The sequence below is a fragment of the Cohnella sp. GbtcB17 genome (assembly GCF_019091135.1).
GTDB lineage: Bacteria > Bacillota > Bacilli > Paenibacillales > Paenibacillaceae > Cohnella.
Map to the genome: position 1 here is coordinate 1 of NZ_JAGXJW010000007.1, position 56,877 is coordinate 56,877.

General features: G+C 59.8%; 61 protein-coding genes and 1 pseudogene (1 of these 62 only partly in view). 53 read left to right on the forward strand and 9 right to left on the reverse strand.

The annotated features are described in order from the left end of the window. From KVT38_RS05080 to KVT38_RS05115, 8 genes are all read left to right on the forward strand, one after another. On the forward strand, positions 1-692 hold a 692-nt coding region (locus KVT38_RS05080), incomplete at its 5' end, for an alpha amylase C-terminal domain-containing protein (RefSeq protein WP_217592615.1). Between the two features lie 39 nt (positions 693-731). After that, a complete protein-coding gene (locus KVT38_RS05085; RefSeq protein ID WP_217592616.1) occupies positions 732-1,895 on the forward strand; it encodes a glucose-1-phosphate adenylyltransferase in 1,164 nt (387 codons plus the stop codon). Continuing rightward, a complete protein-coding gene (glgD, locus tag KVT38_RS05090) occupies positions 1,895-3,007 on the forward strand; it encodes a glucose-1-phosphate adenylyltransferase subunit GlgD (RefSeq protein ID WP_217592617.1) in 1,113 nt (370 codons plus the stop codon). Before KVT38_RS05085 ends, glgD begins: the two co-directional genes overlap by 1 nt. A gap of 15 nt (positions 3,008-3,022) precedes the next feature. Beyond that, complete coding sequence (gene glgA, locus KVT38_RS05095) at positions 3,023-4,453, forward strand: glycogen synthase GlgA (RefSeq protein WP_217592618.1); 1,431 nt, start codon at positions 3,023-3,025, stop codon at positions 4,451-4,453. Positions 4,454-4,501: 48 nt separating this feature from the next. Beyond that, a complete protein-coding gene (locus tag KVT38_RS05100; protein ID WP_217592619.1) occupies positions 4,502-6,493 on the forward strand; it encodes a glycoside hydrolase family 15 protein in 1,992 nt (663 codons plus the stop codon). Positions 6,494-6,645: 152 nt separating this feature from the next. Continuing rightward, positions 6,646-7,395 carry a DUF1361 domain-containing protein gene (locus tag KVT38_RS05105; RefSeq protein WP_217592620.1) on the forward strand — a complete coding sequence of 250 codons (750 nt, stop codon included), beginning with the start codon at positions 6,646-6,648 and terminating at the stop codon, positions 7,393-7,395. Between the two features lie 39 nt (positions 7,396-7,434). Next, a complete protein-coding gene (locus KVT38_RS05110) occupies positions 7,435-8,085 on the forward strand; it encodes a zinc ribbon domain-containing protein (RefSeq protein ID WP_217592621.1) in 651 nt (216 codons plus the stop codon). 305 nt (positions 8,086-8,390) lie between these two features. Next, positions 8,391-9,770, forward strand: a complete 1,380-nt coding sequence (locus tag KVT38_RS05115; RefSeq protein ID WP_217592622.1) for a PucR family transcriptional regulator — start codon at positions 8,391-8,393, stop codon at positions 9,768-9,770. A 108-nt stretch (positions 9,771-9,878) separates the two neighbouring features. Here KVT38_RS05115 and KVT38_RS05120 read toward each other — a convergent pair whose 3' ends face one another. The 6 genes from KVT38_RS05120 to KVT38_RS05145 form a co-directional block, all read right to left on the reverse strand. Beyond that, positions 9,879-9,998 (reverse strand): sporulation protein YjcZ, encoded by a 120-nt coding sequence (locus tag KVT38_RS05120; RefSeq protein ID WP_090113152.1) that lies wholly within the window; start codon positions 9,996-9,998, stop codon positions 9,879-9,881. A gap of 105 nt (positions 9,999-10,103) precedes the next feature. Continuing rightward, positions 10,104-10,505, reverse strand: coding sequence for a spore germination protein GerPE (locus tag KVT38_RS05125; RefSeq protein WP_217592623.1), 402 nt, complete (start codon positions 10,503-10,505; stop codon positions 10,104-10,106). Positions 10,506-10,508: 3 nt separating this feature from the next. After that, positions 10,509-10,712, reverse strand: a complete 204-nt coding sequence (locus KVT38_RS05130; RefSeq protein WP_306795289.1) for a spore gernimation protein GerPD — start codon at positions 10,710-10,712, stop codon at positions 10,509-10,511. Position 10,713: 1 nt separating this feature from the next. Then, positions 10,714-11,409, reverse strand: a complete 696-nt coding sequence (gene gerPC, locus KVT38_RS05135) for a spore germination protein GerPC (protein WP_217592624.1) — start codon at positions 11,407-11,409, stop codon at positions 10,714-10,716. Between the two features lie 61 nt (positions 11,410-11,470). After that, positions 11,471-11,692, reverse strand: a complete 222-nt coding sequence (locus tag KVT38_RS05140; RefSeq protein ID WP_217592625.1) for a spore germination protein GerPB — start codon at positions 11,690-11,692, stop codon at positions 11,471-11,473. Continuing rightward, positions 11,692-11,928, reverse strand: coding sequence for a spore germination protein (locus tag KVT38_RS05145; RefSeq protein ID WP_217592626.1), 237 nt, complete (start codon positions 11,926-11,928; stop codon positions 11,692-11,694). Before KVT38_RS05145 ends, KVT38_RS05140 begins: the two co-directional genes overlap by 1 nt. A gap of 194 nt (positions 11,929-12,122) precedes the next feature. Between KVT38_RS05145 and KVT38_RS05150 the strand changes: the two genes are divergently transcribed. The 6 genes from KVT38_RS05150 (at position 12,123) to KVT38_RS05175 (ending at position 19,138) form a co-directional block, all read left to right on the forward strand. Continuing rightward, entirely contained in the window at positions 12,123-12,602 is a 480-nt protein-coding gene (locus KVT38_RS05150; protein WP_217592627.1) for a hypothetical protein, read from the forward strand. Positions 12,603-12,707: 105 nt separating this feature from the next. Continuing rightward, positions 12,708-12,908 (forward strand): hypothetical protein, encoded by a 201-nt coding sequence (locus KVT38_RS05155; protein WP_217592628.1) that lies wholly within the window; start codon positions 12,708-12,710, stop codon positions 12,906-12,908. Positions 12,909-12,986: 78 nt separating this feature from the next. Next, positions 12,987-13,247 (forward strand): membrane protein insertion efficiency factor YidD, encoded by a 261-nt coding sequence (yidD, locus tag KVT38_RS05160; RefSeq protein ID WP_254639010.1) that lies wholly within the window; start codon positions 12,987-12,989, stop codon positions 13,245-13,247. A 380-nt stretch (positions 13,248-13,627) separates the two neighbouring features. Continuing rightward, on the forward strand, positions 13,628-15,658 hold the full coding sequence (gene metG / locus KVT38_RS05165) for a methionine--tRNA ligase (protein ID WP_217592629.1): 2,031 nt from the start codon (positions 13,628-13,630) through the stop codon (positions 15,656-15,658). A gap of 114 nt (positions 15,659-15,772) precedes the next feature. After that, positions 15,773-18,376 (forward strand): CHASE3 domain-containing protein, encoded by a 2,604-nt coding sequence (locus tag KVT38_RS05170; RefSeq protein WP_217592630.1) that lies wholly within the window; start codon positions 15,773-15,775, stop codon positions 18,374-18,376. Between the two features lie 51 nt (positions 18,377-18,427). Further along, positions 18,428-19,138, forward strand: coding sequence for a cytochrome c biogenesis CcdA family protein (locus KVT38_RS05175; RefSeq protein ID WP_217592631.1), 711 nt, complete (start codon positions 18,428-18,430; stop codon positions 19,136-19,138). Positions 19,139-19,147: 9 nt separating this feature from the next. Here the strand turns inward: KVT38_RS05175 and splB are convergent, their stop codons facing one another. After that, positions 19,148-20,215 carry a spore photoproduct lyase gene (splB, locus tag KVT38_RS05180; RefSeq protein WP_217592632.1) on the reverse strand — a complete coding sequence of 356 codons (1,068 nt, stop codon included), beginning with the start codon at positions 20,213-20,215 and terminating at the stop codon, positions 19,148-19,150. Between the two features lie 166 nt (positions 20,216-20,381). On the opposite strand from splB, the gene mntR reads away from it, so the two are divergent. After that, on the forward strand, positions 20,382-20,804 hold the full coding sequence (gene mntR, locus KVT38_RS05185) for a transcriptional regulator MntR (RefSeq protein ID WP_217592633.1): 423 nt from the start codon (positions 20,382-20,384) through the stop codon (positions 20,802-20,804). A gap of 169 nt (positions 20,805-20,973) precedes the next feature. Then, on the forward strand, positions 20,974-22,038 hold the full coding sequence (locus tag KVT38_RS05190; protein ID WP_217592634.1) for a patatin-like phospholipase family protein: 1,065 nt from the start codon (positions 20,974-20,976) through the stop codon (positions 22,036-22,038). 46 nt (positions 22,039-22,084) lie between these two features. On the opposite strand, the gene KVT38_RS05195 is transcribed toward KVT38_RS05190, so the two are convergent. Further along, complete coding sequence (locus tag KVT38_RS05195) at positions 22,085-22,411, reverse strand: SdpI family protein (RefSeq protein WP_254639011.1); 327 nt, start codon at positions 22,409-22,411, stop codon at positions 22,085-22,087. 27 nt (positions 22,412-22,438) lie between these two features. Continuing rightward, positions 22,439-23,386: a DUF1385 domain-containing protein gene (locus KVT38_RS05200; protein WP_254639012.1), complete on the reverse strand. Its 948-nt coding sequence runs from the start codon at positions 23,384-23,386 to the stop codon at positions 22,439-22,441. Positions 23,387-23,558: 172 nt separating this feature from the next. Between KVT38_RS05200 and KVT38_RS05205 the strand changes: the two genes are divergently transcribed. The 37 genes and pseudogenes from KVT38_RS05205 to KVT38_RS05385 form a co-directional block, all read left to right on the forward strand. After that, entirely contained in the window at positions 23,559-24,107 is a 549-nt protein-coding gene (locus KVT38_RS05205) for a YqhR family membrane protein (RefSeq protein ID WP_217592636.1), read from the forward strand. 101 nt (positions 24,108-24,208) lie between these two features. Beyond that, positions 24,209-24,661, forward strand: a complete 453-nt coding sequence (gene aroQ / locus KVT38_RS05210; protein WP_217592637.1) for a type II 3-dehydroquinate dehydratase — start codon at positions 24,209-24,211, stop codon at positions 24,659-24,661. 25 nt (positions 24,662-24,686) lie between these two features. Continuing rightward, on the forward strand, positions 24,687-25,766 hold the full coding sequence (locus tag KVT38_RS05215) for a M24 family metallopeptidase (RefSeq protein WP_217592638.1): 1,080 nt from the start codon (positions 24,687-24,689) through the stop codon (positions 25,764-25,766). 32 nt (positions 25,767-25,798) lie between these two features. Continuing rightward, entirely contained in the window at positions 25,799-26,356 is a 558-nt protein-coding gene (efp, locus tag KVT38_RS05220; RefSeq protein ID WP_217592639.1) for an elongation factor P, read from the forward strand. Positions 26,357-26,477: 121 nt separating this feature from the next. Then, the gene (locus KVT38_RS05225; protein ID WP_217592640.1) at positions 26,478-27,731 is read left to right on the forward strand and encodes an aspartate kinase; all 1,254 of its coding nucleotides are present in this window, start codon (positions 26,478-26,480) and stop codon (positions 27,729-27,731) included. A 172-nt stretch (positions 27,732-27,903) separates the two neighbouring features. Continuing rightward, the gene (locus tag KVT38_RS05230; protein WP_217592641.1) at positions 27,904-28,281 is read left to right on the forward strand and encodes a hypothetical protein; all 378 of its coding nucleotides are present in this window, start codon (positions 27,904-27,906) and stop codon (positions 28,279-28,281) included. Positions 28,282-28,430: 149 nt separating this feature from the next. Next, on the forward strand, positions 28,431-28,694 hold the full coding sequence (locus KVT38_RS05235; protein ID WP_483298160.1) for a YqhV family protein: 264 nt from the start codon (positions 28,431-28,433) through the stop codon (positions 28,692-28,694). Between the two features lie 175 nt (positions 28,695-28,869). Next, positions 28,870-29,850 (forward strand): stage III sporulation protein AA, encoded by a 981-nt coding sequence (gene spoIIIAA / locus KVT38_RS05240; protein ID WP_217592775.1) that lies wholly within the window; start codon positions 28,870-28,872, stop codon positions 29,848-29,850. Next, entirely contained in the window at positions 29,843-30,361 is a 519-nt protein-coding gene (gene spoIIIAB / locus KVT38_RS05245; RefSeq protein ID WP_217592642.1) for a stage III sporulation protein SpoIIIAB, read from the forward strand. The genes spoIIIAA and spoIIIAB overlap by 8 nt, the downstream gene beginning before the upstream one ends. A 15-nt stretch (positions 30,362-30,376) precedes the next feature. Continuing rightward, positions 30,377-30,580: a stage III sporulation protein AC gene (gene spoIIIAC / locus KVT38_RS05250; RefSeq protein WP_090113099.1), complete on the forward strand. Its 204-nt coding sequence runs from the start codon at positions 30,377-30,379 to the stop codon at positions 30,578-30,580. A 10-nt stretch (positions 30,581-30,590) separates the two neighbouring features. Then, entirely contained in the window at positions 30,591-30,992 is a 402-nt protein-coding gene (gene spoIIIAD / locus KVT38_RS05255; protein ID WP_090113088.1) for a stage III sporulation protein AD, read from the forward strand. Positions 30,993-30,994: 2 nt separating this feature from the next. After that, positions 30,995-32,293, forward strand: coding sequence for a stage III sporulation protein AE (gene spoIIIAE, locus KVT38_RS05260; protein ID WP_254639013.1), 1,299 nt, complete (start codon positions 30,995-30,997; stop codon positions 32,291-32,293). Positions 32,294-32,324: 31 nt separating this feature from the next. Further along, positions 32,325-33,032 carry a stage III sporulation protein AF gene (locus KVT38_RS05265; RefSeq protein ID WP_217592643.1) on the forward strand — a complete coding sequence of 236 codons (708 nt, stop codon included), beginning with the start codon at positions 32,325-32,327 and terminating at the stop codon, positions 33,030-33,032. 17 nt (positions 33,033-33,049) lie between these two features. Next, complete coding sequence (gene spoIIIAG, locus KVT38_RS05270) at positions 33,050-33,703, forward strand: stage III sporulation protein AG (protein ID WP_217592644.1); 654 nt, start codon at positions 33,050-33,052, stop codon at positions 33,701-33,703. Between the two features lie 47 nt (positions 33,704-33,750). Further along, positions 33,751-34,521 (forward strand): SpoIIIAH-like family protein, encoded by a 771-nt coding sequence (locus KVT38_RS05275; RefSeq protein ID WP_217592645.1) that lies wholly within the window; start codon positions 33,751-33,753, stop codon positions 34,519-34,521. A 250-nt stretch (positions 34,522-34,771) separates the two neighbouring features. Continuing rightward, complete coding sequence (gene accB, locus KVT38_RS05280; protein ID WP_217592646.1) at positions 34,772-35,251, forward strand: acetyl-CoA carboxylase biotin carboxyl carrier protein; 480 nt, start codon at positions 34,772-34,774, stop codon at positions 35,249-35,251. A gap of 57 nt (positions 35,252-35,308) precedes the next feature. Beyond that, positions 35,309-36,676 (forward strand): acetyl-CoA carboxylase biotin carboxylase subunit, encoded by a 1,368-nt coding sequence (gene accC / locus KVT38_RS05285; protein WP_217592647.1) that lies wholly within the window; start codon positions 35,309-35,311, stop codon positions 36,674-36,676. 141 nt (positions 36,677-36,817) lie between these two features. Next, positions 36,818-37,225 carry an Asp23/Gls24 family envelope stress response protein gene (locus KVT38_RS05290; RefSeq protein WP_217592648.1) on the forward strand — a complete coding sequence of 136 codons (408 nt, stop codon included), beginning with the start codon at positions 36,818-36,820 and terminating at the stop codon, positions 37,223-37,225. Positions 37,226-37,382: 157 nt separating this feature from the next. Then, positions 37,383-37,946, forward strand: coding sequence for an alkaline shock response membrane anchor protein AmaP (gene amaP, locus KVT38_RS05295; protein ID WP_217592649.1), 564 nt, complete (start codon positions 37,383-37,385; stop codon positions 37,944-37,946). 15 nt (positions 37,947-37,961) lie between these two features. Further along, positions 37,962-38,195: a DUF2273 domain-containing protein gene (locus KVT38_RS05300; RefSeq protein WP_217592650.1), complete on the forward strand. Its 234-nt coding sequence runs from the start codon at positions 37,962-37,964 to the stop codon at positions 38,193-38,195. 20 nt (positions 38,196-38,215) lie between these two features. Next, entirely contained in the window at positions 38,216-38,719 is a 504-nt protein-coding gene (gene nusB / locus KVT38_RS05305; protein WP_217592651.1) for a transcription antitermination factor NusB, read from the forward strand. After that, positions 38,716-39,573, forward strand: a complete 858-nt coding sequence (folD, locus tag KVT38_RS05310) for a bifunctional methylenetetrahydrofolate dehydrogenase/methenyltetrahydrofolate cyclohydrolase FolD (protein ID WP_217592652.1) — start codon at positions 38,716-38,718, stop codon at positions 39,571-39,573. The genes nusB and folD overlap by 4 nt, the downstream gene beginning before the upstream one ends. Before the next feature lie 16 nt (positions 39,574-39,589). Next, positions 39,590-40,960 (forward strand): exodeoxyribonuclease VII large subunit, encoded by a 1,371-nt coding sequence (xseA, locus tag KVT38_RS05315; RefSeq protein WP_217592653.1) that lies wholly within the window; start codon positions 39,590-39,592, stop codon positions 40,958-40,960. Then, positions 40,950-41,213, forward strand: a complete 264-nt coding sequence (xseB, locus tag KVT38_RS05320; protein WP_254639014.1) for an exodeoxyribonuclease VII small subunit — start codon at positions 40,950-40,952, stop codon at positions 41,211-41,213. Before xseA ends, xseB begins: the two co-directional genes overlap by 11 nt. Before the next feature lie 53 nt (positions 41,214-41,266). Continuing rightward, entirely contained in the window at positions 41,267-42,130 is an 864-nt protein-coding gene (locus KVT38_RS05325) for a polyprenyl synthetase family protein (protein WP_217592777.1), read from the forward strand. A 356-nt stretch (positions 42,131-42,486) separates the two neighbouring features. Continuing rightward, complete coding sequence (dxs, locus tag KVT38_RS05330; protein WP_217592655.1) at positions 42,487-44,382, forward strand: 1-deoxy-D-xylulose-5-phosphate synthase; 1,896 nt, start codon at positions 42,487-42,489, stop codon at positions 44,380-44,382. A 4-nt stretch (positions 44,383-44,386) separates the two neighbouring features. Beyond that, a complete protein-coding gene (locus KVT38_RS05335; RefSeq protein ID WP_217592656.1) occupies positions 44,387-45,241 on the forward strand; it encodes a TlyA family RNA methyltransferase in 855 nt (284 codons plus the stop codon). A 218-nt stretch (positions 45,242-45,459) separates the two neighbouring features. After that, positions 45,460-45,930 carry a hypothetical protein gene (locus tag KVT38_RS05340; protein WP_217592657.1) on the forward strand — a complete coding sequence of 157 codons (471 nt, stop codon included), beginning with the start codon at positions 45,460-45,462 and terminating at the stop codon, positions 45,928-45,930. Then, positions 45,927-46,376 carry a transcriptional regulator AhrC/ArgR gene (gene ahrC / locus KVT38_RS05345; RefSeq protein ID WP_217592658.1) on the forward strand — a complete coding sequence of 150 codons (450 nt, stop codon included), beginning with the start codon at positions 45,927-45,929 and terminating at the stop codon, positions 46,374-46,376. The genes KVT38_RS05340 and ahrC overlap by 4 nt, the downstream gene beginning before the upstream one ends. A gap of 41 nt (positions 46,377-46,417) precedes the next feature. After that, positions 46,418-48,115 (forward strand): DNA repair protein RecN, encoded by a 1,698-nt coding sequence (gene recN / locus KVT38_RS05350; protein WP_217592659.1) that lies wholly within the window; start codon positions 46,418-46,420, stop codon positions 48,113-48,115. 119 nt (positions 48,116-48,234) lie between these two features. Then, entirely contained in the window at positions 48,235-49,563 is a 1,329-nt protein-coding gene (spoIVB, locus tag KVT38_RS05355) for a SpoIVB peptidase (protein WP_217592660.1), read from the forward strand. A gap of 221 nt (positions 49,564-49,784) precedes the next feature. Next, positions 49,785-50,609 (forward strand): annotated as a pseudogene (gene spo0A / locus KVT38_RS05360) (sporulation transcription factor Spo0A). Positions 50,610-50,800: 191 nt separating this feature from the next. Then, positions 50,801-51,760: an acetylxylan esterase gene (locus KVT38_RS05365; RefSeq protein WP_217592661.1), complete on the forward strand. Its 960-nt coding sequence runs from the start codon at positions 50,801-50,803 to the stop codon at positions 51,758-51,760. 77 nt (positions 51,761-51,837) lie between these two features. After that, positions 51,838-53,037: a peptidylprolyl isomerase gene (locus tag KVT38_RS05370; protein WP_217592662.1), complete on the forward strand. Its 1,200-nt coding sequence runs from the start codon at positions 51,838-51,840 to the stop codon at positions 53,035-53,037. Positions 53,038-53,301: 264 nt separating this feature from the next. Beyond that, the gene (locus KVT38_RS05375) at positions 53,302-55,023 is read left to right on the forward strand and encodes an ABC transporter ATP-binding protein (RefSeq protein WP_217592663.1); all 1,722 of its coding nucleotides are present in this window, start codon (positions 53,302-53,304) and stop codon (positions 55,021-55,023) included. 36 nt (positions 55,024-55,059) lie between these two features. Next, the gene (locus KVT38_RS05380; protein WP_217592664.1) at positions 55,060-56,109 is read left to right on the forward strand and encodes a FecCD family ABC transporter permease; all 1,050 of its coding nucleotides are present in this window, start codon (positions 55,060-55,062) and stop codon (positions 56,107-56,109) included. After that, positions 56,109-56,877 carry the 5' portion of a FecCD family ABC transporter permease gene (locus tag KVT38_RS05385; RefSeq protein WP_217592665.1) on the forward strand. It continues 254 nt past the right edge of the window, so the window shows 769 of its 1,023 coding nt (coding positions 1-769); the start codon lies at positions 56,109-56,111; the stop codon falls past the right edge of the window. The genes KVT38_RS05380 and KVT38_RS05385 overlap by 1 nt, the downstream gene beginning before the upstream one ends.

Sequence of the window (56,877 nt, forward strand, 5' to 3'; positions counted from 1 at the left end):
CCGAGGTGCACAATCTGGCCCCCCACTCGATGATGTTCGCCTACGCCGAAAATTACGTGCTCCCGCCGTCCCACGACGAAGCCGTCCAAGGCAAGCGGACGCTGCTGACCAAGATGCCGGGCGCTTACGAACAGAAGTTCGCGAATCTCAGGCTTTTCTACGGCTACTGGATGACCCACCCGGGCAAAAAGCTGCTGGTCATGGGCGGCGAGTTCGGACAGTACGACGAATGGAAGGACCTTGGCGAGCTCGACTGGCCGGTGCTCCGTTACCCGCTGCACGATTCGATGCGGCGATTCACGCGCGATCTCGGGTCCGTCTACCGGAACGAGGCCGCGCTGTGGGAGCAGGATCACTCGCCCGACGGCTTCAAATGGATCGACGCGGATAATGCCGCCCAGAGCGTGCTTTCCTATATCCGGTTTGGCAAGAAAAGAAAATCGCATCTTGTGGCCGTCTGCAATTTTTCGGCGGCCGCCCATCCGGTGTTTCGTATGGGCGTACCGACGGGCGCGTCTTACCGTCTGGCGCTGAACAGCGACGCCGCCGATTACGGCGGCTCCGGCGCGGCGATGCCCCGCAGGTTCAAGGCGGAGCGCAGCCCGCTGCACGGCCAGCCCTTCAGCATGGAGATCGTACTGCCTCCGCTGACGTTCCTGCTCTTTGAGCCGGATGCGTCCGTGGAGGACTAGCAAGTCTGGCACATTCTCAAGGAGAGCGGGGAGAGCAGGATGCATAAGAGCGAATGCATTGCCATGCTGTTGGCAGGCGGCGAAGGCCGCCGGCTCGGCGTATTGACCAAGGATCTTGCGAAGCCCGCCGTGCACTTCGGCGGCAAGTACAGAATCATCGATTTTACGCTCAGCAACTGCGTGAATTCAGGGATCGATACGGTGGGTGTCCTGACCCAATACCAACCGCTCGTGCTTAATCAATATCTCGGCATCGGCAGCCCGTGGGGGCTCGACCGCAGAGGCGGGGGCATGCACGTCCTGCCGCCGTACGTCCGCTCCAAAGGCGGCACGTGGTACAAAGGAACGGCGAACGCGATCTACCAGAACATGGGCTTCATCGAAGGCTACGATCCCGAGTACGTGCTGATCATTTCCGGCGATCATATCTACAAAATGGACTACGACGAATTGCTCGAATCCCACAAGCGCAATCGCGCCGACGCGACAATCGCGGTCATCACCGTGCCGTGGGCGGAGGCGAGCCGCTTCGGTATCCTGAGCGTGGACGAAGACGACCGGGTCGTCGAATTCGCCGAAAAACCGAAGAAGCCCAATAGCAATCTCGCGTCGATGGGCGTTTACATTTTCACGTGGAAGGTGCTGAAGGAAGCGCTGATCCGCGACGAAGCGACGCAAGGCTCGTCGAACGACTTCGGCAAGGATATTATTCCGATGCTGCTTGAGGACAACGCTCGCCTGTTCACCCACCGGTTCGACGGCTATTGGAAGGATGTCGGGACGATCGATTCGCTCTGGGAGGCCAATATGGATCTGCTGGAGGATGAGCCGGCGCTGAATCTCAACGACCGGTCCTGGCGCATCTATTCCGTCAATCCGAACATGCCCGCACACTACCTGTCGCCGTCGTCGAGCGTTCAAAGCTCGCTCATCAACGAAGGCTGCGTCGTCGAAGGAACCGTCAACCGCTCGGTGCTGTTCCAATGCGTCACCGTCGGGGAAGGCAGCTTTATCGAGGACTCGGTCATCATGCCGAACGCGAAGATCGGCAAAAACGTGCGGATCGTGCGCGCGATCGTCGGCGACGGTGCCGTCGTCGGAGACGGCTGCGTCATCGGCAGCGCGGACGCAGCCGAGATCGCCGTGGTCGGCAGCGGCGACCGCATCGAAGCCGAAGCCAAACTCGAGGAGGCGAAGTCCTGATGAAACTGCCGCTGATGGGCGTCATCAATCTGATTCACGAGACCGAGGACATGGGCCCGCTCACGAGCGCCCGCTGCCTCGCGACGGTGCCGTTCGGCGCCCGCTACCGCTTGATCGACTTCGTCCTGTCCTCGATGGTCAATTCGGGCATGAACAAGGTGGCCGTGTTTGCCCATACGAAATACCGCTCGCTCATGGATCACCTCGGCTCGGGCAGCAACTGGGATCTTCACAGCAAGCAAAGCGGCCTGTTCGTGCTGCCTCCGTCGATGGAGGACCAGTCCGATTTCGGCAAGGGAGACCTGTACCACTTTTACCGCCACAGGGACTACTTCGCGCGCAGTCCGCTCGAATACGTCGTCGTCGCGCGCAGCCATATGGTGTGCAATATCGATTTCGCCAAAGTGCTCGAGCAGCATCGCGCCCGCGGTTCCGACATCACGGTCGTATGCAAAGAGTGGCCGGACGCGGCGACGGGACTGACGCGCAAGGCGAAGCTGGACGCGGACGGCCGGATCGTCGACATGCAGGATCACTTCGGCAGGCTGGCGAGCGACGTCGTCTCGATGGAGATGTACGTCCTGCGCAAGGAGCTGCTGCTCGATCTGGTGGATACCTCGCTCGCACAGGGCAAGGATCACTTCGTCCGGCACGCCGTCATGCCCCGGCTTGGCGAGCTGAAGGTCGACGCGTTTATGCACGAAGGCTTCCTGGGCGTCGTGAACAACATCCCGTCCTACTACAAGCACAGCCTTGAGCTATTGGATCCGAAGGTTTGGAACGAGCTGTTCTTCGAGCCGGGTCCGATCTTCACCAAGGTGAAGGACGAACCGCCTACGCGGTATCGCGCCGGCTCCTCGGTGTCCGGCTCGCTCATCGCGAACGGCTGCGATATCGAAGGCCGTGTGGAGGGCAGCATTCTGTTCCGCGGCGTCAAGGTGCACAAGGACGCGGTCGTGCGCAATTCGATCGTCATGCAGAACGGCGTCATCGGCGAGCACGGTCTGCTGTCGAACTGCATTTTGGACAAGGAAGTGGAGATCCGCAGCGATCAACAGCTGATGGGAGCTTCCGATTTGCCTTACATCGCGCTGAAGCGCAAAATCATCTAGATTCGGAGGTGTTCCATGAACGTTTGGTTCGTAGCGTCCGAAGGCGTTCCTCTCGTCAAGACGGGAGGGCTCGCCGACGTCATCGGGGCGCTGCCCAAGGCGCTCGGCGGTCGCGGCATCGACGTGACCGTCGTCCTTCCCAAATACGGGAGCATACCCGGCTCATACTTGGAAAACGCGACATTTAAAGGCTATTACTATATCACGATGGGATGGCGCAGAGAGTACTGCGGGCTGTTCGAGGTGATCGCGGACGGCGTTCGGTTTCTTTTGATCGACAACGAGTTCTATTTCAAGCGCGAATCGGCCTACGGCTACGGCGACGATGCGGAGCGCTTCGTCTTTTTCAGCTTCGCTGCCGTAGAGGCGATGCTGCGGGAGCCGTCGCTGCCCGACGTCGTGCACTGCCACGACTGGCAGGCCGGGCTTGTGCCGTTCCTGCTTCGCACCAGGTACGCCTACGAGCCGGCCGTGCAGCGCGTGCGGACGGTCTTTACGATTCACAATTTGCAGTATCAGGGCGTATTCTCTCGCGAACTGCTGCAGGATCTGCTGTCCGTCGGCGACGACGCGTTTACGGGCGACAGCCTTGAATTTTACGGCGCCGCGAGCTGCATGAAGGCGGGGCTTCGTTTCGCGGACAAGCTGACGACGGTCAGCCCTTCCTACGCGCTGGAGATTCAGACGGCCGAATACGGGGAAAAACTCGAAGGCGTGCTGCGCCAGCGGGCTGGCGACCTGGTCGGCATCCTGAACGGCATCGACACGCAGTCGTACGATTCGATGACCGATCCGGCGCTGCAAGTACGGTACCGGGATTCGCTGGCAAAGAAGCGTCTGAACAAGCCGGCGCTGCAGCGTGAGCTCGGGCTCGCCGAGGACGCCGAGGCCCCATTGATCGGCGTCGTCTCACGGATGGTCGGGCAAAAAGGCTTCGACTTGATATTGGACAGCCTCCCCGCGCTGATGGACGAAGGCGCCCAGCTCGCCGTGCTCGGCTCGGGCGATCCGCACTTCGAGCACATGCTCGGCGAGGCGCTTCAACGTTACCCGGGACGGCTCGCGGTCTGGTTCGGCTTCAACGAGGCCCTTGCGAGACGAATTTACGCGGCGTCCGACATGTTCCTGATGCCGTCTCGCTTCGAGCCTTGCGGCCTGAGCCAGCTCATCTCGCTGCGCTACCGGACGGTGCCGATCGTGCGCGAGACGGGCGGGCTCAAGGATACGGTCGAGCCGTTTAACGAGTTCGCCGGCACAGGGACGGGCTTCACCTTCGGCCCGGCGAGTGCGCACGATCTGATCTACACCGTGCGGCGCGCGCTCCGTTTCTACCGGGAACAGCCCGAGGCGTGGAAACAGATCGTGACGAACGGCGCGAAACGTGACTATGGATGGGGTAGCTCGGCCAAGCAATACGAACTACTATATAGAGAGCTCGTTAAATAGAGGGCGGTCCGCAGCGATGGCGGCCCAATAGGAGAGGGGAATGCTGGCATGGCCCGACATCTCGTAATCGGCAACGGCAAGATGCTCATTAACCTGGACGATCACTGCTTTATCCGCGATCTTTATTTCCCGTTCGTCGGCCAGCTCAACCATATCGGCGGGCAGCAGTGCCGCTTCGGCATCTGGTGCAACGGCGCCTTCGTCTGGCTGGACGATCCTTCCTGGCGCATCGAGCTTGGCTATATCGAAAATTCGCTCGTGACGAACGTGATCGCCAGGCATGACGGTCTCGGTCTCGAGCTGTACGTCAACGACGGGATTCACCAGCGGGAGAGCATCTATATGAAACGCGTCGTCGTTCGCAATCTGACGGGGGAACCGAAGGACGTGCGTGTGTTCTTCCACCAGGATCTGATGATCGACGGCAACGAGGTCGGCGACACGGCGGCTTATTATCCGATGAACCGGACCGTGTTCCACTACAAGCGTTCCTCCTACTTCATGTTCAACGGCCGCTCCCAGACCGGCGGCATCTACCAGTTCACGACCGGCATCAAGCGATTCCATTCGGCCGAAGGGACTTGGCGCGACGCCGAGGACGGCGAGCTGATGGGCAACGCGATCGCGCAAGGCTCCGTGGACAGTACGATCAGCTTCAGGCTCGAGCTGCCCGCGAATGCGGAGAGCTCCTTATACTACTGGATGTCGGTCGGCAGCGATCTAGAGGAGGTCAAGCGTCTCGACCAGTACGTGCTCGAGAGCGACCCGGAGAAGCTGCTGAGCCGGATCGTCATCTACTGGAATCACTGGCTGACGAAGGTCGGCACGCAGTACCAGTTCGGCGATCTGCCGCCCGAGGTCGTGCGGCTGTTCAAGCACAGCCTGCTCATCGTGCGCACGCAGATCGACGAACGCGGCGCCATTATGGCCGCCAACGATACGGACATTTTGCAATACAACCGCGACCACTACAGCTACATGTGGCCGCGCGACGGCGCACTGATCGCCGATGCCATGTCGCTGGCCGGCTATCACGGCACGATCGCGCCGTTTTTCCACTTCTGCAACGACGCGCTCGCGCCCGAAGGCTACTTGTACCACAAGTACAATCCGGACGGCACGGTCGGTTCGAGCTGGCATCCGTACGTCGTGCACGGTCTGCCCCGGCTGCCGATCCAGGAGGACGAGACGGCGCTCGTGCTGTTCGCGCTCTGGAAAGATTACGAGCGGCACGGCGAGATCGAGCTGCCTCAGTCGCTTTATCCGAGCCTCGTGCGCAAGGCGGCGTCCTTCCTGTGCGACTATATCGAGCCATCGCTCGGTCTGCCGCTCCCGAGCTACGATCTGTGGGAGGAGCGCTACGGCATCTGGACGTACACCGCGGCGTCCGTATACGGGGGCTTGATGGGGGCCGCGTACTTCGCGGACCTGTTCGGCGATTACGAGCGCAGTGACCGCTATCGCAATGTGGCGGAGCGGATCAAGCTCGGCATGCTGACGCATTTGTGGGACGAAGCGTCGGGGAGATTCGCGCGGGGGCTCGCGCTGCGGGACGGCAAATGGGAAAAAGATATGACGCTCGAGAGCAGCGTGTTCGGCCTGTTCGAGTTCGGCGTTCTGCCGGCCGGCGACGACCGCGTCGTCCGCACGATGCAAGCGATTCAGCAAGGACTGTCGATCAAGACGGATATCGGCGGCATCGCCAGATACACGAACGACTACTATTTTCAGCAGTCCGACGATTTGGAACGCGTGCCCGGCAACCCGTGGATAATTTGCACGCTGTGGGTCGCGTATTTCCAGATCGAGACCGCGACCAGTCTGGCGGATCTCGATGCGCCGCGCATCACGCTCGAAAAGATCGTCCGTTCGACGCTCGAGGGCGGCAACATGCCGGAGCAGATCCATCCGACCCAAGGCACGCCTCTCTCGGTGGCGCCGCTTACCTGGTCGCATGCGACCTATATCAAGACCGTATGCCTCTACGTTCGCAAGCACGAGGAGCTCGCGGCGAACGCCGTAAAAGGCGACGCCGTCTAAGACGCCTCGGCATAAGGCGCGTTCAAAGGATATTCGACTGCCATCCTCCGACGCCGGGGATGGCTTTTCGATTTTTGAACGAAAACGAAACTTTTTCCGGCCGATCGGTGTAAATAGGTAAAGCGACCCAGCGCGAAAGGAGAGCCGTATCTATGATTCGAACCCAGCCTCGTCCTTCTGCCGAGCCCTTGATAACGCCGGCCTTTTTGATTCTCTGTCTTATCTCGCTGCTCTGTCTGTCCATGCTCGTCGTCAGGGAAGCGCAGGTCGGCGACGACCGCTACCGGTTCCTGCTCTGGAACCTGTTCCTGGCCTGGCTTCCGCTGCTCGTGTCGATGGCCGCGGCAGGCGCCGATCGCCTGCTGACGAGGGCGCCGGCCGCGCGCGGCGGACTGCTGCTCGTGCTCGGGGTCGGGTGGCTGCTGCTCTACCCGAACGCACCGTATTTGACGACCGACCTGATCCATCTGATCATGAATCCGACCTATAGCTGGCGTCAGTCCACCGAATCGCTGCTCCTCTGGTACGATCTGATCGTGTTTTTCCTGTTCGCATGGTGCGGCCTGCTGCTCGGGTACTTGTCGATGCGGCAGTTCCATCGTCTAGTCTCGGGGTATCTCGGCGATGCGGCGGGGTGGCTGTTTATCGTAGCCGTATCGTTTCTCGGCGGGTTCGGCGTCTATTTGGGGAGAGTCATCCGCCTCAACAGCTGGGACGTCGTGTTCAGTCCGTTCAGGCTGGCGAACAGCGTCATCGGCGGCATCAACACGAACGGCGCGATCTTGACGATCCTGTTCGGCATGCTCATCCTGATCGTCTATTTGTCGCTCTACGGTCTTGGCATCCATCGCGGGCCGGGTCGGGACGGCGTTGCCCGGGACGGGGCCGGCGGGTTATCATAGTACATAGTTATAGTTGCTCGAGTCTAGGAGGCGGAATTCATGAGTTTCTTCAAAAAGTTAACGGAGACAGTCAGCAAAGGGGTTAGCACCGCCACGGAGAAGGCGCAGCAGACCGTGGAGATCACCAAGCTTCACTCGCAAATTGCGGGCAAGCGCAAGGAGATCGAACGGCAATATAACGAAATCGGCGAAGCCGTCTATAAGGCCTACCTTGCCGGCGATCTGTCCAAGGCGGAGAGCGAAGTCATCCCGGCCTGCCAGCTTATCGCGGACAAGGACCGCGAGATCGACGCCTTGGAAGACCGGGTTCGCGAGCTGCGCAACGAAAAGGAATGCGAGTGCGGTCAGCGCGTTCCGTTCCAGACGCGATTTTGCCCGGCCTGCGGCAAGCCGTTCCCGGAGCCGGCTCCCGCTCCGGCGGCCGAGGCGTCCGCGGACGGCGAGCTGTCCGTCTTGTCCGAGGAGGCGGCGCCCGAGCGTGCGTCGCAGGCGATCGATATTTACCCGGAGGATGAGTCCGCTGACGAAGCTTGGTCCGCTAGCCGCTCCGTGCCGGCCGAGGATCCTGCGCCAAGCGATCCTGAACCGGCACCGGTCAAGCCGGTTCTTCACAGCTGTACGGCCTGCGGAGCGGAAATGCCGGAAGAAGCGAGATTTTGCCAGGATTGCGGCAATCCGATGTATCCTTAACGGGAAACGGATCGAACTGCTGGACTATGAAGTTGTGAAACTGAAGAGTAGAGGGGCTGTCGCGGCGGGTAGGTTACCGCTGCGACGGCTTTTTTGCGTGGTTGGTTTAGGATGGTGAACGCGAAGAGCTGCAAATGTTATCCTTTAAGTGTAAATAAATGTGACATAAAAATCGATTATTCATAAAACAGCAATCAAAATAATGAAAATAAGAAGACAATTCATATTATATGTTATAAAATATAACATAATGAAGTGGGTGCATGAATTCAAAGAAAACCGTTCAGGCGAAGGAGGGGAGCGATATGGCGGCAATGTCCCGAAAAGACGCCAATCCCGATAACAGGCCGACCCGCGTCAGCTTTCCGATCACGGAGCCCAAGGAAGAACTGTCGTTCGCGAAGGCCGAAGAGCGGATGGCGCCAAACCGCTTGCAGGCAGACGATTATCATCAATTGGCCGATCTGAGATCCACGATCGGAAAGGTGTCGCGCCTGCTCCTGGAAGGCGGCAGCCTCCAGCAGGCGCTGGACGCGATAGAAGAGACGCTGGGCAATCCGATCGCGGTGCTCAGAAGCAGGGAAGGCGAGTGGCGTTCGGAAGGGCTCGGTGCGCCTGCCGCCGCACCGCTCGCGGCGGGTGCAGCGGCCTACGTAAGATGCGAAGGGGAGCGGTCGACGTCCTCCGGCTTTGTCGGCTTGGAAGACGGGAGAAGAGTTTATATCCATTGGATCGCGAATCGACCTGCGAATCCGACTGCCATCGCCCTCTTCGAGCTTAATCGTCCGATCACCGCCCTGGATATGCTGATGCTCACGCGTCTGTCGGCGTTTCTGGACCTGGAGATGGCCAATATCGACGCGGTGAGAGAGGTTGAAGGTAAATACCTCGAGCTGTTTTTGCAAGACTGGCTGGCAGGGAAGATCGTCTCCGAACGCGATTGGACGGTGCGTGCGGAGGTGTGCGGTTGCGAATTGAATCGTGCAGGCAGGCTGTGCGTCGCGGTAGCCGGCCTGGCGGAAGCGGGGAGCGATGCTGCGGGCGGCAAGCTCGCGGAGCTGGCCCGCCGGCTCAGGACGGGCGGCAGGCGGACCGGAAGGGAGCTGCTCTCGGCCGTCTACGGCGGCGATCTCGTCCTGATTATGTCCGACAGCGGCGGACACGATCACGATGAAGCGAGCGCGGAAGAGCGGCTTCGGGAGCTGCTCGACGAGCTTCGCGCAGAGCTCGCCTTGCCGGTGCTCAGGCTGTTCGCCGGCCGGCCGGTCGAAAAGCCCGAGCTGCTGCCCGCTAGTCTGTCGCAAGCGAAAAGGGCGAAGCAAGTAGCGGAAGTATGCGGACTGGCGGGGGAGGTCGTGTCATACGACAACCTCGGCGTGTACGCGCTGCTATATTTGATTCCCGGCGGCGAAGAGCGCGAGCAATTTTTGCGCCGCTACATGGCTCCGCTGCAGCAGGCGGACCGCAAAGGCGGCGGCCGACTGGCGGAGACGCTGGAGATGTTTTTCAAATGCAACGGCAATATCAAGCTGACGTCCGAGAAGCTGTATGCGCATTACAATACGATCGTCTACCGACTGGACAAAATTCAGAGTATTCTCGGCGTATCGCTCGACGATCCCGAGGACAGGCTGCAGCTTCAGCTGTCATTGAAGCTTGGCCAAATATCGCCCGGCAGCTATTGACCGCAGACTTGCCGGACCATCCTAACGTTTAAAAGCCTCCGGCCGCAGCGAGTGCGGACCGGAGGCTTTTTACGCTATCGAACCAGGCGCGGCTTCGCCGCAAGTCGATTAGAAAATGCCGGCTTTAAGGATGATGACGAGCAGAACGTAAAGTACCAGCGCGAACGCTGCTCCTGCCATAGCGCCGCCGCCGTATCCGCAACCTGCGCCTGCTACTCCGTATCCCATAGTAACAACCTCCCGATTAGGTTTATGTGATGAGCGATCACACAGTCATCATATGCGGAGGACGGCGGGCGGCTTGTGCGTTCGCCCGTTTACGGCGACGGTGCGTTATTTATTGTCGACTTCGACTTGAGGACGAATACCGGGGATCCGATTGCGGATATTGACGATCCGCGTCTCGGCGGTCTCGGGTCCGCCGCAGCCGATGCGGACGTGGGATGCGGCAGAAATGCCGGTGACGTCCACAGAACCGATCTCGATCGGCGCGCAGGCGGAGAAAAACAAAGCGGGCGGTCCCGGAGGGGGCGGCGCTATCGGAAGCGGCCTGGCGAACAGCGAATAAAATTCAAGACGGAACTCGTCGTTGCCGAAGGTCGCGAGCGAACGCTGCACCGCCAAAACGCGGGAATTCAGCTTCGCGCCGTCTCGATTGTCGCCGATTGCGAGAATGCCGGCATTGGAAATGGTGTTGACGTCTACGCATCTCACGGCGGATACGCGACTGCGCATCGGCTATTCTCCTTCCTCCGGCAGCGCCGGAAGAGGCGCCAACGGCCCGACGATAACGGACTCGGGCGGCGTATCGAAATAGGAGTACAACGTCATGCTCTGCGTATCGCCGATCAGGAGCGACGAAGAGCTCGACACGCCCAGAATGCGAATCGAACCGATCCGTACGGGTTCATTGTATACGTTCATTTGGTCGAAAAGCGCCATATCAGCTTCTCCTCTGCTCGACGGCTTCGGCGGCCCGCCGGCGGACGTAATTGTCGAAAGCGGCCCGAATATCCTTCTTCACCTTATCCATCACGCCCTGTCGCCAAGCCGCAAGCTCCCGCTCTCCGGCTTGCTCGGGCAAGGGCATCGTCCTGGCGTAATACTGGATTCTCGCGCCCAGCTGCGCCTTCACGTCCTCCGTTACCGCGCGAAGCTCAGACGGCTGGAAGTCGAGTCCGTTCTGGGCGGCGAGCGAAGATAGATTCGCCGGCGCTTCTCCGTTCATGAACGCGGCCCCTTCGCTCAGCAGTCCCGGAATTTGCGGCTCCGGTCCTTCCTGGCTGACTGCGGGCGTCTGCCACGTCCCGGGCGTCGGCACGTCGAACGCGTCGACGCCCGATTGGCCGTTCGGGCTGAGACCGATGTTCAGCGTGCCGTCCAGTCTGCTGACTTTGAGCTGGTCGAAGTGATATTCCACGTGCACGGGAGGCTTGCGCTGCAAGTCCTCGACACGGGTTTGCAGCTCGGAGATTTTAGCCTGCATCTGCGATTGCTGCTGCGTCAGCGCTGCGATCTGCTGCTCGTAGCTTTCGATCCTGGCGGCTGCGGCCTGAACTTGCGACTCGAGCGATTGCAGCCGTTTGGCGAGCTCGTCGCACACCTGTCCTTGAGAGGGATAGTACCATACCGCGTTCATGATCGTTGCCTCCTTGGGGTGCAGGTTACGCGAGCGCGGCCGAGGCTGATCGTCCGCCAAATCAGGTCGGATTCGGCAGCGGCACGAGCGCCAGCGGCGAATCGGCGTTCGCAACGGTCTCTTCCGTCAACTGTGCGGCGGGCTCGGTGAACCCGCCCGTATTGTATAGCTGGGATAGCGATTGTATATTTCCTGCGCTGCCGATCTGCAAGACGGATGAATTGGAGACGGCGTCGACTCGCAGTTGCCCGATCGCGATATGCTGATAAATGGTCAAGGACATTAGACGACCCCCGAGTTGCCGCCGACCTGCGCTTCCGAAGAGTCGGCAAGATCTTGATCGTTCGTATTGGTCGAGCTGATGCTGTTCGTTCTTGGAAAGTCTCCGGTAACGAAGGAGCCTGCGCCGGCGAACGTTTTTGTCGTACTCGTAGGCGTGATCTGCAGACAATCCCCGAACTGGACGACGCCGCTGGAGCCGATGCTGACGATTTTGACGGCTCCTACGATGCTGGGCATGCGGCAACGACTCCCTTTTGAATGGTCATGTCGTATTGTATGAAGGCAGGCGCCCAGATGTTCCCGTTTCCGGGGCTTCCGCACTCCCTCGCCCAGGCCCGCATAAGCTGATGTTGATTCAATGCCGGCGGTGCGAGTCGCCGCGGGCGATATGCGCAGCAACGTTTTGCCTGCGAGGGAGGAGGGCGCGATCCATGTCGTTTTTCGATGAAGGTCCGCTTCCCGATTGGAGCACGATCCGACAGCTGCTCGGCAAGGATCTGCCGTGGGACCTGATCAAGCAATGGGAGCATCAGGACGCTTCGTGGCTCGACGATTATATAAAGAAGCTTGGAATCGCCATGCCCGGGGGGCAGACGACGACTGCCGCGAGCGTTAGGCCGGAAGTCTCCGTCACCGCCAGCCCGCAAATGGAGGCGCGAAAAGAACAAAAGCGCGTCGTGGCTACAATCAAGCCGCCGCCCGGCACGGACCGCAGCGCCATCCGCATGCATGCGACGGCCGACCGGCTGCGCGTGTCCGGGCTGCCCGGCGAGGCGACCGCTTCGCTGAAGCTGCCCTGTCTCGTCTTGCCCAAGACGGGGAGAGTCGTCTGGAAAAACGGAAAATGGGTCGTCGTATTCAGGCGCAAGCCGTCCAGACAGGGCGAAGTCGAGCTGTTTATCGGGGAATAAGCGCGGCAAGCGTGTTCAATCGACCTCGAATTCGCTATAATGCAAACATCGGCACTTTTGCGTTTGCCGCGCGAGGGTGCGTCACGAGACAGGGAGGACACGCTTTTGGAACTGGTCGACGTATCTGAAGTTTCCGCTGGGCTGTTTATCGTTGGCGTCATTTTTATTTTGCTGGTCGGGGGCTTGCTCAGCATGGGCATACTCCGTTTTTTTCAGCTGAAAAAGGGACAAGGCTGGAGCTATATGATCGGCTCGCTCGTCTCCCTCGTCGCGTTCATACTGGTCGTCGACGAGTGGTTTGCCTGAGGAGCTTCCGAATTGACTTCGGCTGCGGGCTTCCTGCATGATGGGGATAAGCGTTCTGGATGAAAGGGGACAGGTTGGATGAGGAACGCCGTCGTGGCGGCGATGCGGCTGCCGATCGTATTTTACCGCCGGTTCGTCTCGCCGCTCAAGCCGCCCACCTGCCGGTTCGCGCCGACCTGCTCGGCTTACGCGCTCGAGGCGATCGAGGTGCACGGACCGCTTAAGGGCGCGGGCTTGGCCGCGGTACGCATCTGCAAATGCCATCCTTTTCATCCCGGCGGCTTCGACCCGGTCCCGCCGCCCAAAGGCAAGCGCGCGGCCGGTCGTCCGTCCGCTTGACACAGGCCCCCGCTCTGCGTTATATTTTGGCCATTACAACCGTATAACGATCCGATGAAGCGATGAGTACAAAGGTCGCGATCTATCTCAGAGAGCCGGGGACGCTGCGAGCCGGCATAGATCGCCTTTGGAAGATGGTCCTGGAGGATTCGTGCTCGAGCGCCGCTGCCGCCGCAGGCCGTCGACGAGAGCATGACGCGCGTTCCGGCGTTAACGGAGCTGCCGGTCGAAGGCGACCGGCGCGAATGAGCCTTCGCGACGCGCAAGCGGCGGAGGGAATTTGGGTGGTACCACGTGAGCGCAGACTCTCGTCCCATGACGGACGGGAGTCTTTTTGCGCTTTCCGGCCGAGATCTGCGCCACATCCCCTACAGGAGCTGATGAAGTTGACCGAAGCGGGCAAAACCTTTTATATCACGACGCCGATCTATTACCCGAGCGATAAGCTGCATATCGGGCATGCCTACACGACTGTCGCCGGCGACGCCATTTCCAGATACAAGCGTCTCCGCGGCTTCGAGGTTCGTTATTTGACCGGCACGGACGAGCACGGGCAGAAAATCGAACGCAAGGCTCAGGACGCAGGCAAGACGCCGCAGCAATTCGTCGACGATATCGTCGTAGGCATCAAGGAGCTATGGAAGAAGCTCGAGATCTCGAACGACGACTTCATCCGCACGACCGAGCCTCGCCATACGCGGGTCGTAGAGGAGATTTTCGAAAAGCTGCTGGCTAAGGGAGACATTTATAAAGGGGAGTACGAAGGCTGGTACAGCATCCCCGACGAGACCTTCTATACGGAGACGCAGCTCGTCGACGTCGTCAAGGACGAACGGGGCAACGTCGTCGGCGGCAAGAGCCCCGACAGCGGCCACCCGGTCGAGCTGGTCAAGGAAGAGTCTTACTTTTTCAAAATGAGCAATTACGTGGACCGGCTGCTCGCCCATTACGAGGCGCATCCGGACTTCATCCAGCCCGAATCGCGCAAGACCGAGATGATCAACAACTTCATCAAGCCCGGTCTCGAGGATCTTGCGGTGTCCCGGACGACGTACAATTGGGGCATTCCGGTTCGCTCCGATCCGAAGCATGTCATCTACGTTTGGATCGATGCGCTCTGCAACTACATCACGGCGCTCGGCTATGGCACGCCGGACGACGCGCTCATGCGCAAGTTCTGGCCGGCGGACGTACATTTGATGAGCAAGGAGATCGTCCGCTTCCATACGATCTACTGGCCGATCATGCTGATGGCGCTCGACCTGCCGCTGCCGAAGAAGGTATTCGCGCACGGCTGGCTGCTCATGAAGGACGGCAAAATGTCCAAGTCCAAGGGCAACGTGGTGGACCCGGTCAAGCTGATCGATCGCTACGGTCTCGATCCGGTCCGCTACTACCTGCTGCGCGAGGTGCCGTTCGGCTCCGACGGCACGTTCACGCCGGAGAACTTTGCGGAGCGGCTGAATTACGACCTGGCCAACGATCTGGGCAACCTGCTGAGCCGCACCGTCGCCATGATCGGCAAGTATTTCGACGGCGTCGTGCCGGAGGCTTCCGGCGCGACGGCGTTCGACGCGGACCTCGAGTCCGTGGCGGCGGCGGCCGTGCGCAAGACCGAGGAAGCGGTCGAGGCGATGGAATTTTCCGTCGCGCTCACGGCGATCTGGACGCTCGTCAGCCGGACGAACAAGTATATCGACGAGACGCAGCCGTGGGTGCTCGCCAAGGACGAGGCCGACCGCGGCGCGTTGGCTTCGGTCATGGCCCATTTGGCGGAGAGCCTGCGCATCGTATCGATTATGCTGCAGCCGTTCATGACGCACGCGCCCGCCCGTATCTGGGCGCAGCTCGGCATTGCCGAGGGTCAAGCGACCGCTTGGGACAGCATCGGCGCCTGGAGCGGCCTCGCGACCGGCGCGAAGGTGGAGAAGGGCGAAGCGCTGTTCCCGCGGCTAGATCTTGAGAGCGAGGTTGCCTGGATCGTGGACATGATGGGCGGCGGCGCCAAAGGGGAAGCGGCTTCGGAGAAGCCGACGTCGGGCGCGACCGCCGATGCCGCGCGCGAGGAGCAGAAGACGGGCGCGAAGGAAGAGATCTCGATCGACGACTTCGCCAAGATCGAGCTGCGCGTCGCGCAGGTCACCGCTTGCGAGCCGATCCCGAAGGCCGACAAGCTGCTAAAACTTCAGCTCGATCTCGGCGGCGAGTCGCGTCAGGTCGTGTCCGGCATCGCCCAGTACTACAAGCCCGACGAGCTGATCGGCGCCAAGGTCATCTGCGTCGCCAACCTGAAGCCGGTCAAGCTGCGCGGCGAGTGGTCCCACGGCATGATTTTGGCGGCTTCGGAGGGCGGGCAGCTGAAGCTTGCGACCGTACCGGAAGGAATGCCGAACGGCGCCTTGGTCAAATAATATCGGATAAAAAACCTGCGAATCCCAGTATTTCGCAGGTTTTTTATTTTAAATGAGCGTTAGTTTCAGGTATAGTAGTACTCATAGATTAACGGCATTGAGGAGGAGCAATTCGTGTACAGCGTCCCGGAGCGAAGGAGAAAAATATCCATTCGGACCAAGATTCTGTTCGGCAACGTGATCGTCATGGTCTTTTTGGGCATCGCGATCGTAGCGTTGACCCTGCGAATCGCGTCCTTGCAAAAAGAAGTGGAATTCATCAGCGCGCATGACATCCAGGTGCACGAGACGGTAAATCAGATTCAAAAAGACATCCTCGATATGGAGACCGGGATGAGAGGTTACGTCATCAGCGGCGACGAAGATTATTTGGAGCCCTATAATATGGGCAAGTCCAGATGGGAATCGGATCTCAACGCGTTGTCGGCGCTCGTCATCGACAATCCCGCGCAGTTGCGCAACCTGGACAGCATCAAGTCGAACATCCAATCTTGGACGGATACGGCGAGTGAAAACGCGATCGCTTTCAAACGAAGCGGAGATACGGAAAGTCTCGACCGTTTTTTTCGGGAGAAAAACGGCAAGAGCAAAACGGACGCGCTCCGGCAGCAGCTGCAAAGCTTCAAGGATACGGAAATGAGCCTGACGAACCAACGGGTGACGGATCTGAGAGAGAGAAACGCATCCCTGATCTTTTTCCTTTATCTGCTCTGGCTGTTCGTCGCGATCATCGCGATCGCCATCGCCTGGTTCATCTCCGGCACCGTCATCAAGACGATCCGCAAGGTCAGCACGACGATTCGTCAGATTGCGTCGCAGGACGGCAATCTGGACCAACGGATCGAGATCAGCACGCGGGACGAGATGATGGAGCTAGGGGACTCGACCAACGCCCTGCTCGATTCGATCGAGCGTCAGAATCTTCGCAAAGACCAGATTGCCGAGATCGCCACGCTGCTTCAGGAACAGAACGATATCAATGCCGTCGGCCGGCTGTTCATGAATCAGATGGTTCGTGTGTTCGAAATCCCGTTCGGCGTCTTGTACGTACGCGACCAGGCGAACCATCTCGTGAAGAACGCGGCTTATGCGGAAGCCTTCGAGAACTTCGGACGCAAGGAATTCCAAATGGGTGAAGGCTTGGTCGGGCAATGCGCGGCAGGCTCCCGCACGATGGTCATCAATCAAGTGCCGGACGGCTACGTGAACATTCAATCCGGCATCGGCCAATCTGCGCCTAAGCAAATCGTGCTGCTGCCGGTATCGTTCGAAAAAACGGTCGTCGGCGTACTCGAGGTCGGCGCGTTCAAGCCTTTCAGAAAGTCGGACATCGAGCTGCTCGAGCAGCTCGCGGGCATGCTCGGCGTGACGATCCAATCCGTGAAGAGCCGCATGGAAATGGAACAGCTGTACACGGAGGCCCAAGCAGCGAACGAGGAGCTTCAGGTACAGTCCGAAGAGCTTAACGCCCAGTCGCTTGAGCTGCTGACGATGAACGACGAGCTCAAGCGCAGCTCCAATTTCAAGAGCGAATTTCTGGCGAACATGTCACACGAGCTGCGGACGCCGCTCAACAGCATGCTGATCTTGTCCCAGATGCTGGCCGAGAACCGGCACGGTCACCTGACCGAGGACGATATCAGCTACGTCAATACGATCTACAGCGCCGGCAACGATCTGTTGAATCTGATCAACGATATCCTCGACCTGTCCAAGGTAGAGGCCGGCAAGCTCGACATCGAGATGGGCAACATTATCTTGGCTGACCTTCAGCTCACGATCCAGAACAACTTCCAGGAAGTCGCCGCCAAGAAAAGACTGGACTTTGCCGTACGCATCGCGCCGGAAACGCCGGCATGGCTCGAAACCGACGGATTCCGCCTGCAGCAAATTTTGAAAAACTTGCTGTCCAACGCGTTTAAGTTCACCGAAGCCGGCAAGGTCGATCTGACGATTGGCGTTCATGCGAACAATTCCTGGGGGCAGCAGGAGATCTCGTTTACGGTTACGGATACGGGCAGAGGCATCGCGCGCGACAAGCTCGGCCTGATTTTCGAAGCGTTCACCCAAGCTGATAGCGGCACCGCCCGCAAGTACGGGGGAACCGGTCTGGGCCTCACGATCTCGTCGTCGCTCGCGAATATGCTCGGCGGGCGGATCGAAGTCCAGAGCGAAGAGGGAAAGGGCAGCGAATTTACGCTCTATCTGCCAGCTCAGCGCTCGCTCGGCGAATTGGACGAGGCAATCGCTTCGAAGCAGCTCGCCACGTCCTCGTCCGCGCTGTCCGCCGCCGATCCGGTGTCCATCGCTGTATCGGAGATGCCGCTCAGTACCGCAGAGTTGAAGGGACGCCGCGTCCTGTTGGTGGACGACGACGCGCGCAATCTGTTCGCGCTGTCGCATGTGCTCGAATCGCTTGAGATGACGTTCACGATCGCCCACGACGGCCTCGAGTGTATGGACCGTCTCCAAGCCGGCGACACTTACGACTGTATCCTGATGGATATCATGATGCCTGACATGGACGGCTTTCAAGCGATACGCGAGATTCGCCATACGCTGCAGTTGAGCACGCCGATCATTGCGGTGACGGCCAAGGCGATGAAGGAAGACCGGGACAAATGCCTGGAGGCCGGCGCGAACGCTTATATCAGCAAGCCGGTACAGGTTCAACAGCTCATATCCATCATGGTCGCTCAGATGAAGGTAGAAGCATGAAGAGGTGGGGCCGGTTTTTCCGGCCCCACTTTCATCCGTAAGGAGGAACCTATGAGTCAACTGAACATTGGAATCGCATTTGCGGGGGGGCTCGCTTCGTTCATCTCTCCTTGCTGCCTTCCTTTATATCCGTCGTATTTGTCTTACATAACCGGTATATCCGTCACGCGCCTGAAAACCGAGTCCGGCAAAGAAATACGCACGAAAACGATGGCGCACACGTTCTTTTTCATTTTAGGCTTTTCCGCTGTGTTCTTTACGCTCAGCTATACGGCAAATACGTTCGCCTATACGTTCCGGGAATATCAGGACTTGATCCGTCAGATCTCGGCGATCCTCATCGTGCTGATGGGCCTGTTTTTGCTGGGCGTCTTCCAGCCGCAGTTGCTTCTCAAGGAGCGCAAAATGAATGTGAGCTGGCGTCCGGCCGGTTATATCGGCTCCTTTATTTTCGGGATCGGCTTTTCTGCCGGCTGGTCTCCTTGTGTAGGTCCGATTTTGACGGCCATTCTCGCTTTGGCGGCCAGTGAGCCGAACACTTGGGCAAGCATGACCGCAGCGTATTCATTAGGCTTCGGCGTCCCGTTTTTCGTGCTCGCGTTTTTTATCGGATCGGCCAGATGGATCTTGAAATATTCCGACAAGCTGATGAAAATCGGCGGCGCACTTATGATATTGATGGGCATCCTGCTGTTTACCGACCGCATGACCGAGATTACGATATGGCTGAACCGGATTACGCCGGATTGGCTGTTGTTTTAAGACGCTTTTTTAAGTGAAGTATTCGATCTTGGCGCTTGGGAAAGCTTCGAAGATGCGTTCGGTAATAAAAACGCGAAGCGCATCGGCCTGCTCGTCGGGGTAAACGTATTTATTTTGACCCCATCGACCCCATTTCTTTTTCCGTTTCGCCTCGTCCATTTCGAGCTTCGTTTTCGGATAGCGCTTCTCGATAATCGTCTTGGCGGTCTTTGTGAAGCGGTGCTGGATCAGCTCGAACGTCAAGTCGCTGCCCGCTTCGGGCGGCAACGCGGCCGCCAGCCGATCGAGTAATTCGGCGTAGCCGTCCTCCCACCCGTCGAACCAGATGATCGGGGCGATGATGAATCCGAGCGGATAGCCCGCTCTCGCGATTTTGCCGGCCGCTTCGATCCGTTCGGCGAACCGCGAAGTGGCGGGCTCGAAGCTGCGGATGACATAATCGGCGTTAATGCTGAATCGGACACGCGTATGACCGCCGTGCGTTATGCCGAGCAGCGAGTCGACGTGATGGAACTTAGATACGAACCGCAATCGGCCGAGCGGCTGCTTCGCCATAAAGGCGATCGTCTCGGCAAGCGATCCGGTAATATGCTCAAGACCGAGCGGATCCGACGTACAGGCCGCCTCGAACCGGGTGATCTCCGGACTGCGTTCATCGATGTAATGTTTGGCGGCGGCCAAGATCTCCTCGATATTGACGTATACGCGAATATAGGGCTTCGCGCCAAGCGTCGTTTGCAGGTAGCAGTAATGGCAATGGCCCATGCAGCCCGTCGCGAGCGGAATAGCATACTCGGCCGAAGGCTTCGACGTATCGAACTTCAGCGTCTTGCGGAGGCCGACGACAAGCGTCCTTTTCGCAATCTTGTATTGCTCCGTCTCGGTCTCCCCGGGCAAATTCGTGATTCGGTTATGCGAACTGGTCATTCTGTACGGAATGCCTTCCCGCAGCGCCCAATCCCGGATTCGAACGCCCATCGGATAGTTAAGCGACTCCGGCTCAAAATAGACGAGCTCGGGTACGAACGGCTTGGTCGATACGGATTTGCGCAGTTTTTCGGTGACGCCGGCGCTCATCGTTCACTCGCCCCCTTTGAATCCGTAGTATGCTTCGTCCGCGGGTGCGGGACACCGGTTAACTTTTGGATAGGAATCGGCTTGGGGAGAACGAGCGGCTTGCCCTTGTCGAACGAGCGTTGTATGATACAAAGAGTTATTAACCGTCGGGAAAGGGGACAGTTCGGTGCCGACGCCAAGCATGGAAGATTATCTCGAACGCATCTACAGGCTGATCGACGAGAAGGGATACGCCCGCGTATCCGACATCGCCGAAGGACTGGAAGTGCACCCCTCGTCCGTGACCAAGATGATTCAGAAGCTGGACAAGGATCAATATTTGATTTATGAGAAGTACCGAGGGTTGATCCTCACGAGCAAAGGGAAAAAAATCGGAAAGCGGCTCGTCGATCGGCATCATCTGCTCGAATCGTTTCTGAGCGTGATCGGCGTGCAGCATGAAAATATTTACCGCGACGTGGAAGGAATCGAGCATCATTTGAGTTGGGATTCCATCACCTGCATCGAGACGCTGGTCGAATATTTTAATCGTGACGATGCGCGCCGGGCCGAGCTCATGCGCATCCGCGCCGAATTGGATACGGAATAAGACGAAGAGGACGCGGACGCGTCCTCTTTTTCTTGTCAATGAAGGCGACGGATCATCGCAAGTCGGGCGCATCGGAGTGCAGCGCAAGCGTTCTTGCGTGAGCGGTCTGCGCCTCCGTTCTTCCGCATAAGCTTGCAGTAACCGGCTTGATGCGAACGGAGGTAGCCTCATGCAGCTGAAGAGGATCAACGCGGTTTTCGAAGGCGGGGGAGTGAAGGGCATCTCGCTCGCCGGCGCGGTGCGGGCTGCGGAGCTGAACGGTTATGGCTTCCATCAAGTGGCCGGAACGTCCGCCGGTAGCATCGTGGCTTCGCTGATCGCCGCCGGGTACAATGCGTCGGAGATGAAAGCGATCATCGACGGAACGCCGTTTTCCGACTTTTTAAAGAGGGCGCCCATTTTTAACGTCAAGCTGCTCGGTCCGGCCGCTCGCCTGTTGCTATTCAAGGGACTGTACAGCGGCGACGCGCTCGAATCATGGGCGGAAAAACTGCTGGCGGCTCGCGGAATTCGCACGTTCGGGGATTTGCCTCCGGGCCGCCTGCGCATCGTCGCCTCGGATATTACGAACGGCAAACTACTAGTTTTGCCGGATGACATCGCAGATTACGGGATGGATCCCCGGGAATTGGGCGTGGCCCAGGCCATTCGCATGAGCGTGAGCATTCCTTACTTTTTCGATCCCGTCATAATACGCAGCGCCTCGGCTTACCGCCCGTTCAAGCGCGCGAGGCGTCACGACAAAAGCTTGATCGCGCACGGCTCCTATGTCGTCGACGGCGGACTGCTCAGCAATTTCCCGTTATGGCTGTTTGAAGAACCTGAGGCGAAGGAGCCCGTACTGCCCGTCGTCGGCTTTCAAATGGTCGGCAGGCCGAATCCGAAAGGGCATCGGATCAGCGGACCGTTCACGATGTTTTATGCCATGTTCGAAACGATGCTGAGCGCCCACGACGAGCGTTACATCGAAAAAAACAATCGCGTGCGCACGATTAAAATTCCGACGCTCGGCGTTCGAACGACGGATTTTCATTTGTCGGAAGCGCAGAGCGAGAGCTTGTATGCGTCAGGATTAAGGGCAGGAAGCGAGTTTTTCGACCGGTTCGACTACAGGACCGGGATATGTCCGCCTGGACCGCCTGGCAGCGATCCTTCTCCAAACCCTGCGCCAAGTCCGGCCAAAGTTCGGTTCGGATACGCCAAGCCGGCGGAGCGGCCAAATAAAAAGGATTGAGGCGGGAGCCTCAATCCTTTTTGCGCGGCGGCCGGTGGAACGACCGTCAATGATAGGTCGGCGGTTCGTCGTCGCGTCCTTTGCTGCCTTCGATGACACGGAACGGCGAAGGGCTGCGCCGAGGTTTGGCTGCGGCTTCTTTGCCTTGCTGGCGCTTCTTGCTTTGCGCAGCCGCGCGCTGGTAGTCGGAGCGTGCCGAACCGCCGCGAGCCCATCGATTGGGCGGGAATTTGTACAAGATCCAGACGATCGCGACGAGCACGACAGGGATGATAAGCGTCTGGCCGCCGTTCACGATCGAGGACGCGATCCCGATGGCGATGAGCGCCAAAAGTATGGCAAACCAAGTGGGCATTCGATTGCGCTTGCGCATGGAGCGTCCCTCCCGTTGCATTGGATTTTATACGGGGCGTATCTCGCGGTCGAGCTCCCGCATGCGGTTGAACGAGGCGATCGATACCGCGACCTGGTCGTCATTCGGCTCCTTGGTCGTCAGCAGCTGCAGCCACAGCCCGGGATAACCGAGCACGCGCAGTCCCGGAATATCGCGAGCTGCGTTCGTCCAGCGAAGCACCTCGTAAGAGATGCCGATGACGACGGGGAGCAGCGCGATCCGGATCCATATGCGTTCCCATATCGTGTCCCAATGGAAGATTGGGAACGAGTAAAGAACGACGCCGACGATGACCGTAAACACGAGAAAGCTGCTGCCGCACCGATAGTGCAGGCGTGTGAACCGCTGTACGTTTTCAACCGTCAGTTCGACGCCGGCTTCGTAAGCGCTGATTACCTTGTGCTCGGCGCCGTGGTACTGGAACAGACGCTTGATCAAAGGCGTCTTGGATATGAACCAAAGGTAAAAGAGCAATAAGGCGATCTTGATGACGCCTTCCAACAGGTTATGCAGGATCATGCTGCTAAATACGTTTTCGAACAGAAAGCCTTCGAGCAGTGCCGGCACGGTCGTGAAGACCAGCTTGCCGAAAACAAACGACAGCACGCCTACGACGGCGACGCCGAGCACCATGGACAGGCTCCACTTTTCTTTTTCCTTTGGCTTCTCCGCTCCGTCCGGCTGCGTCTCGTCCTCCGCGTAAGCTTCGGCCGAGAAGTTCAAGTGCTGCGAGCCTTTGGCCGAAGACTCGACGATGCCGACGATGCCCCGGATAAAAGGAATCCGCTTCAGCACCGCGAGCGCCCGGCTCTGCTGCTGTTTGCGGGGGACCTCAAAAAAAGCGATTTCCTGATTTTTGCGCCGCACCGCGGTCACGTGCACGTTCCGTCCGGCGAACATGACGCCTTCGATCACGGCTTGTCCCCCGTATATGGAGGTCGGTTGTTCTGCCAAACCATTCACCATCTCTCGACGAATCTCTTGAAGCGTAAGGCTTCGGATACCTTCTTATTTTACAGGATAAGGGCGAGCAATGCTACAGTATCCGGCCTTGCGGCGACTAGCGCCTTGGCATGCGGCCCATACTATGCCGATCAGGGATACTGCGAAAGGATGAAACGAAATCATGGAACGTACGGAAAACAAAGGCGCGGGAACGGGGAAAACGAAACATCCAGCGGTCTACTGCCTGACGCTCGGCTTGTTCGCCGGCCTCATCTGGGGATCTCTGCGCTGGCTGTCGGTCGCGTTGAACTTCACCAAGGTGCCCCAAGCTTTTTTGGCGGATCCGTTCATCAAGCGGACGCATCTGGACACGATCGCTTGGCATTGCGTCGGGCTGGCGCTGTTCGTCCTCATGTCCATCGTTGCCGCTTATTTGTACTGGTTCGTTCTGGGCAAGCTTCGGGGGCCTTGGCCGGGTTTGTTTTTCGGAGCGGCATGGTGGGTGCTGCTGTTTTTCTGGATCGGTCCGGCGACGGGTGCCATACCGGCATTCAAAGAGATCGGTCTTGGCAGCGCGTTTACGGAGTGTGCCGTATACGTGTTGTGGGGGTTGTTTATCGGGTACTCGTTCGCCTTCGAGTTCCACAACGAGTCGGCGCGCGAGCCGAAGAAAGCGGACGGTCAAGGAAACGGCGGCGGCGGTGGCACGGGCGAACCGGAGCCGGCTTAACAGTCGACGTGCGGCAAGGCATGTATATGGCGACGCCTTATGCCGTTATGTTACAATGACTGATGAATTTATAGTCGGAAACCTTGGAAGGAGTGCCGGAATTGCCCAGTATCTTGGTTCTGAACGGACCGAACCTGAATATGCTCGGCGTCAGAGAGCCGGGCGTGTACGGGACCGCCACGCTGTCCGAGATCGAGCGGAGCCTGACGGCGACCGCCGAGCGCGAAGGGGCTTCTCTTTCCTTTTATCAATCGAATCACGAGGGCGGGCTGCTCGACGAGATGCATGCCGCCTACGGACGCCACGACGGCATCTTGATCAATCCGGGCGCCTACACGCACACGAGCATCGCGCTTCGCGACGGCATCGCGGCCGTCGGATTGCCGGTCGTCGAAGTGCATCTGTCGAACATCCACAAGCGGGAGTCGTTCAGGCATACGTCGATGCTCGCGCCGGTGTGCGTCGGCCAGATCGCCGGCTTCGGCGCTTACGGCTACGAGCTAGGTCTGCTCGCACTGCTGCGACACCTGCGGCAGTCGGCCGGTCCGCAATAGGTAAAGGGAGAGAGGAGGCGCTCAAATGAGCGAAGCTAGAATCGCAAGATTAAGAGGCGAGATGGCAGGGCTTGGCGGAGACGCCATGCTGGTGACGAGCGCTCACAACCGGCGGTACTTGACCGGATTCACCGGTACGGCGGGCGTCGTGCTCGTGACGGCCGGGGGCGCGTCGCTGTTCACCGACTTCCGTTATACGGAGCAAGCGAACGCCCAAGCCCATGGTGTCCAAGTCGAAGAGCACCCGCCGACGGGCTACTATGAGCGGGTGGCGGAGCGACTGCGCGAAGCGGGCGTGGGGCGGCTGCTGTTCGAGGACGCCACGGTGAGCTACGCCGCTTACGCGCTGCTGAAGGAGCGGCTCGCACCGGTCGAGCTCGTGCCTGCCGGCAAGGCGCTCGAGAAGCTGCGGGCCGTTAAGGACGCCGCCGAGCTTGCCGTCATCCAGGAAGCCGCCGACGTCGCCGATCGGACTTTTTCGCATATTCTCGGATTTCTGAAGCCTGGCGTCAAAGAGTCCGACATCGCGCTGGAAATGGAGTTTTATATGAGGAAGCTCGGCGCCTCGGGCACGTCGTTCGATACGATCGTCGCCTCCGGCGAGCGCTCCGCGGTGCCGCACGGCGTGGCGAGCGACCGGGAGATCGGGTCCGGCGAGTTCGTCACCCTCGATTTTGGCGCATACTACAAAGGCTATTGCTCGGATCTGACTCGAACGGTCGTCGTGGGACCTGCGACGGACCGTCACAAGGAGATCTACGGCATCGTGCTCGAAGCCCAGTTGCACGCGCTCGCGCATCTGAAGCCGGGAATGACCGGACGGGAAGGCGACGCCTTGACGAGAGATATCATCACGCGGTATGGTTATGGAGATCAATACGGCCATAGCACCGGTCACGGGATCGGGCTCGAGATTCACGAGGAGCCGCGGCTCAGCTATTCGGCGCCGGATACGATTTTACTCCCGGGTCATGTCGTCACGGTCGAACCGGGTATTTACGTACCGGGCTTCGGCGGCGTACGGATCGAAGACGACGTCGTTCTGACGGATGACGGGATTAAAATACTTACGCGTTCCCCGAAGGAACTGATCGTTCTGGAATAGGGAGCCACGTTCCTACAGGAGGGAATTTAGCAGTGATTTCCGTTAACGATTTTAAGACAGGCCTTACCATTGAAGTGGACAACGATCTTTGCACCGTTATCGACTTCCAGCACGTCAAGCCGGGCAAAGGCGCTGCGTTCGTCCGCTCCAAGCTGAAGAACCTGCGCAACGGCAACGTCATCGAGAAAACGTTCCGCGCCGGCGAGAACGTCGTCCGCGCCCATATCGAAAACCGCGCCGTGCAGTACCTGTACAACTCCGGCAGCGAGTACACGTTCATGGACAACGAGACTTACGACCAGTTCAACCTGGACAAGAAGCAGCTCGAGTGGGAAGTCAACTTCCTGAAGGAAAACATGACGGTTAACATCACCAGCTACCAGGGCGAGATTCTCGGCATCAACCTGCCGAACAACGTCGACCTCAAGGTCGTCGAGACCGAGCCGGGCATCAAGGGCAATACGGCCACGGGCGCGACCAAAAACGCGAGGCTCGAGACGGGGCTTAACGTGCAAGTGCCGCTCTTCATTAACGAAGGCGACGTGCTGCTCATCAATACGACCGAAGGCAAGTATATTTCCCGCGCTTAAGCTGAGACTGAATCCTCCGCATCCCATCCCGGGACCGGAGGATTTTTTTCGTTTCTGGGCCGTCGGCCTTATGCTATAATATATTGCTGTATGCACAGTGTAGATGAGGAGTGGAACCGCGTTGTCCTTAATCGTGATGAAATTCGGCGGCAGCTCCGTCGGGACCACGGAGCGGATGCAGAACGTGGCCCAGCGAATAATCGACAAAAAGCTGCAGGGCCATCGCGTCGTCGTCGTCGTCTCCGCCATGGGCGATACGACCGACGATCTGATCGACAAGTCCAAGGAGTTAACCGACAATCCCCCGGCGCGGGAGATGGATATGCTGCTGACGACCGGCGAGCAGATCTCCGTCGCGCTGCTCGCGATGACGATTCATAAACTCGGCCATGAAGCCAAATCGTTCACGGGCTGGCAAGCCGGCATCGTGACGGAAGCGGTGCACGGAAAAGCGAGAATATCCGACATTTCGCCGACGCGCCTCCATGCCGCCCTTGACGGCGGGGCGATCGCGATCGTCGCCGGCTTCCAGGGCATGACGGAGGAAGGCGAGATCACGACGCTCGGCCGAGGCGGCTCCGATACGACGGCGGTCGCGCTCGCGGCAGCGATCCAAGCGGACGTATGCGAGATTTATACCGACGTGGACGGCATCTATTCGACCGATCCCCGCGTCGTGAAGAACGCACGCAAGCTGGATGTCATCTCGTACGACGAGATGCTTGAGCTTGCCCATCTCGGCGCGGCGGTGCTGCATCCCCGCGCGGTCGAATATGCGAAGCACTACAACGTTCGTCTCGTAGTGCGTTCGAGCTTTACCCAGAATGAAGGTACGCTCGTGAGGGAGGAAGCGGCAATGGAACAAGGCGTCGTCGTAAGCGGCATCGCTTTTGATAAAAATGTAGCCCGGATCAGCATCGTAGGCGTGGCGGATATTCCGGGAGTGTTGGCTAAAATCTTCGGCGCGCTGGCGGATGAGTCGATCGACGTCGACATCATCGTGCAGAGCGGCATCTCGAACGGCAAGGCGGACTTCTCGTTCACCGTATCGCTGGCCGACCGCGCGCGGGCGCTTGGCGTCATTGAGAAGGTGCGCGGCGAAGTGCCTTACGACGAGGCCGCCTACGAAGAAAACCTAGTCAAAGTATCGATCGTCGGCGCGGGTATGGTGTCGAATCCTGGCGTCGCCGCCAAAATGTTCGACGTCATCTCGAAGGCGGGCGTCAGCATCAAGATGGTGAGCACGTCAGAGATCAAGTGCTCCTGCGTCATCGCGGCCGAGCCGCTGCATGAAGTCGTGCGCGCGCTTCACACGGCGTACGGTCTGGATACGGCGGACGCGGCGTTCGTCGGCGGACCGCAAGACCGCCGCTAATTTTGTCAAGCATCTTTTAGCGATTTAAGAGTAGATTGGCTATTTCTAGCGCTTTTGTTAATCTTAGATTAGCAAAGGTCCCTGCCTCCTTCCGACCCTATGGAGGTTATACCTGTCGAATTACAAGCTGTTTTTGTCGTCGGCGGTATTATCTATCCAAGGAGGAAGCAAAATGAGCGAGCAAGTGTTGGACGCAATTTTAGTAGAGTTGAAGGGAATGTCGCAGCGCTTGGACGGGATGAATCAGCGATTCGATGCCATCGAACAGCGATTTGACGGAATCGACCAGCGTTTGGACGGAATCGACCAACGTCTGGACGGCATGGACCGGCGATTCGATGTCATCGAAACAACGCTGAACCAAGTGGCGACCGCCGTCATGGACACAAACGAACGGTTGACCAAGGTCATGGAGGTTCAAGAGGAGCACGCGATCGCCATCGATTCGCTGCAGACTGAACAGTCCAGACAAGGCAAAGCGATAGAAGCGCTCGCGTTTCGCGTGCTTGAGCACGATACGGAGATCAGAGCGTTAAAAAGAGCGAGATAATAGAACAGTCCACCGACTCGTCCGATTCCGGACGGGTCTTTTTTTATGCAAATCTCTTAAATTCGCGTCATCTTTGGCAAGTTGTCCGACTTGGCCGCATAGCGTATACCACGGGCGCATTCGTGTTGGCGAAAGGAGGTGAGAGCAGCTTGGATAAATCCGTATTCAGCATGGCGCTGCTCCGGATTTTGTCCGGGAGCATCGAATTGACGGCCGCCTTGGTCATGCTGAAGCTCAACGACGTCACCAAGGCGCTGAGCGTAAACGCGATGCTGGCGCTGGTCGGTCCGCTGATCTTGATCTCCACGACGACGATCGGCCTGGTCGGCATGTCGGACAAACTTTCCCCCGTCAAGCTCGTATGGATCGTCGCAGGCGTCGCTTGCTTGCTGATTGGCATTCTCAAAAAATAACCGCATCGAATCGCCACTCTATTAAAGGAAAAAGAGACTTCCCACGCATAAAAGAGAAGCGTCCAAGCATATGCATGAAGAGAGAAGGACAACTTGCCTACGACGGAAAGGGGGAGGACGCTTGTCGCTGCCGCTCTTGGAACTGTTCCCCGCCGGTCTGCGGGGGCGGCTGGAAATGCTGCCGCAGACGTTGCTGCTGCAGCTCGAGGAGATTCGCGTCAGGGAAGGCAGGCCGCTCGAGATCGGATTCGGGGGCGGCTCGGCATTCGTTTGTCCGCAAGGAAAAACCGTAACGGACAGCGCGGATGCCTACCGCCCGACCCGCGAAGACTGCAGGGCATTACTGGAACGCGTGACCAATCACTCGCTTTATGCGGTAGAAGAAGAGCTCAGACGCGGCTACGTAACGGTCGCAGGCGGCCATCGGATCGGGTTGGCAGGCCGCACGGTGCTCGAGGGCGGACATGTCCGCCATCTTCGGGACGTCGCAAGCTTCAATATCCGGATCGCAAGAGCGCGCGCCGGCTGCGCGGCGGGACTGCTGCCCGAACTGCTCGATCCAGTCGCCAGAACCGTGAAGCATACGCTGATCGTATCCGCGCCGCAGCAAGGCAAGACGACGCTGCTGCGAGATCTGGCCCGCTCCATCAGCGCCGGCGAGTGGCATCACCCCCAGGCGCAGCGCTGGGGCGGCCGCAAGGTCGGCGTCGTGGACGAGCGTTCGGAGATCGCGGCCTGCGACCGCGGCGTTCCCGCATTCGACCTCGGTCCGCGCACCGACGTGCTCGATGCCTGTCCGAAGGCCGAAGGGCTCATGATGCTGGTGCGCTCGATGTCGCCCGAGGTCGTCATAGCCGACGAGATCGGGAGGCCTGAGGACGCTTACGCGCTGAAGGAGGCGCTCCATGCCGGCGTACGCGTCGTGGCGACCGCGCACGCGCTCGACCTGCGCGACGTCTTCGCCAGGCCCGTACTGGCGGAGCTCGCCACCGAGGGTATGTTCGGCGCCTATGTCCTGCTCTCCCGCTCGGGCGGCGTCGTAAGGCACCGCGTCGTGGGCGCGGACGAGGCGGAGGCGGAGGCGCGCAAGTCGTCGGGCTGCCGGTCCGTGCCGGTCATCCGGTCGCCGAACCCGGACGGGGTGCGCCATGCTTAAGCTGGCGGGTGCGGCGCTCGTACTGTTCGCGGGCACGATGATCGGCTTTATGCAGGCCGCAAAGTTCGCGCAGCGGCCACGGCAGATTCGGCAGCTGATCCATGCGCTTCAGCGGCTGGAGACGGAGATCGGCTACGGCCAAACGCCGCTGCCGGAGGCGCTCGCCCGAATTGCGGACGCGCTTGCGGCGCCCGTGTCGGCATTGTTCGCGGAGGCGTCGGCCCGGCTTGCTTCAGGTAACGGAGAGACGGTATCGGACTGCTGGCAACAGGCCTTCAAGGCCGGCTGGCCGGCCACTTCGATGCGTCCGCCCGAGCGGGATACGATGCTCCGGCTCGGCGAGACGCTCGGCGGGAGCGGCGCCGAGGATCAACTGAAGCACCTGAAGCTGGCGATGCACCAGCTGCAGGCCGAAGAGCAGGCGGCGCGCGACGATCAGCAGAGATACGAGAAGCTGTGCCGAAGTTTGGGAGTGCTCACGGCCGCCCTGGTCGTCATTCTCATGATGTAGTAGGGGGCCGTATTCATGAATATCGACGTGAGCACGATTTTCCAGATAGCGGGCATCGGGATCATCGTCGCGATGATTCACACCGTGCTCAAGCAGATGAACAAGGAAGACATGGCGCACTGGGTCACGGTAATCGGATTCGTCGTCGTTCTGTTCATGGTCGTCCGGCTGCTGAACGATCTGTTCCAGGAGATCAAGACGATCTTCCTGTTCCAATAGGCGGTCGCCTATGGATATTTTGCAGATTGTCGGCATCGGATTGTTGACGGCCATCCTGATCCTCGTCATTCGCGAACAGAAGCCGATGTTTGCCTTCCTGCTGGCGACCTTTTTCGGCATCGCGGTGTTTCTCGCGCTGATCGGCAAGATCGGCGGCGTCGTCTCGATGATCGAGGAGCTGGCCGACCGCTCGGGCATTCAGTCCGTGTACCTCAAGACGATGCTCAAGATCATCGGCATCGCCTACATCGCCGAGTTCGGTGCGCAGATCGTCCGCGACGCAGGCCTCGACAGCATCGCCTCGAAGATTGAATTCGCGGGAAAAATGCTGATCCTCGTCATGGCGGTGCCGATCATCAGCATCATCATCGAGACGGTGCTCGGATTGCTGCCGGCAGGGGGAGGGGCCTAGAGATGGGGCGACCGGGATTGCTAGAGCAGAGGACGGGCTGGCTCCCGTTCGCGCTGCTCATGTGCGCCATGCTGCTCTCCTTCTGGCCCCGCCCCGCCTTCGCTGCCGGGGAAGACGGTCGCCAAGCCGCAGCCGGCGCTCCTCGTTCGGAAGCCGTCATCGCGCCTGACCCGGACGGCACGTACGGTACCGATCCTGGGACGCTGTCCGGCGAGCTGGCCGAATCGCAGGCCGAGGATCTCAGCTTGGAACAGATCGAGCAATTTTGGAACAAGCTCAAAAACGAGTACGGCGGCTTTTTCCCGGAGGGCGAAGCGCCGTCGCTCAAGACGCTTATGTTTCCGAAGGAAGGCGAAGGCTGGAGCGTCAAAGACGTGCTGCTCGCGCTGGCTCGGTTTTTCCTTCATGAGGTGCTCTACAGCGGCAAGCTGATCGTCACGATCGTCTTGCTGGCCATCTTCACAATGCTGCTCGAAACGATGCAGAGCGCCTTCGAGCGCCAGGCCGTCAGCCAGGTCGCCTATGCCATCGCGTACATGGTACTGCTTATTATCGCCGTGAACAGCTTCCGCACGGGCGCCGGCTACGCGGCGGACGCGATCGCCGGGATGGTTCAATTCATGCTGGCGATGGTGCCGCTCCTGCTGACTCTGCTCGCCAGCACGGGCGGCGTGACGACGGTCGCCGTCCTTCATCCGGTCATCGTGTTCATGGTTCATTCGATCGGCACCGTCATCCATCTGGTCGTGTTTCCGCTTTTGTTTTTCTCGGCGGTGCTGCATCTGGCGAGCACGGTGTCCGAGCGGTTCAAGGTGACGCAGCTGGCCAATCTGCTTCGCACGGCGGCCGTCGGCCTTCTCGGCGCGATGCTCACCCTGTTCCTCGGCGTGTTGTCCATCCAGGGCGCTACCGGCGCGATCGCGGACGGCGTCGCGCTCCGGACGGCGAAGTTCGTCACCGGCAATTTCGTGCCCGTCGTCGGCCGCATGTTTTCGGATGCCGCGGACACCGTGCTGTCGGCGAGCCTGCTCGTCAAAAACGCAGTCGGTCTGGCGGGCGTCGTTGTCCTGATCTTCCTGTGCGCCTTTCCGGCCGTCAAAATTTTGACGCTGGCCTTGATCTACCGGTTGTCCGCGGCGGTGCTTCAGCCGCTCGGCGACACGCCGATCGTGCAGTGCCTCCAGGTCATCGGCAAAACGCTCGTCTACGTATTCGCGGCACTTGCATCGGTCGGTCTTATGTTTTTTCTGGCGGTGACGATCGTGCTGACGGCGGGCAACGCGTCCATTCTGATGAGGTGAGCCGGACGTCGGTTCGAAGGAGGCGACGATCATGATAGAAGCGCTCGGCGGCTGGCTCCGCCAAGTCGTGGCCGCGGTGCTGCTGGCCGCGCTGATCGATCTGCTGCTTCCGAACCGAACGATGCAGCGGTACGTGCGGCTCGTGGCTGGACTGTTCATCTTGCTGACGCTCGCCGGGCCGCTGCTCTCCTGGATTCAGGGAGACATGGATGCCAAGCTGGCCGCAGGCATCGAATGGGCCGAGCGGGGTCCGGCCGTCGGCGAAGACGGCGGTCAGCTCGAGGCCATCATGGCTGAGGCGAAGCGGATCGGCGCGGGCAGGGACGAACAGGCGGCCGAGCTGGCCGTGAAGGGTCTGGAGGCTCAGATCAAGGCAGTCGTTGAACAGGAGGAAGGTACGGCGGTCAAGACGGTCAAGGTTGAGGCGGCGCCGAGTGCGGACGGGACATTGGCGGTCGAAGCCGTCAAGATTCGATTGGCCGACCCCGGGACCGCGGCTGCCGCGGAAGGCGGCGAACCGGTCGCCGAGGTGGAGCCCGTCGCTCCGGTCGTCGTCGACATCGACATCGGAACGAACGCCGATGACGGCAAGAACTACGACCGGGCGGCACCCGCGGCGGCGCAAACCGATGCGCAGCCCGCGGACGACGGTCTCGAAGGAAGGATCGCGGCGCTCGTCGCCGGACGGTTCGGGATCGGGACGTCCAAAGTCGAGGTCGATCGCGCTTCGGACGGATGACAGGAGGGAGCGGAAACATGGCTAAGTGGCTACACAAGCTGGAAACCTATATCGGAGGCGGGCCGGGCGGACCTAAGCGGGTGAAGACATTTCGCTGGCTCATCTTGATCGGGCTTGTCGGCGCCGCGCTCATTTTGGCTTCCTCGTTCATCAAAATGAAGCCCGTGACGCCGCCGACCGGAGACGGTGTCGTGCCGCCCGGAGACGGAGACAAGCCGGCGCAGCAGGAGACGTTTCTCGGCGCGGGAGAAAGCAAAGACGATCCGTTCGCCGAGATCGAGACCCAGCTCGATATCCGGCTGAAGGAAATGCTGGAGAAGATCGCAGGCGTCGGCACGGTCGATGTCATGGCGACGGTCGATTCGACGGAGGAGACGGTCGTGCAGCTGAACGAAAAGAAAACCCAGCAAATTACCGACGAAACGGACAAAAACGGCGCAAAGCGCCATATCACGGACGTCACGCAGGACGGACAGGTCGTACTGTATGAAGTGTCGGGCGGCAAGTCGCCCATCGTCGTCAAAAAAATCAAGCCTCGGCTGAGGGGCGTGCTGATCGTGGCGAAAGGGGCGGGGAACGCAACCGTTCGCCGGATGATCTCGGAGGCCGTCGCCTCGGGCCTGGACGTACCGATCCATCGCGTTTCGGTCATGCCGCGCACGGCAGAGTAAGAGACACGGGCAATTCCATTTCCCAATTCGCAGGAGGTAAAAAACAAATGAACAACAAACGGCAAACGATCTGGCTCGTCTCGATGCTTTCGCTTATGGTCATCCTGTCCGCCTACTATCTGTTCACCGAGGACGTTACGCAGCCAGACCGTACGGCGCAGGAGCAGCAGTTTGGCACGGACGCGACCGGCGTGACCGGCCAGACGGACGACGACGGCATCGAGATCACTTCGGTCGACGGCGCCGGCGGGCTGAGCGACGAGGGCGCGGCGGCTACGGACGGCGACAAATCCGCATCGGCGGACGGCGGATCGGCGCCGAGCAAGGACGCGGCCGCATCACCGGAAGCTTCGGGTACGCCGAGCGGCACGGACAAGGAGACGGCCGCTTCTCCGGATGCGGGCAAGGACGGACAGTCCGCCGTATCGCCCGCGGACAAGGAAGTGCTGAAGGGCATGAACAATCTCTCCGCCCGCGAGCAATTCGACCAGATCCAGCTCGAGCGCGAACAGGCAGCCTCCAAGGCATACGAAGACTTGGACAGGATCGTCGCCGACAGCTCCAAGACGCAAGAGGAAGCGGCGGCCGCCGTCGAAGAGCAGGGCCGCATCACCGCGACCGAGGAGCGCATCGCCAGCCTGCAGGACAAACTGGTGTCCGACTACGAGAACGCCGTCGTCAAGCAAGACGGCGACAAGTTTGAGATCATCGTGCAGGCGGACGCGCTCGATTCGAAGCAAGCGGTCAAAATCGTCAAGCTCGCAACCAAAGAGCTCAGCGTCAAGCCGGATGCCGTATCCGTGCAGTTTATCCAGTAATCCGAATAAAGCGCGCCGGGCAACCGGCCAAGAGCCGGCCGGGGGGCCGGCTCTTTCCATTTCTTTCGATTATGTTATAATGAGTCCGTTATGGGTACGTACAGGCTTTGCTATTCATACGAAGACAAGATCGGGCCGCATCGCGGCACAGTATGGACGGCGGCTTGCTTTAATTGCCCTTTGAACGAGGGCGGCGAGGCCGCTTGGATTTCATACGGCAAATGAGACAGCCAAGGAGCGTAGGGCGAACATGTTCAAACTTAGCGAAATCAAAGAATTGATCAAACTAGTGGACCAAACTACCGTACACGAGCTCGAGATCGAAAACGAGGGCGCAAGACTCTCCATCCGCAAGCCGGGACGCACGGAGGTCGTCAACGTGCAGACCGCCGCGCCGGCCACCCATACATACGTACAGGCGGCCCCGGCTCCTGCTGCCGCGCCGGCGCCGGCCGAAGCGCCGCAGTCCGCCGGACGCGACTTGTCCGGTCTGCACCAGATCGTATCGCCGATGGTCGGCACGTTCTCCCGCGCACCGTCGCCGGACGCGCCGTCGTTCGTCAACGAAGGCGACAAGGTTCACGACAAGACGGTCGTGTGCATCCTCGAAGCGATGAAGCTGATGAATCCTCTCGAAGCCGAAGTGAAGGGCGAGATCGTCGAAGTGTTGGCGCAGAACGGCCAGCTCGTCGAGTTCGGACAGCCGCTGTTCCTCGTCAAACCGGAATAACGCGCGCTTTTCCGGCTTCCGATCCGGCGGCCGGAACTACGAAGGGGGATTTGTGCTTTGAACATCCATAAGATTCTCGTGGCCAACCGGGGCGAGATCGCCGTTCGCATCATCCGCGCTTGCCGCGAGCTCGGCATCTCCACGGTGGCCGTTTATTCCGAAGGAGACCGCGAGTCCCTTCACCTGAAGTTGGCCGACGAAGCTTATTGCATCGGGCCGATCGCTTCCAAGGACAGCTATCTGAATTTGACGAACATTATGAGCGTCGCCACGCTTACCGAATGCGACGCGATTCACCCGGGCTACGGGTTCCTTTCCGAATACGCCGATTTCGCGGATATTTGCGAGACGTGCAATATTGTATTTATCGGACCTTCCGCCGAAGCGATCAGCCGCATGGGCGACAAGTCGGTCGCCAAGCAGACGATGAAGGACGCCGACGTACCGGTCATCCCGGGCTCTGAAGGGCTGGTAGAAGACATCGACGAAGCGGTTCGCGTCGCTCGGGAGATCGGGTACCCGGTCATCATCAAGGCGACGGCGGGCGGCGGCGGACGCGGCATTCGTCTCGCCGACGACGAGGAGATGCTCGTTCGCGAGATCTCGACCGCCCAGCAGGAAGCGCAAAAAGCGTTCGGCAATTCCGGCGTCTATCTCGAGAAGTATTTGACGGGCATGAAGCATGTCGAGATTCAGATCATCGCCGACAAGCACGGCAACGTCTGCCATCTCGGCGAGCGCGATTGCTCCGTGCAGCGCCGCCGCCAGAAGCTCGTCGAAGAAGCGCCTTGCCCGGTCATGACGCCGGAGCTGCGCGAGCGCATGGGCCAGGCAGCCGTACGCGCGGCGCGCGCCGTCAACTATTCGGGCGCCGGGACGATCGAGTTTCTGCTTGGACCGGACGGCAACTTCTATTTCATGGAAATGAACACCCGGATCCAGGTCGAGCATCCGGTTACCGAGCTTATCACGGGCATCGATCTGATCAAGGAAATGATCTCGATCGCCGAAGGCCGTCCGCTGAGCTTCACGCAAGAAGAGGTTCGTTTCGACGGCTGGAGCATCGAATGCCGCATCAACGCCGAGGATCCGGACCGCGGCTTCATGCCTTCTCCGGGCCGCATCGGCTTCTACCTGCCGCCGGGCGGACCCGGCGTGCGCGTAGACAGCGGCGCTTACCCCGGCTATATGATCTCGCCCCACTACGATTCGATGATCGCGAAGCTGATCGTATGGGGACCGACGCGCGAGGAAGCGATCGCTAGAGCCCGCAGAGCGCTCGGGGAGTTCATGATCGAAGGCGTCAAGACGACGATTCCGTTCCACCTCAAGCTTCTGAATCATCCGATATTCAACAAGGGCACGTTCGATATCAAGTTCCTCGAGGAGCATGACGTCGACGCGCCGTACGGCGCAGAAGCCTAATCGCTTCGGACCGACGGCAAGGCGGGGTGCGACGCCCCCGTCGGCGCGGGCTCGGAGGTTTGTCATAATTCTTGGCCTTTGCTATAGTATTAATAATGTAGGGCCTGGCCGACGTCAAGACGCGAGGAGGTGGACCAGCGAATGGAAGCATTGGTGTCTGATTACGAGAAAACCGACATGGGGACCATCCAGATCGCGCCCGAAGTCATCGAGATCATCGCGGGACTGGCAACGGTCGAAGTGGAAGGCGTCGCGGGAATGAGCGGCGGCATCTCCTCGGGCATCGCCGAGCTGCTGGGGCGCAAAAATTTGTCCAAAGGCGTCAAGGTAGAAGTGGGTCAAAGAGAAGCCGCGATCGACGTATCGATCATCGTCGAGTACGGCAGACGGATTACGGAGATCGCTTCGGAAGTTCAGCACGGCGTCAAGCGCTCGATCGAGACGATGACCGGTCTGAACGTCGTCGAAGTGAACGTCCATGTCCACGACGTGCTGTTCAAGCCAGCTGAAAAGATCGAAGAAGAAGATGCGCAACTGCGCGTGAGATGACGCCGGCGTTGCCGGACATGGCAGTCGTCTCTCTTGGAATTGCGGGTGACGGCGCCTTGATGGCCTGACCTTACGAGGGAGGGCGCATCGGGCGCTTTTTCGACCATATAGGCGGTTCGGCGTTCAGGATAGGTCCACGACAGGAGGAGTCGGTTACGTGTTCAAAGTATGGGACAGGCTGCTGCTATTCATTTATTCCTTGGCGATCGTCGTCGCCTCGGCCTTTGCCGTCGCGGTAGCGCTCGGCGCTTTTACGATGGAGTGGCTGACCGAGGTCGTCCGCCAGACGACCGGCGACTATCGGCCGCTGCAGATCGGCGTAATCGTGGTGGCGGCCGTTCTGATTGTGATCAGCCTCCGATTTCTCGTGCTGTCCGTCGGCCGTTTGAACGCAGCGGCTCCGACGATCAACCAGCGCACGGAGCACGGAGACATCCAGATTTCCATCGAGACGGTCGAGAATTTGGCGCTCAAGGCAGCGTCCCGCTCGAAGGGCGTGAAGGATCTTCGCGCGCGCGTACGCATCGCGGAAGCCGGGCTGCACATTACGATTCGCGCCTTCGTGGACGGGGAAGGCTCGATTCCGACGTTGTCCGAGGACATGCAGCGCACGGTGTCCCAGCAGATCGAGGAGACGACCGGCATCCCCGTTTCGGATGTGACCGTATATATCGCTAACGTAACGCAGGCGCCGACGACGTTCAAAAGCCGCGTGGAATAGGAGGCCTTGCCATCCATGTGGAGAATATGGTGGGACCAATACGGCGGCCGGACGCTCGGGGTCGCCGCAGGCATGCTTTGCGGCCTTATTTATTTAATCGTCGGATTTTGGGATATGCTGTTTTGCGCGCTGCTCGTCGGCATCGGATTTGCGGTCGGCAAGCAGCGGGACGAGCGGCGCGGCCCGCTTTTTCATTGGGGCAGGCTGACGGAATGGCTGTCGGACAGGTGGCCCGGCGGACGTAGTTAAGACTTAATTCGGGAGGATTCATGAAGCGCAGATTGGCGAGAGAGATTGCGGTACAGAGCCTGTACCAGATGGAGATGAACGGTGTGTCGGCGCAAGAAGCCGTCGATGCCGTCATGGAAGAAGCGAAGGGCGACAACGAGATGGAGACGGAGGTCGCGGAGCTTGCGGCCGTCGACGGCTTTACGCGCGAGCTGGTGCTTGGCGTCAAGTCGAACCAGGACGCGTTGGACGCCCAGTTGGCGGGATATTTGACCGGCTGGCAGGTCGACCGGCTGTCTAGAGTGGACAGGCAGATTTTAAGATTGGCCGCCTACGAGATGAATCATCGCAGGGACGTGCCCGCCAAAGTCGCGGTTAACGAAGCGATCGAGCTGGCCAAGCACTTCGGTACGGACGAATCCGGCAAGTTCGTCAACGGCGTGCTCGGACGGTTGATTCGCGAGCGCGGCCAGACGAATAGCAAAGACGCCGCAGTCGAGGCAGCGGAAGCGGAACCTGCGGTCGAAGGAGAGGAACAAGCATGAGCGCCAACATCATTGACGGCAAGCGCATTGCGGCCGAGATTCGCGAGGAGATCAAGCGCGAGACCGAATCCCTTGCGGCCCAAGGCGTACGCCCGGGCCTTGCAGTCGTGCTTGTCGGGGAAGACCCGGCTTCCCAGGTGTACGTACGGAACAAGGCGAAGGCTTGCGAGGAGCTCGGATTTTACTCCGAGGTGCATCGCCTGTCCGCCGAGACGTCGCAGGAGGATCTGCTGTCGCTGATCGCGCGCCTTAACGCGCAGGCGGACATTAACGGCATATTGGTGCAGCTGCCGCTGCCGAAGCATATCGAGGAAAAGGCCGTCATCGACGCGATCGCGGTGGAGAAGGACGTCGACGGCTTCCATCCCGTCAGCGTCGGCAATCTGCTGATCGGCGACGACGCGCTCCAGCCGTGCACGCCTTCCGGCGTCATCGAGCTGCTCAAGCGCACGGGCAACGCGCCCGCGGGCAAGCATGCCGTCGTCATCGGCCGCAGCAATATCGTAGGCAAGCCGGTGTCGATCCTGCTTCTGCGGGAGCATGCGACGGTGACGATTTGTCATTCACGCACGCCGGACTTGCCTGCGGTCGTTCGCGGCGCGGATATCGTCGTGGCTGCCGTCGGCGTACCGAAGCTTGTGAAGGGCGACTGGGTGAAGCCGGGCGCGGTCGTTATCGACGTAGGCGTCAATCGCCTGCCAGACGGCAAGCTTTGCGGGGACGTCGATTACGAAGACGTAGCTCCGGTCGCCGGCTGGATCACGCCCGTGCCGGGCGGCGTCGGACCGATGACGATCACGATGCTCATGCTGAACACGCTGAAGTCGGCCAAGGCCGCTCACGGCATCGCATAGGACGGGGGCCGAGGCCATGAACGATCAACCGGCCCGCGTCCTCAGCATCCGGGACGTCAACCGCTACATCAAGATGAAGCTCGAGGGAGATCCCAAGCTTCAGGATATTTGGCTGCGCGGCGAGATTTCGAATTTTACCCATCATTCCAGCGGTCATATGTACTTTACGCTGAAGGACGAGAGCGGGCGCCTCAAGAGCATCATGTTCGCGTCTCACAATCAGCGCTTGCCTTTCAGGCCGAAGGACGGCATGAAGGTGATCGCGCGGGGCGGCGTGTCCGTTTACGAGCGCGACGGGCAGTACCAATTTTACGTGACCGCTATGCAGCCAGACGGCATCGGCAGCCTGTTTCTCGCTTACGAGCAGCTGAAAAAGAAGCTTCACGGGGAAGGGCTGTTCGACGAGGCGGCCAAGCGGCCGATTCCTAAATATCCGAAGGCCATCGGCATCATCACATCCCCGACGGGAGCGGCCGTGCGGGATATTATCATTACGCTGCAGCGGCGCCACCCTTCGGTGGCGATCGTGCTGTATCCGGTGTCGGTCCAAGGGACAGGCGCGGCGCCTTCGATCGTCAAAGCGATTCAGGCGATGAACCGGCTGGCCGAGACGGACGTGCTGATCGTCGGCCGCGGCGGAGGCTCGCTCGAGGAACTGTGGGCGTTCAACGAGGAGGCGGTCGCGCGCGCGATTCGCGCATCGGCGATTCCCGTCATCTCGGCCGTCGGCCACGAGACGGACTTCACGATCGCCGACTTCGCGGCCGATCTCAGGGCGGCTACGCCGACGGCCGCCGCGGAGCTGGCCGTGCCGCATGTCGCCGAGCTGCAGGAGCGGCTAGGCCACCTGGAGCAGCGGATGGCCCGCTCGCTCGGCAGCCAGCTCGGCCGTGCGCGCGAGCGATACCGCCACGCCGCCAGATCGCCTTATTTTACGCAGCCGAAGCGTTCGCTGCTCGCTTCGGCCGAGCGGCTCGATCGACTGCGGGACAGGCTCGGCTACAGGGCCGGCGCGCTCGCCGACCGAAGCCGGGAGCGGCTGTCGCGGCTCAACGGCCGGCTGGCCGGGGCGAGTCCGACCGAGCAGGCGATATACGCGCGAAGGCGCAAGGCGTCCGCGGACAAGGCGTTGACCGCGGCGATGCGCGGCATCGTGCGGGACGGCCGGAGCGCCTTTGGCTCCGCGATCCGGCAGCTCGACGCGCTTAGTCCGCTCAAGGTTATGGCACGCGGCTATAGCCTGGCGTACGACGAAGAAGAGAAAAAACTGCTGCGGTCCGTGCGCGAAACGAAAGCCGGCGACAGACTCGTCGTGCGGCTGGCGGACGGCAAGCTGTCTTGCAGCGTAGCGGCGGTGCATGGGGAGGCGAACACGAATGACGAATGAATCGGAAACGGCGCTGTCCTTCGAGCAGGCGATGGAGCGGCTGGAAGGCATCGTATCCAAGCTCGAGAGCGGCGACGTGCCGCTCGAAGCGGCGATCGAGCTGTATCAAGAAGGCATGGCGCTCTCGAGACTGTGCGGTCAGAAGCTGGAGCAGGTGGAGCGTCGGATCGAGATGCTGATGGAGGACGGAGACGGCTTGCAGCGCCGGCCTTTCGCGCCGCAGCAGGGCGAGGCTGCCGGCAAAGGAGAGTAATCGAAAAGGTGCAGAAGGAAGATATATCGGACTACCTGGCATCCCGAAGGAAAATGGTCGAACGTGCGCTCGAGCGGGCGATCCCCGGCGATTGGCGCGTCAACGGCAGGCTGAAGGAAGCTGCGATGTATTCGCTGGCTGCGGGCGGCAAGCGTCTGCGGCCCATTTTCGTGCTGGCTGCGGCGGAGGCCGTCCGGGGCGACGCAAAAGCGGCAATCGTCGCGATGCCGTTCGCCGTCGCCGTGGAAATGGTGCACACCTACTCGCTGATTCACGACGATCTTCCCGCGATGGATAACGACGACTACAGGCGGGGCATTCCGACCAACCACAAGGTGTTCGGCGAGGCAACGGCAATCTTGGCGGGAGACGGACTGCTCACGCACGCTTTTTACGTCGCCTCGGAGGCCGTCGGACTCGGCGTTCCCGCCGAACGGACGCTGGCCGTCGTTCGCGACCTGGCTCGGCTGGCCGGCTTCCCCGGCATGGTGGGCGGACAGGCCGACGATATGGAAGGCGAGCAAGGGATCACGTCCATCGAACAGCTCGAGCATATCCACCTGCACAAGACGAGCGATCTCATCGCATTCTCTTTGCGGGCGGGCGGTCACGCGGCAGGCGCCAGCGATCGGCAGCTCGACGCGCTCGGACGCTTCGGCACGAACGTCGGCTTGGCTTTTCAGATTCAGGACGACATCCTCGATATTACGGGCGATCAGGACAAGCTCGGCAAGCCGATCGGCAGCGACGAGCGCCAGGGCAAAGTCACATATCCATTTTTAATCGGTCTTGAGGAAAGCCGCAGGCGCGTCGCGGACTTGACGGAGCAAGCGATCTCCGCGGTGCGATCGGCTGAGCTTGCCGACTGCGGCAGGCTGGAGCAGATCGCGATGCGTCTGATTTCCAGGGACAACTAATCGGCCAACAGATCCGTCTCGGCCCAACGAAGCATTTCCAATCGGTTTCCGGCAGTCGGGAACCGAGGCGGGGATGCTTTTTTGTTTGTTTAGCGTGGTCGGCTGTTGGGTAAAAAAGAACGTAAAGTGCGCGCTGATCGTCGGAGCGCCTCTTTTTATACATACGGATAACGTTTCCAGGATGGCTGTGACACTAATCGCATTGCAGATTCGTATGCAAATGGGAGGGATTAGGGGAACCGGATGAGTTTTTAAACGGTCATTATGCTATAATACGTTTAGACTAAAATCGACGAATCGTGATGCGTTGACTAAATTCAACATAGCAATCGTTTTTGGAAAGCGGGGAATTCCTATTGCTGCTCGACGGCATCCATAGTCCAACCGACCTGAAGCGGCTGTCCATGTCAGAGCTTCCTCAGTTGGCCCAAGAGATCAGACAATTCCTAATTGAAAAGCTGTCCGTCACCGGCGGGCACCTGGCGCCGAACCTCGGCGTCGTCGAGCTGACGCTGGTGATGCATTATTTGTACGACAGCCCGACCGACAAGTTTTTGTTCGACGTGGGCCATCAGGCGTACGTCCACAAGATGCTGACCGGACGAATGGACCGGTTCGACACGCTTCGCCAGAAGGACGGTCTGTGCGGCTTCGTGAAGCGCACGGAGAGTGAGCACGACGTCTGGGAAGCCGGGCACAGCAGCACCTCGCTGTCCGGCGCGATGGGCATGGCGCTGGCGCGGGATATGCAGGGGCGCACCAACAAGGTGATCGCGGTTATCGGCGACGGCGCCCTTACGGGCGGGATGGCGCTCGAGGCGCTTAACCACATCGGCCATGAAAAGCGCAAACTCACCGTCGTTCTCAACGACAACGAGATGTCGATCGCACCGAACGTAGGCGCGCTGCACAATTATTTGGGCAAAGTCCGCAGCGACAAGACGTATCGTAAAGCGAAGGACGAGTTCGAGTGGCTGCTGCGGAAGGTGCCGGCGATCGGCGGCAAGCTCGCGAAGACCGCCGAACGGCTCAAGGACAGCCTCAAGTACTTGGTCGTGCCCGGCATGCTGTTCGAAGAGTTCGGCCTCAAGTATCTCGGTCCGGTCGACGGCCATGATACGGAGAAGCTGATCGAGGCCTTCCGCCAAGCGGATAAATGCGAGGGGCCTGTCCTTGTCCACATCCTCACCGTCAAGGGGAAGGGCTATTCCCCTGCGGAGGCCGATTCCCACAAGTGGCACGGCATCACCGGCTCCTACAAGATCGAGTCCGGCCAGGTGCTGAAGCCCGTCGGTCCGCCGATGTACACCGAGGTGTTCGGCAACACGCTGATCGAGCTTGCAGAAAAGGATGAACGAATCGTCGCGATCACGCCCGCGATGCCCGGGGGCTCGGGCTTGCTCGGCTTCGCGCAGCGATTCCCCGGGCGCATGTTCGACGTCGGTATCGCAGAGCAGCACGCGGCCACGATGTCCGCGGCTCTCGCGATGGAGGGCATGAAGCCGGTATACGCGGTGTACTCGACGTTCCTGCAGCGGGCGTACGATCAGGTGGTGCACGATATTTGCCGCCATAACGCCAACGTGATCTTTGCCATCGACCGCGCCGGCTTCGTCGGCGGCGACGGCGAGACGCACCAAGGGGTATACGATATCGCTTATCTTCGCCACATTCCGAACCTCGTCCTGATGATGCCTAAGGACGAGAACGAGCTGCGCCGCATGATGGCGACGGCGGTCGCGTACGACGACGGTCCGATCGCGATCCGCTATCCGCGCGAGCAGGGAAGAGGCGTCGCGATGGACGAACAACTTGCGCCGATTCCGATCGGATCGTGGGACGTCGTGAGGGAAGGCGACTACGCGGCGATCCTCGCGATCGGGCCAATGGTTCAAGTGGCCGAAGAAGCGGCGGACTTGCTGAAGCGCGAAGGACTTAGCGTCCGCGTCGTCAATGCGCGCTTCGTCAAGCCGCTGGACGACGCGATGCTCGCGCAGCTTGCCAAGGATCGCCTGCCGATGCTGGTGCTCGAAGAGACTGCGGTCGCCGGCGGGCTCGGCAGCGCGATTCTCGAGCACTACGCCAGGCATGGCCTGCAGCCGACCGTGCAGCTCGCAGGCATTCCCGACCGCTTCATCGAGCATGCCACGATCAAGGAGCAGCGCGCCGAAGTCGGCCTGACCGCGGAAGAGGTTGCCAAGCAACTTCGCTCGTTCGCGCTGCTCAAGCGTCAGCGGCAGACGGCGAATTGACGCGATGTCGACGATAACCAAAGAGCGGATCGACACGCTTCTCGTCGAACAAGGCTTTTTCGAGAGCCGCGCGAAGGCGCAGTCCGCCATCATGGCGGGACTTGTCCTCGTCGGCACCGAGCAAGTGGATAAGCCGGGAACGAAGATACCGCGCGACGCGGCGCTCACCGTCAAAGGCGCCGTTCATCCATATGTCAGCCGCGGCGGGCTCAAGCTGGAAAAGGCGATTCGCGAATTCGGCATCGATCTGAAGGATACGGTCATGATGGACATCGGCGCTTCGACCGGCGGATTCACCGACTGCGCCCTGCAGCACGGCGCTTCGTTCGTCTACGCGATCGACGTCGGGTACAATCAGCTTGACTGGAGTCTCCGCCAGAATCCGCAGGTTTGCGTGATGGAACGCTGCAACTTCAGACATATGACGCCCGAACAATTGACGGGACCGGCGCCGGTTTTCGCATCGATTGACGTATCGTTTATTTCGCTGAAGCTTATCCTGCCCGCTTTGCGTCCGCTGCTGCCGCCCGGAGCCGGCACCGTCGCGCTCATCAAGCCTCAGTTCGAGGCCGGGCGCGAACAGGTCGGCAAGTCCGGCGTCGTCCGGGATCGGAGCGTTCATCTGAGCGTCCTGCGCGAGGTGTTGTCGGCTGCCGGCGCGCTGGGATTCGCGTTGCGGGGACTGGCCTATTCCCCGATTACGGGCGGGGAAGGGAATATCGAGTTCCTTGCGTATTGGCAGGTGCCCGAGACTCCGTCAGAACTGCCGGGTGGACAGCCGGCGGAAGCGCCCTTCGACGAAAGTCTGCTGGACAGCGTCGTCGAACAAGCGGCGGCCAGGTTCAAGAATCGCGCATAAACCGGCAATCAACGACGCGCGGCTTGTCCAGACGAATAATCGGATATCGGCAATCGATTCTGGCCGCCAGGCCAAAAGACGACCACGATCCGCGTCCGCCGAAGCACGGCCGGCCGGTTGGCAAGCAAGCGCCAGCCGCACCGGTTTTTTTGCTTGCTCCGATAGAGGAAACCTTGCCTGCCGCCGCGAATGAAACAGGAAGCGGAGGAGGCGGAACGATGGCTCGGTTCGGAGACGGTCTCATATTTGCGGCTGCGGTAGCGGCGATCCTGTGGTGGCTGTGGCGCAGGTTCAGACATTGGCTGCACGAGCCGCCAAGCTCGCGTCTGCGCAGGCTGGCGCGGGATAGCGCGCCTGACGACGATGACGAGGCGGCGGCGCTGTTGCGCGAGCATGGGTACGAGGCGCTCTCCGGCAAGCACCGGATTCCTTTGGGCGTGTCGGTCGACGACGGGCCGTACGAAGCGACCCGCTTGTATTTCGACTACATCGCGTCCAAGGATGAGCGTTATTATCTCGTTAAGCTCGAACGGCCGAGGCAGCCGATGGATTGGACGGCGAGCGGGATTCGGGAGCGTCTGCTGGTGTATGCGCTTTTGTTTCCCGAATGCGAAGGCGTGATCGTCGCGGATATGCGCGACAGGACGCTTAGAACGGTAAAATTCAAAATAGAGGAGGGCAAAGAATGAAAGGTCAGCGACAAAGGAAAATTCGCGAATTGATCGGCGCGAGCGAGATCGAGACGCAGGAAGACCTGGTAGAAGCCCTCCGCGCCCAAAGCTTTAACGTGACTCAAGCGACGGTCTCCCGCGATATTAAGGAGCTGCAGCTTATCAAGGTGCCGCTTGGGGACGGCAGATATAAATACGCGATCGCGCAGGATCAGCGCTTCAATCCTACGATGAAGCTCAAACGCGCAATGATGGACCACTTCATCCATGCGGAGGCTGCGGAAAATCTGGTCGTCGTCAAGTGTTTGCCGGGTACGGCCGGCACGATCGCTTCGCTGCTGGACGGCATGGATTGGCCCGAGATCGTCGGTACGATCGGCGGAGACGATACGACGCTGCTCATCTGCCGCACGAAGCCGCAGGGTGAACAGATCGTCACCCGCATTTTAGACATTATTCGTTAAAAGCCTGGCGATCTGCGCAGGCTGAGGAGGATGAGCGCCGTATGCTGCAAGAGCTGTCCATTCGCCACTTGGCGGTAATCGAAAACATCCGGGTATCGTTCAAGCGAGGCTTCGAGGTGCTGACCGGCGAGACCGGGGCCGGCAAATCGATTATCATCGATGCGCTGGGTCTCATCGCGGGCGGGCGCGGGTCCGCCGAGATGATCCGCCACGGCTGCGACAAAGCTGAGATCGAAGCGGTATTCGATCTCGATCCCGCGCACCCTGTATGGGGCGTGCTCGACCGCCACGGGGTGAACGCCGACCCGCACGAGGCGCTGCTCGTGCGGCGCGAGCTGCAGGCGCAAGGCAAATCGTCCGCGCGCGTGAACGGGCAGCATGTGACGCTGACGATGCTGCGCGAGATCGGCGAAAATCTCGTCAATATCCACGGACAGCACGAGCATCAGTCGCTGCTGCGAACGGACCGTCACCTGGAATGGCTCGACTCGTTCGCCGGAGACGCCATCGCCGCGCTCAAAGCCGAATACCAGAGCCGATACAGGGAATACGCCACGGTGAGCCGCGAGCGGCGAGAGCTTGACGAGCTCACCCGCCAGCAGATGCAGATGCTCGATCTGTATCGCTATCAGCTCGAGGAGATCGCCGAGGCTCGCCTCAAGCCGGGCGAGGACGAATCGCTCGCCGAAGAAAGGCGCAAGCTGGCGCATGCCGAGAAGCTCGCCGAATCCGCGACCGAAGCCTACGACCTGCTGTACGGCAACAAAGGTCTCAGCGTCTTGTCCAAAGCAATCGCGAAGCTCGAGGACATCGTCAAGGTCGATCCGGCCAAGCTAGGCCCGCTTGTCGAGCAGCTGCAGTCGGCTTATTATGCCGCCGAAGACGTCGCTTACCAGCTGCGCGATTATAAAGAAGGCATCGAGTTCAATCCGGAGCGTCTGTCGGAGATCGAGATGCGAATGGACCTTTTGTTCGGCCTTCGCCGCAAGTACGGCGAGAGCGTGGAGGACATCCTGCATTATTATGCCCGAATTCAGGAAGATACCCAGCGGCTTGAAAATCGCGACGAACTTCTTAAGGAGCTGAATGAACGCGAAATGCGCCTGGAGGCCGAGCTGCGCGCGTTGGCCGAGCGCCTCGCCGCGATCCGCAGGCAGACCGCCGCGCTGCTCGCTTCGGAGATCGAGCAGGAGCTGAAGGGGCTGCAAATGGAGCGGGCGGCTTTCGAGGTGCGGCTGGTTAGCACCGACCATTTGACGCCGACAGGGACGGATGCGGCCGAATTTCTGCTGTCCACCAATCCGGGCGAACCGCCGAAGCCGCTCGCCCGGATCGCCTCGGGAGGCGAAATGTCCCGGGTCATGCTCGCGCTGAAAGCCATCTTCGCCCGGATCGACCAGATTCCGGTGCTCGTATTCGATGAAGTGGATACGGGCGTCAGCGGCCGCGCGGCCCAGTCCGTCGCCGACAAGCTGTCCAGGCTGGCAGCCCATTGCCAGGTGTTCTGCATTACGCATCTGCCGCAGGTCGCCTGCATGGCGGACGATCAGTTCGAGATCGCCAAGCGCGTCACCGACGACGGCCGAACGTCGACCCGGGTTCGGATGCTGAGCGCCGAAGAGCGCGTGGAAGAGCTCGCCCGCATGTTGGGCGGGGTGGAAGTGACCGATCGGACCCGCCATCACGCGCAAGAAATGTTAACGCTGGCGGAGGCTCAAAAATCGCGCCAGGACGCGTAAATTCGTGATCCGAGGAAGGTTTTCGGCAACATAAAAGGAGGAGGCCGCGGTTACCTTATAGTTACGTCGCCGGGCAGTGTCACGTTCGCCGGTGTAGTCTGTAGGGAAGTGGTGAGAACTTGAACGGGGAGTCCTCTTGGCGTCGCGTTTTTGGTCTATTCCTAGCGGTCATACTAGGATTTGCCGCCTGTTCCGCACCGATGCGTCATTATGCCGCATTCCCGAATGAGCTTCGGTTGTTCGAGGGGCAGGACAAGCACCTTCATTATGCGATGCCCGTACATGCTCAGGGTTCGCTGGATTCGACGGTGGCAGAGGTCAACGGCTCGGCAAGCGCGAACGTAAGGATCGATCTGAATCATCCGGTGTCCATTCATTCTAAACGAAGCGGGCAGACAGAACTCAAGCTTAAGCTATTCGGCCGTATTCCGTTTAAAACCGTCAAGCTGCAGGTCGTTCCGGATCTCAAGGTCATTCCCGGCGGCCAGACGATTGGCGTCAAAGTCAAATCGGCGGGCATCATGGTGGTCGGCCATCATCTCGTGCAGACGGGCGAGCAGTCGCGCGTATCGCCTGGCGAAGAAGCCAAGCTGCGCATGGGCGACCTGATCGTTTCGATCAACGAACAACCGGTCAACGACGTCAAGCGCGTCGCTCCGTTCGCTAAGCAGGCGGGAACGTCGGGGCAACCGCTCAGGCTGGTCGTTCAACGCGGCAAAACACAATTTCGCACGACACTTAAGCCCGTTTACGACTACGAAGACAAAGCATGGCGCGTCGGCCTTTATATTCGAGATTCTGCGGCCGGGGTTGGCACATTGACTTTTTACGCGCCGGATCAAGGCGTGTACGGCGCACTCGGCCACGTCATTACCGATATGGATACGCAGACGCCGATCACCGTCGGCAGCGGGCAAATTCTTCAGTCGAACGTCACGTCGATCGCCAGAAGCGAAAACGGCGATCCGGGCGAGAAGCGGGCGGAATTCGTACCGGGCAGCAAGACGCTCGGCAACGTGGAGCGCAACACGCCGTTCGGCATATTCGGCCAGATGGGCGAACTGCCGGGGCATGCGTACCAAGCCGATCCGGTACCGGTCGCCTTCGCCGAAGAAGTGAAGGAAGGCCCGGCGGAGATCTGGACGGTCGTCGGCGGACAAAAGGTCGAACGCTTCAAGATCGAGATCGTGCATGTGTCCAGGCAATCTTCCCCGGCGACGAAGGGGATGGTTATTCGGGTCACCGACCCCGACCTCATCAAGCGAACGGGCGGCATTGTCCAAGGCATGAGCGGCAGCCCGATCCTGCAAAACGGAAAACTGGTCGGCGCCGTAACGCATGTGTTCGTGAACGATCCGACGTCGGGATACGGCTGCTACATTGAGTGGATGCTACAGGACGCGGGCATTATGCTGAAGCCCGGCCAAACGAAATCCAAGGCGGTTTGACGCCTTGGATTTTTGCCGTTTTCTTTACGACATCGCTTTGTCGAAAAAAACCGAAATAAATCGCGAAATGACGTAAATTCTTTATTATATGTTATGCGGATAAAAAAATAAAGAAAAAAATTCCGACAAGAAGGAATTGAAAAGGCTTTGTCGAATTCGGATAAGCAGGGAACGGTGAGCGTTTCTAACATAATCTTAAGCTTGTGAGGGAGGATACAACATTGCCGCGGATTGAAGTATTTCTTGCAGACGATAACCGAGAATTCACCAACCTGCTGTCCGAGTATATCGAAGAGCAGGAGGACATGACCGTCATCGGCGTGGCGTACAACGGAGAATAGGTCATCCGTCAGCTGGAAGAAACCCGGAATATTCCGGATGTGATGATTCTGGATATTATTATGCCTCATCTGGACGGGCTCGGCGTGTTGGAAAAGCTTCGGGATATGAACCTGTCTCCGATGCCGAAGATCATCATGCTCACCGCATTCGGGCAAGAGAACATCACACAACGTGCGGTACAGCTGGGCGCCTCCTATTATATTTTGAAGCCTTTCGACATGGATGTGCTTGCGAACCGGATTCGTCAGCTGGCGGGGACGCCTTCGCAGCTCCCGGTTTCCGTTTCTTCGTCCGGATCCTCTTCCTTCGGCGGAGGCTCACGCTCGAACATCGTGCCGATCGGCAAGCCGAAAAACCTGGATGCCAATATCACAAGCATCATTCACGAAATCGGCGTGCCTGCGCACATCAAAGGCTACCAGTATCTGCGCGAGGCGATCACGATGGTGTACAACAACATCGAGATTCTGGGCGCGATTACGAAAACGCTGTATCCTGCGATCGCCGAGAAGTTCAAGACGACGCCGTCTCGCGTCGAACGCGCCATCCGCCACGCGATCGAAGTCGCCTGGACGCGCGGCAACATCGACTCGATCAGCCATCTGTTCGGCTACACGATCAACATCGCCAAGTCCAAGCCGACCAACTCCGAGTTCATCGCGATGGTGGCCGACAAGCTTCGCATCGAGCACAAGGTCAGCTAGGAAACGGGGCGAAATAAAGCGAATTGATTGGTTCGCGCAGTTCGGGAAACGCCGCTTCATCATCGGATGCTTGCTGCCGACGATGAAGCGGCGTTTTTTTATGATCGACACCGCTGGTACGCGATGGTAAGATAGGCCTGTTGTGTCCAATTGGTGAACGCGAGAAAACCGCAGAACTGGGGGAAAACAAGATGAACCATGCGATACAAAGACGAATCGCCGACCTGGAGCAGTATCGTCCGGCGCTGACCGCGGAGCCGGATCTTGACGCTTTTTGGAGCGAAACGCTTGCTGCCGCAAAAGACAAGCCGCTTAACGGCACGCGACTGCTGGCCAAAACGCCGCTTGACGGCATGGAAGCTTATAAAGTGGAATATGAAGGCTTCGACAGCACGCGTATTCACGGCTGGTTCGTTTTGCCGAAAAACCGGCCGGCCGATGCCAAGCTCCCTTGCGTTGTGCTTTACCACGGCTATACGGGCAGCAAAGGGTATCCCGAAGATTTCGCGCAATACGCAATGATGGGAATCGCCGCCTTCGCCGTAGACATACGGGGACAGGGCGGGGACACGGGCAATTTGCTGGCGCAGCGGCACGGCATGACGCGCGGATGGCTGACGCAAAACATTTTGGACAAGGAAGAATGTTACTACAAGGCGATCTCGCTCGATGCGTTAAAGGCGCTTGAATGGGCGGCGGCGCAGCCGGAAGTCGACGCAGGACGCATTTGCGCGATGGGCGGCAGCCAGGGCGGCGGCCTTGCGCTGCTGGCGGCGGCCGTATCCGAAGTGCCTTCGATCGCCGTCGCGCATATCCCCAACATGTGCCATATGGATTTCGGCATTTTGAACTCCACGAGCTCGCTGACGGAAGCCGCCGAGTTCCTTAACCGCTTCCCGGACAAGCTCGATGAGGTGCTGCGTACGCTCAGTTACTTCGACATGATGAACCTGGCGCATCGCATCCGCATTCCGCTGCTTGTCTCCGTCGGGCTGAAAGACCCCGTTACGATGCCGGAGACGATTTTTGCGGCCTACAACCGGATCGAATCGGACAAGCGGATCGAGGTTTATCCGTTCCAGGGACATGCGGTCGGCGGCGACCAGAATCGCAAAGCGCTCGAATTTATCCGAATGCGCTTCAATTTTTAGCTGGCTTTAAGGTAACTTGTCCATAATTTGATATAGTGGATGAATGATTCGTTAACACTTAAGGAGGAAAAATAGAAATGAGCGATTTGGAAAAGAACCCGAACAACCCGGCTCGAGAGAACGGCGCGTCGGACGATAATAGCGAAAAAACGTTCGCGTATTCGAACGAACCGACGGCCCAACCGGCGGCGCTCGACAAAGAGGACATTGCCCCCGAGGCCGGAGCGCCGTCGGAGCCGGCGGCGAACACGCCTGCAGCTTCAGGGCCGAAGGCGTCGGTCATCGTTCCTTGGGTCGTCGCCGTCATCGCCGTCATCGCGCTTGCCGTCGTTCTCATTCGCCAGAATGACGACGGAGGCGGCAGCCTGAAGGGCGCTGTCGGCACGCTGAACGGGAAAAACATTACGAAATCTGAATTTTACAACGTGATGTACGATCAAGTCGGCAAGGACCAAGCAGGCTCCATGCTCGACAACTATATGACGCTGAAGCTGATCGGCAGCGAAGCCGAGAAAGCCGGACTGACCGAAGCGGCCGCCGAAGATGCGGTGGCGCAGGAGGTCGTCAAGATCAAGCAGCAATACAACTTCGCGACCGACGCCGACTTCGAAAATGCGCTGTCGTCAAGCGGTACGACGCTCGAAAAGTACAAGGAAAACCAGATTTTGCCGCAGGTTGAGCTTCGCGCGATTTTCGATAAGAAGCTTGCGCCGAAGGAAGAGGACCTCAAAGCCTTTTACGACACCAACAAAGCGAATTTTGACACGCCCGAGCAGGTTCGCGCATCCCACATCCTGCTGGCCACCAAAGCCGAGGCGGAAGCCGTTCTCAAGCAACTGAAGGGCGGCGCCGACTTCGCGACGGTCGCCAAGGAAAAGTCGACCGACACCGGCTCCCAGGCGAACGGCGGCGATCTCGGCTTCTTCGGCAAAGGCGCCATGAACGAACAATTCGAGACGGCGGCCTTCAAGCTGAAGAAAAACGAAATGAGCGGCGTCGTCGAGTCGCCGAACGGCTTCCACATCATCCTCGTCACGGATCGCAAGGAAGCGGTAACGTCGACCTACGATTCGGTCAAGGACAAGGTGAAGTCCGCGTATCTCGACGAGAAGGTAAACGAAGGCGCATCCGAATGGATCGAAACGGCTAAAAAGGATGCGGGCTACGAAAACCTGCTGACGAAAAAAGAAGAGCCGGCCGCATCGGCGTCTTCTTCCCCGGGCGCTTCTCCTGCGGCGTCCGCCCCTGCGTCGCCTTCCGCAAGCGCCGGACAATAAACGCATCAATCGGTCACGTACAGCCGCCGCTTTCTCTTCGGAGAAGGCCGCGGTTTTTTTTGTTCTGGGAAACATTTCCTAAAACCATTGAAAATAATAATGATATTCATTATCATTGAATCATGCGCATTCGGCCTTGTCTAATCCGAAGCTGGCGGGGTATGCTGGTCACATCGCGTATCGTCAATCGACTACGCAGACGCACGCGCACATGGGCGGATCGCGGACGAACGACGGCCGCTGCCGCATGGGAGGAACATGAATTTGATTCGCCGTTTTATGTCATTTTACAAGCCGTATAGAGGTCTGTTTTATCTCGACTTCTGCTGCGCCATTTTTGCTGCGCTGCTGGAACTCGGATTTCCGCTCGCGCTTAATCAGGTCGTCGACAAGCTGCTGCCCGGTAAGGACTGGGAGCTGATTCTGTGGGCTTGCGGCGGTCTGCTCGCCGTCTATGTGCTGAACGCCTTCATGCAATTCGTCGTAACCTACTGGGGACATATGCTCGGCATCAACATCGAGACCGACATGCGCCGCAATCTGTTCGCGCATCTGCAGAAGCTCTCGTTCAAGTTTTACGACAATACGAAAACCGGGCATCTCATGTCCCGGATGTCCACCGATTTGATGGACATCGGCGAAGTCGCCCACCACGGGCCGGAGGGCGTGTTCATCGCCGTTATGTCGCTCGCCGGCGCATTCGGTCTCATGCTGTACATTCATCCGGGGATGGCGATCATTACGTTCGCCACCGTGCCCGTGCTCATCGTGCTGTCGATCTACTTCAACGGGAAAATGACGGTCGCGATGAACAAAATGTTCGGCAGCATGGGCGAGTACAACGCCAGGGTCGAGGACAACATCGGAGGCATTCGCGTCGTGCAGGCGTTCGCCAACGAGGAACACGAGATGTCGCTGTTCCGAGTCAACAACCAGCTGTTCCGCAAGGCAAAGCTGCTCGGCTACAAAATTCTTGCCCGCAGTTCGACGGCAAGCTATATGCTCATGCGGCTCGTCTCGCTGATCGTATTGGTCGCGGGCGCTTGGTACGTGATACGGGGCGAGCTGAAGTACGGCGAATTTTTGGCGTTTATTTTGCTGACCAACGTCCTGTTCAGACCGATCGAGAAAATCAACGCGGTCATCGAGCTGTATCCGAAAGGCATCGCCGGCTTCAAGCGTTACATCGAACTTATGGATACCGAGCCCGACGTGTCCGATGCGAACGACGCGATCGAAGTCGACAAGCTGGCCGGCGAAATCCGCTATCGGGACGTGGCGTTCGGCTACGAGTCGCACAAGCAGGCGCTCAAAGGCATCAATCTGTCGATCCGGGCGGGCGAGACTGTGGCGTTCGTCGGGCCGTCCGGCGCCGGGAAAACGACGCTTTGCAGCTTGCTGCCGCGCTTTTACGAGGTGTCGGGCGGCGCCATTACGATCGACGGCATCGATATTCGCCGGATAAAGCTCGCTTCGCTGCGGCGGCAGATCGGGGTCGTGCAGCAGGACGTCTTTCTGTTTTCCGGCACGGTGAAGGAAAATATCGCCTACGGCAAGCTGGGGGCGACCGAAGAAGAGATCTGGACGGCGGCGCGCAGAGCGAAGCTCGAAGATTTCATACGCGCGCAGCCGCTCGGGCTCGATACGGTCATCGGCGAGCGAGGCGTGAAGCTTTCCGGCGGACAGAAGCAGCGACTGGCGATCGCCCGCATGTTTTTGAAAAATCCGCCGATCCTCATCTTGGACGAAGCGACCTCTGCGCTCGATACGGAGACCGAAGCCGCGATCCAGCAATCGCTGGCGGAGCTTTCCGAAGGCCGCACGACGCTCGTCATTGCGCACCGGCTCGCGACGATCAAGGATGCGGACCGCATCGTCGTCGTCACCGAGGACGGCATTGCGGAGCAAGGCAGGCACGAGGAGCTCGTGCGGACCGGCGGCATCTACAGCCGTCTTCACCAAGCGCAATTCAGCGCGGCTCGCTAGCCGCTTAACGTTACAAGCGAGGCAGGTATCGTATTTATGGCAACGCATTCGATCGGGGAAGGGGCGCATGCTTCGGCAAAGAAGCTGCGAACCCGGCCTCTGGCAGCGTCGGTCATCTTGATCGGCGGCTTGGCGCTGCTCGCATTAAGCATGGCTTTATCGATCTCGATCGGGGCCAAGGCTATCGGCTTGTCCGCCGTCTGGGACGCCGTCTGGCATTTTAACGGCGACCTGACGGATCACCAGATCATTCGCTCGCTGCGGATGCCGCGGACGATCGCCTGTGCGCTCACGGGCGCCGCGTTCGCCGTCGCGGGCTCCGTCATGCAGGGCATGACGCGCAATCCGCTGGCCGATCCCGGACTGCTCGGGATCAATGCGGGGGCCGGCTTCATGCTGGCGATCTGCTTCGCGTTTATTCCCCATCTGCTGTTCGGGCAGCTCATCTGGATGTCGTTCGCCGGCGCCGCCGGCGCTACGGCGTTGATCTACGGCCTCGGAAGCCTGTCGCGGGGCGGGCTCACGCCGGTCCGGCTGGCGCTGGCAGGTTCGGCCGTGTCGGCGCTGCTGCTCGCGCTCAGCGAAGGCATCGCCTTGAAGTACCGGATCGGCCAAAGCCTGGACTTCTGGCTGTTCGGCGGCGCCGCCGGCGTACGCTGGGCGCAGGTCGACGTCATTTTATGGTGGATCGGCGGCGGTCTGCTTGCGGCCATGTTGCTGGCGCGGTATATTACGCTGCTAAGCCTGGGCGACGAGACGGCTGCGGGCATTGGGGTGCGGGTCGGCTGGATCAAGCTGATCGGCGCCGTCATCATTTTGATTCTGGCCGGCGCTTCCGTGTCGGTCGTCGGCTTCGTCAGCTTTATCGGCCTGATGGTGCCGCATATTACCCGCTATCTCGTCGGCGTCAGCTACAGGTGGATCGTTCCATGCTCGGCGATATTGGGCGCGCTGTTGTTCGTGCTCGCGGATCTGGGCGCCCGCATGGTCCGTCCCGGCTCGGAGACGCCGGTGGGCGCGCTTATCGCCATCATTGGCGTGCCGTTCCTCCTCTATCTGGCAAGGCGCGAAGGGAGGGAGCTGTAATGGCCGCAAAGTCGATTTACGCAGCCTCGGATACGAAGCGAAGAGCGAAGGCCTGGTCCACCGTCGTCGGGTTGGCGCTGCTCGTCGTTGTCGTGTTCATCGTCAGCATGAACACCGGCTACATCCGGCTCAGTCCGCTGGACGTCGGCAAAACGCTGTTCGGCTTCGGCACGGACAAGCAATCGCTTATCCTGTTCCAGTTCCGGCTGCCCCGCATCGTCATCTCGGTGCTCGTCGGCGCCGGCTTCGCGCTGGCCGGCTGCATCCTGCAGGGCATCACGCGCAATCCGCTGGCGGATCCCGGCCTTATCGGCGTCAACTCCGGCGCGAGCCTGATGGTCATTTTGTTCGTGGCGCTGCGCCCGTCCATCAGCGCTTCCCCGCCGTATACGCTGCCGTTTCTTGCGTTTTTTGGCGCTGCGGCCGCGGGCGCGGTCGTGTATTTCCTTGCCTACAAAAAATCGGACGGCGTCTCCGTGCTCCGCCTCGTGCTCGTAGGCATCGCGGTGCAGGCGGGCATCAGCGCGGCGATCATCGTCCTGACGCAGCGCCTGAACCCGGAGCAATACCAGTTTGCCGCGACCTGGCTCGCCGGCAGCCTGTGGGGCGCCAACTGGAAATTTGTCCTGACGCTGCTTCCTTGGATGGCGGTGCTTGTCCCGTTCGTCATGTCCAAAGCCAGGACGCTAAATGTGCTCAGCCTGGGCGATCACCTGTCCGTGGGGCTGGGCGCCAGGCTGCAGCGCGAGCGTCTGCTGCTGCTCCTCG

Bases quoted from the DNA above. Each gene is read 5' to 3' on its own strand.
- KVT38_RS05140 (WP_217592625.1), bottom strand. From the start codon at position 11,692: ATGTCCTTGACCATTTATCAGCATATCGCGATCGGGCAACTGCGAGTC.
- glgD (WP_217592617.1), top strand. From the start codon at position 1,895: ATGAAACTGCCGCTGATGGGCGTCATCAATCTGATTCACGAGACCGAG.
- recN (WP_217592659.1), top strand. From the start codon at position 46,418: ATGCTGCAAGAGCTGTCCATTCGCCACTTGGCGGTAATCGAAAACATC.
- KVT38_RS05290 (WP_217592648.1), top strand. From the start codon at position 36,818: ATGGAAGCATTGGTGTCTGATTACGAGAAAACCGACATGGGGACCATC.
- KVT38_RS05370 (WP_217592662.1), top strand. From the start codon at position 51,838: ATGAGCGATTTGGAAAAGAACCCGAACAACCCGGCTCGAGAGAACGGC.
- yidD (WP_254639010.1), top strand. From the start codon at position 12,987: ATGAGGAACGCCGTCGTGGCGGCGATGCGGCTGCCGATCGTATTTTAC.
- KVT38_RS05205 (WP_217592636.1), top strand. From the start codon at position 23,559: ATGGAACGTACGGAAAACAAAGGCGCGGGAACGGGGAAAACGAAACAT.
- metG (WP_217592629.1), top strand. From the start codon at position 13,628: ATGAAGTTGACCGAAGCGGGCAAAACCTTTTATATCACGACGCCGATC.
- KVT38_RS05340 (WP_217592657.1), top strand. From the start codon at position 45,460: ATGGCTCGGTTCGGAGACGGTCTCATATTTGCGGCTGCGGTAGCGGCG.
- KVT38_RS05190 (WP_217592634.1), top strand. From the start codon at position 20,974: ATGCAGCTGAAGAGGATCAACGCGGTTTTCGAAGGCGGGGGAGTGAAG.
- spoIIIAD (WP_090113088.1), top strand. From the start codon at position 30,591: ATGGATATTTTGCAGATTGTCGGCATCGGATTGTTGACGGCCATCCTG.
- KVT38_RS05300 (WP_217592650.1), top strand. From the start codon at position 37,962: ATGTGGAGAATATGGTGGGACCAATACGGCGGCCGGACGCTCGGGGTC.
- KVT38_RS05145 (WP_217592626.1), bottom strand. From the start codon at position 11,928: ATGCCCAGCATCGTAGGAGCCGTCAAAATCGTCAGCATCGGCTCCAGC.
- KVT38_RS05125 (WP_217592623.1), bottom strand. From the start codon at position 10,505: ATGCGCAGTCGCGTATCCGCCGTGAGATGCGTAGACGTCAACACCATT.
- KVT38_RS05175 (WP_217592631.1), top strand. From the start codon at position 18,428: ATGAGTCAACTGAACATTGGAATCGCATTTGCGGGGGGGCTCGCTTCG.
- KVT38_RS05325 (WP_217592777.1), top strand. From the start codon at position 41,267: ATGGTCGAACGTGCGCTCGAGCGGGCGATCCCCGGCGATTGGCGCGTC.
- spoIIIAG (WP_217592644.1), top strand. From the start codon at position 33,050: ATGGCTAAGTGGCTACACAAGCTGGAAACCTATATCGGAGGCGGGCCG.
- glgA (WP_217592618.1), top strand. From the start codon at position 3,023: ATGAACGTTTGGTTCGTAGCGTCCGAAGGCGTTCCTCTCGTCAAGACG.
- KVT38_RS05380 (WP_217592664.1), top strand. From the start codon at position 55,060: ATGGCAACGCATTCGATCGGGGAAGGGGCGCATGCTTCGGCAAAGAAG.
- splB (WP_217592632.1), bottom strand. From the start codon at position 20,215: ATGAGCGCCGGCGTCACCGAAAAACTGCGCAAATCCGTATCGACCAAG.
- KVT38_RS05100 (WP_217592619.1), top strand. From the start codon at position 4,502: ATGGCCCGACATCTCGTAATCGGCAACGGCAAGATGCTCATTAACCTG.
- folD (WP_217592652.1), top strand. From the start codon at position 38,716: ATGAGCGCCAACATCATTGACGGCAAGCGCATTGCGGCCGAGATTCGC.
- KVT38_RS05335 (WP_217592656.1), top strand. From the start codon at position 44,387: ATGTCGACGATAACCAAAGAGCGGATCGACACGCTTCTCGTCGAACAA.
- KVT38_RS05365 (WP_217592661.1), top strand. From the start codon at position 50,801: ATGAACCATGCGATACAAAGACGAATCGCCGACCTGGAGCAGTATCGT.
- KVT38_RS05110 (WP_217592621.1), top strand. From the start codon at position 7,435: ATGAGTTTCTTCAAAAAGTTAACGGAGACAGTCAGCAAAGGGGTTAGC.
- KVT38_RS05150 (WP_217592627.1), top strand. From the start codon at position 12,123: ATGTCGTTTTTCGATGAAGGTCCGCTTCCCGATTGGAGCACGATCCGA.
- KVT38_RS05215 (WP_217592638.1), top strand. From the start codon at position 24,687: ATGAGCGAAGCTAGAATCGCAAGATTAAGAGGCGAGATGGCAGGGCTT.
- spoIIIAB (WP_217592642.1), top strand. From the start codon at position 29,843: ATGCTTAAGCTGGCGGGTGCGGCGCTCGTACTGTTCGCGGGCACGATG.
- nusB (WP_217592651.1), top strand. From the start codon at position 38,216: ATGAAGCGCAGATTGGCGAGAGAGATTGCGGTACAGAGCCTGTACCAG.
- accB (WP_217592646.1), top strand. From the start codon at position 34,772: ATGTTCAAACTTAGCGAAATCAAAGAATTGATCAAACTAGTGGACCAA.
- KVT38_RS05120 (WP_090113152.1), bottom strand. From the start codon at position 9,998: ATGGGATACGGAGTAGCAGGCGCAGGTTGCGGATACGGCGGCGGCGCT.
- KVT38_RS05085 (WP_217592616.1), top strand. From the start codon at position 732: ATGCATAAGAGCGAATGCATTGCCATGCTGTTGGCAGGCGGCGAAGGC.
- xseA (WP_217592653.1), top strand. From the start codon at position 39,590: ATGAACGATCAACCGGCCCGCGTCCTCAGCATCCGGGACGTCAACCGC.
- gerPC (WP_217592624.1), bottom strand. From the start codon at position 11,409: ATGAACGCGGTATGGTACTATCCCTCTCAAGGACAGGTGTGCGACGAG.
- KVT38_RS05275 (WP_217592645.1), top strand. From the start codon at position 33,751: ATGAACAACAAACGGCAAACGATCTGGCTCGTCTCGATGCTTTCGCTT.
- ahrC (WP_217592658.1), top strand. From the start codon at position 45,927: ATGAAAGGTCAGCGACAAAGGAAAATTCGCGAATTGATCGGCGCGAGC.
- KVT38_RS05230 (WP_217592641.1), top strand. From the start codon at position 27,904: ATGAGCGAGCAAGTGTTGGACGCAATTTTAGTAGAGTTGAAGGGAATG.
- KVT38_RS05195 (WP_254639011.1), bottom strand. From the start codon at position 22,411: ATGCGCAAGCGCAATCGAATGCCCACTTGGTTTGCCATACTTTTGGCG.
- spoIIIAE (WP_254639013.1), top strand. From the start codon at position 30,995: ATGGGGCGACCGGGATTGCTAGAGCAGAGGACGGGCTGGCTCCCGTTC.
- spoIIIAC (WP_090113099.1), top strand. From the start codon at position 30,377: ATGAATATCGACGTGAGCACGATTTTCCAGATAGCGGGCATCGGGATC.
- KVT38_RS05105 (WP_217592620.1), top strand. From the start codon at position 6,646: ATGATTCGAACCCAGCCTCGTCCTTCTGCCGAGCCCTTGATAACGCCG.
- KVT38_RS05115 (WP_217592622.1), top strand. From the start codon at position 8,391: ATGGCGGCAATGTCCCGAAAAGACGCCAATCCCGATAACAGGCCGACC.
- KVT38_RS05130 (WP_306795289.1), bottom strand. From the start codon at position 10,712: ATGGCGCTTTTCGACCAAATGAACGTATACAATGAACCCGTACGGATC.
- xseB (WP_254639014.1), top strand. From the start codon at position 40,950: ATGACGAATGAATCGGAAACGGCGCTGTCCTTCGAGCAGGCGATGGAG.
- KVT38_RS05265 (WP_217592643.1), top strand. From the start codon at position 32,325: ATGATAGAAGCGCTCGGCGGCTGGCTCCGCCAAGTCGTGGCCGCGGTG.
- spoIIIAA (WP_217592775.1), top strand. From the start codon at position 28,870: ATGCTGCCGCAGACGTTGCTGCTGCAGCTCGAGGAGATTCGCGTCAGG.